At 70.3% G+C, this 53,055-nt stretch carries 50 protein-coding genes, 3 tRNA genes and 3 pseudogenes; 15 read left to right on the top strand and 41 right to left on the bottom strand.

Annotated features, from left to right (window positions below; genetic code table 11):
• Positions 1–1,029: pseudogene (locus tag AB0J39_RS11240) on the bottom strand (hypothetical protein); the annotation flags it as partial.
• Positions 1,030–1,172: 143 nt separating this feature from the next.
• Here AB0J39_RS11240 and AB0J39_RS11235 point away from each other — a divergent pair.
• Positions 1,173–2,036: a CPBP family intramembrane glutamic endopeptidase gene (locus tag AB0J39_RS11235; RefSeq protein WP_363463282.1), complete on the top strand. Its 864-nt coding sequence runs from the start codon at positions 1,173–1,175 to the stop codon at positions 2,034–2,036.
• Here the strand turns inward: AB0J39_RS11235 and AB0J39_RS11230 are convergent.
• The 3 genes from AB0J39_RS11230 to AB0J39_RS11220 are packed head-to-tail and all read right to left on the bottom strand — an operon-like array spanning position 2,033 to position 4,975.
• On the bottom strand, positions 2,033–3,010 hold the full coding sequence (locus tag AB0J39_RS11230; protein ID WP_363463280.1) for a hypothetical protein: 978 nt from the start codon (positions 3,008–3,010) through the stop codon (positions 2,033–2,035). The two genes, AB0J39_RS11235 and AB0J39_RS11230, sit on opposite strands and share 4 nt — an antisense overlap.
• Positions 3,011–3,056: 46 nt before the next feature.
• Complete coding sequence (locus AB0J39_RS11225) at positions 3,057–3,719, bottom strand: peptidyl-tRNA hydrolase (protein ID WP_363463279.1); 663 nt, start codon at positions 3,717–3,719, stop codon at positions 3,057–3,059.
• A complete protein-coding gene (locus AB0J39_RS11220) occupies positions 3,716–4,975 on the bottom strand; it encodes an MFS transporter (protein WP_363463278.1) in 1,260 nt (419 codons plus the stop codon). The genes AB0J39_RS11225 and AB0J39_RS11220 overlap by 4 nt, the downstream gene beginning before the upstream one ends.
• Positions 4,976–5,047: 72 nt before the next feature.
• Here AB0J39_RS11220 and AB0J39_RS11215 point away from each other — a divergent pair, with 72 nt between their 5' ends.
• The gene (locus tag AB0J39_RS11215; RefSeq protein ID WP_363463277.1) at positions 5,048–6,022 is read left to right on the top strand and encodes a helix-turn-helix domain-containing protein; all 975 of its coding nucleotides are present in this window, start codon (positions 5,048–5,050) and stop codon (positions 6,020–6,022) included.
• A 13-nt stretch (positions 6,023–6,035) separates the two neighbouring features.
• Here AB0J39_RS11215 and AB0J39_RS11210 read toward each other — a convergent pair whose 3' ends face one another.
• Positions 6,036–6,242 (bottom strand): DUF6203 family protein, encoded by a 207-nt coding sequence (locus tag AB0J39_RS11210; protein ID WP_363463275.1) that lies wholly within the window; start codon positions 6,240–6,242, stop codon positions 6,036–6,038.
• 45 nt (positions 6,243–6,287) lie between these two features.
• Positions 6,288–6,992, bottom strand: a complete 705-nt coding sequence (locus tag AB0J39_RS11205; RefSeq protein ID WP_363463274.1) for an SDR family oxidoreductase — start codon at positions 6,990–6,992, stop codon at positions 6,288–6,290.
• A 117-nt stretch (positions 6,993–7,109) separates the two neighbouring features.
• On the opposite strand from AB0J39_RS11205, the gene AB0J39_RS11200 reads away from it, so the two are divergent.
• Positions 7,110–7,562 carry a helix-turn-helix domain-containing protein gene (locus tag AB0J39_RS11200; RefSeq protein WP_363463272.1) on the top strand — a complete coding sequence of 151 codons (453 nt, stop codon included), beginning with the start codon at positions 7,110–7,112 and terminating at the stop codon, positions 7,560–7,562.
• A 223-nt stretch (positions 7,563–7,785) separates the two neighbouring features.
• Positions 7,786–8,136 (top strand): HAD family hydrolase, encoded by a 351-nt coding sequence (locus AB0J39_RS11195; RefSeq protein ID WP_363463290.1) that lies wholly within the window; start codon positions 7,786–7,788, stop codon positions 8,134–8,136.
• Here the strand turns inward: AB0J39_RS11195 and AB0J39_RS11190 are convergent.
• The 5 genes from AB0J39_RS11190 to AB0J39_RS11170 form a co-directional block, all read right to left on the bottom strand.
• Entirely contained in the window at positions 8,101–8,625 is a 525-nt protein-coding gene (locus AB0J39_RS11190) for a hypothetical protein (protein WP_363463270.1), read from the bottom strand. The genes AB0J39_RS11195 and AB0J39_RS11190 overlap by 36 nt on opposite strands.
• Before the next feature lie 59 nt (positions 8,626–8,684).
• Positions 8,685–8,760: transfer RNA gene (locus tag AB0J39_RS11185), tRNA-Ala, on the bottom strand.
• Between the two features lie 309 nt (positions 8,761–9,069).
• Positions 9,070–10,509, bottom strand: a complete 1,440-nt coding sequence (locus tag AB0J39_RS11180) for an ATP-binding SpoIIE family protein phosphatase (protein ID WP_363463268.1) — start codon at positions 10,507–10,509, stop codon at positions 9,070–9,072.
• Between the two features lie 39 nt (positions 10,510–10,548).
• A complete protein-coding gene (locus AB0J39_RS11175) occupies positions 10,549–11,082 on the bottom strand; it encodes a class I SAM-dependent methyltransferase (RefSeq protein WP_363463266.1) in 534 nt (177 codons plus the stop codon).
• 262 nt (positions 11,083–11,344) lie between these two features.
• Positions 11,345–11,908 (bottom strand): helix-turn-helix domain-containing protein, encoded by a 564-nt coding sequence (locus AB0J39_RS11170; protein WP_363463264.1) that lies wholly within the window; start codon positions 11,906–11,908, stop codon positions 11,345–11,347.
• A gap of 67 nt (positions 11,909–11,975) precedes the next feature.
• On the opposite strand from AB0J39_RS11170, the gene AB0J39_RS11165 reads away from it, so the two are divergent.
• From AB0J39_RS11165 to AB0J39_RS11145, 5 genes are all read left to right on the top strand, one after another.
• Positions 11,976–12,695 carry an AzlC family ABC transporter permease gene (locus AB0J39_RS11165; protein WP_363463262.1) on the top strand — a complete coding sequence of 240 codons (720 nt, stop codon included), beginning with the start codon at positions 11,976–11,978 and terminating at the stop codon, positions 12,693–12,695.
• Positions 12,686–12,994, top strand: coding sequence for an AzlD domain-containing protein (locus AB0J39_RS11160; protein WP_363463260.1), 309 nt, complete (start codon positions 12,686–12,688; stop codon positions 12,992–12,994). The genes AB0J39_RS11165 and AB0J39_RS11160 overlap by 10 nt, the downstream gene beginning before the upstream one ends.
• Positions 12,995–13,186: 192 nt before the next feature.
• Positions 13,187–14,116: a hypothetical protein gene (locus AB0J39_RS11155; protein WP_363463258.1), complete on the top strand. Its 930-nt coding sequence runs from the start codon at positions 13,187–13,189 to the stop codon at positions 14,114–14,116.
• Positions 14,117–14,222: 106 nt separating this feature from the next.
• A complete protein-coding gene (locus tag AB0J39_RS11150) occupies positions 14,223–14,603 on the top strand; it encodes a hypothetical protein (RefSeq protein WP_363463256.1) in 381 nt (126 codons plus the stop codon).
• The gene (locus tag AB0J39_RS11145; RefSeq protein WP_363463255.1) at positions 14,600–14,758 is read left to right on the top strand and encodes a hypothetical protein; all 159 of its coding nucleotides are present in this window, start codon (positions 14,600–14,602) and stop codon (positions 14,756–14,758) included. Before AB0J39_RS11150 ends, AB0J39_RS11145 begins: the two co-directional genes overlap by 4 nt.
• A 72-nt stretch (positions 14,759–14,830) precedes the next feature.
• On the opposite strand, the gene AB0J39_RS11140 is transcribed toward AB0J39_RS11145, so the two are convergent.
• A tRNA-Ala gene (locus tag AB0J39_RS11140) sits at positions 14,831–14,906 on the bottom strand.
• Between the two features lie 93 nt (positions 14,907–14,999).
• Here AB0J39_RS11140 and AB0J39_RS11135 point away from each other — a divergent pair.
• The gene (locus tag AB0J39_RS11135; protein WP_363463253.1) at positions 15,000–15,914 is read left to right on the top strand and encodes an RNA polymerase sigma-70 factor; all 915 of its coding nucleotides are present in this window, start codon (positions 15,000–15,002) and stop codon (positions 15,912–15,914) included.
• The gene (locus AB0J39_RS11130) at positions 15,911–17,074 is read left to right on the top strand and encodes an FAD-dependent oxidoreductase (RefSeq protein ID WP_363463251.1); all 1,164 of its coding nucleotides are present in this window, start codon (positions 15,911–15,913) and stop codon (positions 17,072–17,074) included. The genes AB0J39_RS11135 and AB0J39_RS11130 overlap by 4 nt, the downstream gene beginning before the upstream one ends.
• A 92-nt stretch (positions 17,075–17,166) precedes the next feature.
• On the opposite strand, the gene AB0J39_RS11125 is transcribed toward AB0J39_RS11130, so the two are convergent.
• The 13 genes and pseudogenes from AB0J39_RS11125 to AB0J39_RS11065 form a co-directional block, all read right to left on the bottom strand.
• Complete coding sequence (locus AB0J39_RS11125) at positions 17,167–18,063, bottom strand: immunoglobulin-like domain-containing protein (protein WP_363463249.1); 897 nt, start codon at positions 18,061–18,063, stop codon at positions 17,167–17,169.
• 42 nt (positions 18,064–18,105) lie between these two features.
• A pseudogene (locus AB0J39_RS11120) lies at positions 18,106–18,246 on the bottom strand (immunoglobulin-like domain-containing protein); the annotation flags it as partial.
• A 697-nt stretch (positions 18,247–18,943) separates the two neighbouring features.
• Positions 18,944–20,425 (bottom strand): L-arabinose isomerase, encoded by a 1,482-nt coding sequence (gene araA, locus AB0J39_RS11115; RefSeq protein WP_363463247.1) that lies wholly within the window; start codon positions 20,423–20,425, stop codon positions 18,944–18,946.
• Entirely contained in the window at positions 20,422–21,081 is a 660-nt protein-coding gene (locus tag AB0J39_RS11110) for an L-ribulose-5-phosphate 4-epimerase (RefSeq protein WP_363463245.1), read from the bottom strand. Before AB0J39_RS11110 ends, araA begins: the two co-directional genes overlap by 4 nt.
• Positions 21,078–22,763, bottom strand: coding sequence for a ribulokinase (gene araB, locus AB0J39_RS11105; RefSeq protein WP_363463288.1), 1,686 nt, complete (start codon positions 22,761–22,763; stop codon positions 21,078–21,080). Before araB ends, AB0J39_RS11110 begins: the two co-directional genes overlap by 4 nt.
• Positions 22,764–22,936: 173 nt before the next feature.
• Entirely contained in the window at positions 22,937–24,196 is a 1,260-nt protein-coding gene (gene mmsB / locus AB0J39_RS11100) for a multiple monosaccharide ABC transporter permease (RefSeq protein ID WP_363463244.1), read from the bottom strand.
• Between the two features lie 5 nt (positions 24,197–24,201).
• Entirely contained in the window at positions 24,202–25,731 is a 1,530-nt protein-coding gene (gene mmsA, locus AB0J39_RS11095; protein ID WP_363463242.1) for a multiple monosaccharide ABC transporter ATP-binding protein, read from the bottom strand.
• Between the two features lie 53 nt (positions 25,732–25,784).
• Complete coding sequence (chvE, locus tag AB0J39_RS11090) at positions 25,785–26,894, bottom strand: multiple monosaccharide ABC transporter substrate-binding protein (protein WP_363463240.1); 1,110 nt, start codon at positions 26,892–26,894, stop codon at positions 25,785–25,787.
• A gap of 157 nt (positions 26,895–27,051) precedes the next feature.
• Positions 27,052–28,041 (bottom strand): galactofuranose ABC transporter, permease protein YjfF, encoded by a 990-nt coding sequence (yjfF, locus tag AB0J39_RS11085; protein WP_363463238.1) that lies wholly within the window; start codon positions 28,039–28,041, stop codon positions 27,052–27,054.
• Positions 28,038–29,084 carry an ABC transporter permease gene (locus tag AB0J39_RS11080; protein ID WP_363463236.1) on the bottom strand — a complete coding sequence of 349 codons (1,047 nt, stop codon included), beginning with the start codon at positions 29,082–29,084 and terminating at the stop codon, positions 28,038–28,040. The genes yjfF and AB0J39_RS11080 overlap by 4 nt, the downstream gene beginning before the upstream one ends.
• A complete protein-coding gene (locus tag AB0J39_RS11075) occupies positions 29,081–30,592 on the bottom strand; it encodes a sugar ABC transporter ATP-binding protein (RefSeq protein WP_363463235.1) in 1,512 nt (503 codons plus the stop codon). The genes AB0J39_RS11080 and AB0J39_RS11075 overlap by 4 nt, the downstream gene beginning before the upstream one ends.
• Positions 30,593–30,818: 226 nt before the next feature.
• The gene (locus AB0J39_RS11070; RefSeq protein WP_363463234.1) at positions 30,819–31,823 is read right to left on the bottom strand and encodes an ABC transporter substrate-binding protein; all 1,005 of its coding nucleotides are present in this window, start codon (positions 31,821–31,823) and stop codon (positions 30,819–30,821) included.
• A gap of 76 nt (positions 31,824–31,899) precedes the next feature.
• Positions 31,900–32,886: a LacI family DNA-binding transcriptional regulator gene (locus tag AB0J39_RS11065; RefSeq protein WP_363463286.1), complete on the bottom strand. Its 987-nt coding sequence runs from the start codon at positions 32,884–32,886 to the stop codon at positions 31,900–31,902.
• 255 nt (positions 32,887–33,141) lie between these two features.
• On the opposite strand from AB0J39_RS11065, the gene AB0J39_RS11060 reads away from it, so the two are divergent.
• Positions 33,142–36,912, top strand: a complete 3,771-nt coding sequence (locus tag AB0J39_RS11060; protein WP_363463233.1) for an alpha-L-arabinofuranosidase C-terminal domain-containing protein — start codon at positions 33,142–33,144, stop codon at positions 36,910–36,912.
• 208 nt (positions 36,913–37,120) lie between these two features.
• On the opposite strand, the gene AB0J39_RS11055 is transcribed toward AB0J39_RS11060, so the two are convergent.
• From AB0J39_RS11055 to AB0J39_RS11020, 8 genes are all read right to left on the bottom strand, one after another.
• Positions 37,121–38,155 carry a LacI family DNA-binding transcriptional regulator gene (locus AB0J39_RS11055; protein WP_363463232.1) on the bottom strand — a complete coding sequence of 345 codons (1,035 nt, stop codon included), beginning with the start codon at positions 38,153–38,155 and terminating at the stop codon, positions 37,121–37,123.
• 153 nt (positions 38,156–38,308) lie between these two features.
• Positions 38,309–39,199: an EamA family transporter gene (locus AB0J39_RS11050; protein WP_363463231.1), complete on the bottom strand. Its 891-nt coding sequence runs from the start codon at positions 39,197–39,199 to the stop codon at positions 38,309–38,311.
• A 220-nt stretch (positions 39,200–39,419) separates the two neighbouring features.
• Positions 39,420–40,175, bottom strand: coding sequence for a dienelactone hydrolase family protein (locus AB0J39_RS11045; protein ID WP_363463230.1), 756 nt, complete (start codon positions 40,173–40,175; stop codon positions 39,420–39,422).
• Positions 40,176–40,380: 205 nt separating this feature from the next.
• Positions 40,381–41,043, bottom strand: a complete 663-nt coding sequence (locus AB0J39_RS11040; RefSeq protein ID WP_363463229.1) for an SRPBCC family protein — start codon at positions 41,041–41,043, stop codon at positions 40,381–40,383.
• A 74-nt stretch (positions 41,044–41,117) separates the two neighbouring features.
• Positions 41,118–42,479, bottom strand: a complete 1,362-nt coding sequence (locus AB0J39_RS11035) for an MFS transporter (protein ID WP_363463228.1) — start codon at positions 42,477–42,479, stop codon at positions 41,118–41,120.
• A 172-nt stretch (positions 42,480–42,651) separates the two neighbouring features.
• Positions 42,652–43,038, bottom strand: coding sequence for a hypothetical protein (locus AB0J39_RS11030; RefSeq protein WP_363463227.1), 387 nt, complete (start codon positions 43,036–43,038; stop codon positions 42,652–42,654).
• Positions 43,035–43,388: a hypothetical protein gene (locus tag AB0J39_RS11025; protein ID WP_363463226.1), complete on the bottom strand. Its 354-nt coding sequence runs from the start codon at positions 43,386–43,388 to the stop codon at positions 43,035–43,037. Before AB0J39_RS11025 ends, AB0J39_RS11030 begins: the two co-directional genes overlap by 4 nt.
• 84 nt (positions 43,389–43,472) lie before the next feature.
• Positions 43,473–44,567 carry a glutamate--cysteine ligase gene (locus tag AB0J39_RS11020; RefSeq protein ID WP_363463225.1) on the bottom strand — a complete coding sequence of 365 codons (1,095 nt, stop codon included), beginning with the start codon at positions 44,565–44,567 and terminating at the stop codon, positions 43,473–43,475.
• 145 nt (positions 44,568–44,712) lie between these two features.
• Between AB0J39_RS11020 and AB0J39_RS11015 the strand changes: the two genes are divergently transcribed.
• Entirely contained in the window at positions 44,713–46,098 is a 1,386-nt protein-coding gene (locus AB0J39_RS11015; RefSeq protein WP_363463224.1) for a hypothetical protein, read from the top strand.
• Between the two features lie 7 nt (positions 46,099–46,105).
• Here AB0J39_RS11015 and AB0J39_RS11010 read toward each other — a convergent pair whose 3' ends face one another.
• The 5 genes from AB0J39_RS11010 to AB0J39_RS10990 form a co-directional block, all read right to left on the bottom strand.
• Positions 46,106–46,900 (bottom strand): family 16 glycosylhydrolase, encoded by a 795-nt coding sequence (locus AB0J39_RS11010; protein ID WP_363463223.1) that lies wholly within the window; start codon positions 46,898–46,900, stop codon positions 46,106–46,108.
• 109 nt (positions 46,901–47,009) lie between these two features.
• A tRNA-Ala gene (locus tag AB0J39_RS11005) sits at positions 47,010–47,082 on the bottom strand.
• Between the two features lie 91 nt (positions 47,083–47,173).
• Positions 47,174–47,809 (bottom strand): histidine phosphatase family protein, encoded by a 636-nt coding sequence (locus AB0J39_RS11000; protein WP_363463222.1) that lies wholly within the window; start codon positions 47,807–47,809, stop codon positions 47,174–47,176.
• Positions 47,810–47,834: 25 nt separating this feature from the next.
• Positions 47,835–48,239: a ribosome silencing factor gene (gene rsfS / locus AB0J39_RS10995; RefSeq protein ID WP_169984765.1), complete on the bottom strand. Its 405-nt coding sequence runs from the start codon at positions 48,237–48,239 to the stop codon at positions 47,835–47,837.
• A 132-nt stretch (positions 48,240–48,371) separates the two neighbouring features.
• Complete coding sequence (locus tag AB0J39_RS10990; RefSeq protein WP_363463221.1) at positions 48,372–48,893, bottom strand: winged helix-turn-helix domain-containing protein; 522 nt, start codon at positions 48,891–48,893, stop codon at positions 48,372–48,374.
• A gap of 71 nt (positions 48,894–48,964) precedes the next feature.
• On the opposite strand from AB0J39_RS10990, the gene AB0J39_RS10985 reads away from it, so the two are divergent.
• Complete coding sequence (locus tag AB0J39_RS10985) at positions 48,965–50,194, top strand: MFS transporter (protein WP_363463220.1); 1,230 nt, start codon at positions 48,965–48,967, stop codon at positions 50,192–50,194.
• Between the two features lie 25 nt (positions 50,195–50,219).
• On the opposite strand, the gene AB0J39_RS10980 is transcribed toward AB0J39_RS10985, so the two are convergent.
• Positions 50,220–50,768 carry a hypothetical protein gene (locus AB0J39_RS10980; RefSeq protein WP_363463219.1) on the bottom strand — a complete coding sequence of 183 codons (549 nt, stop codon included), beginning with the start codon at positions 50,766–50,768 and terminating at the stop codon, positions 50,220–50,222.
• 158 nt (positions 50,769–50,926) lie between these two features.
• Entirely contained in the window at positions 50,927–51,538 is a 612-nt protein-coding gene (gene nadD / locus AB0J39_RS10975; RefSeq protein ID WP_363463218.1) for a nicotinate-nucleotide adenylyltransferase, read from the bottom strand.
• Between the two features lie 106 nt (positions 51,539–51,644).
• On the opposite strand from nadD, the gene AB0J39_RS10970 reads away from it, so the two are divergent.
• Positions 51,645–52,664 carry a M48 family metallopeptidase gene (locus AB0J39_RS10970; RefSeq protein WP_363463284.1) on the top strand — a complete coding sequence of 340 codons (1,020 nt, stop codon included), beginning with the start codon at positions 51,645–51,647 and terminating at the stop codon, positions 52,662–52,664.
• 48 nt (positions 52,665–52,712) lie between these two features.
• Here the strand turns inward: AB0J39_RS10970 and AB0J39_RS10965 are convergent.
• Positions 52,713–53,055: pseudogene (locus tag AB0J39_RS10965) on the bottom strand (serine/threonine protein kinase); the annotation flags it as partial.

The following is a 53,055-nucleotide window of genomic DNA, read 5'->3' as shown; positions in this document are numbered from 1 at the left end:
GAGCAGGGACAGGGGGGCGGCCTGGTCACCGCGGTTGCCGAACAGCATTCGGCCGACGGCCCGCTGCGCGGCGTCGCGTGCCGGCGCGAACGCCACCGCGACGACGGCGGTGGCGGCGAGCGGCTCCAGCATCCCGTTTCCGGCCTTCAGGAGCGTGCCGACCGTGGCCACGGTGACCAGGTAGGCCCCCAGCAGCACGACGGTGACCAGCGCGTACACGACGGTGCGCCGGACCAGCACCTCGATCTCGAACAACCGGTAGCGGAAGATAGAGACCGCCGTGGCCACGGGGAACAACGGCAGCGCCGCCGCCTGCAGCCACACCCCCACGGGCGGGTCGGGCGGCAGCAGCGCGTCGGCGACCACCGAGAGCACCACCGCGACGACGGCGGCGAGGACCGGCAGGAGCCGCCGCCTGTCGTCGGAACGGGTCACCCTCGTGGCCAGCGCCGCCACCCCCGACAGGGCCAGGCCGAGTGCCACCACGACGAAGGCGATCTCGGCGACGGGCTCGGTGGGGACCAGGCCGACGGGGCTGGGCGCCTCGCGTCCCCACACCCAGATGCGATCCCTGAGCATGAGCATCACCTGCAGCACGGCCATCGCGGCGAGGGCGGTGACCAGGACCGGCCGCCAGCGCGACGACGGCAGCCGTCCGTCGGGCAGCAGGAGGGGAAGCAGCAGGAGCGGCCCGAACCCGGTGAAGAACACCCAGTTCGTCACCCACGCGGCGGCCGGCCCGCCGGGCAGCCCGTGCGTCTGGCCGTACGCGGCGTATCCCCCGGCCAGAGCCTGGAGCGCCAGCCCGGCGCCGCTGAGGCAGAACAGCCACCCGATGGGGTGCCGCGGCCACCGCGACAGGATCAGCGCGCCGACCACGGGGCAGGTCAGGCCGACGGCCGCGTCGAGCACCAGATAGGTCGTGTCGGGCGCGGGCACGGCCGTGGTGAGCGCGACACCGGCGACGACGGCCGCCCCGCACAGGACGGGGATCAGCCAGAGCCATCGAGGCCACGCGGAGCTTCGCATCAGGACATCATTGGACATTCCTCACGTGAGGGGAATGGGACCCGGGTCCCGCCTTGACCGGGACCTCCCGGGCGCCGGGCGACGGGACGGAACGGGACCCGGCCCTCAGGCGGACGGGACCGCCGGGACGCTGGGATCGACCCATGCGAACTGACACGTCAACCGTCCGCGAGCCGCGGCTCGCGGTGTACGCCGTCACTCTGGCCGCCCTCGTGCTGCCCGTCGTGGCCCTCGCCGTCTCGCAGGGCGCCGATCTCGACCGGATCGGCGACGCCCCGATCGGCACCCAGATCGCCGTCTACAGCCAGGCGTTCATGCCCGCGCTCGCCGCGCTCGCCGCGTGCCTGGCGGGTGGCGGCGTCCGCGCCGTGGACTGGGGTTTCCACCGGGTGCCCTGGCGCACGCTCGCCGTCGCGTGGGCCGTGCCCGTCCTCGGCGCCGGCCTCGCGTACGGCACGGCCTGGCTGACCGGCGCCGCCCGCTTCGATCCGGGCGACCTCGCCGCGTCCACCGGGCTGCATCCGGCGCTCGGCGTGCTGCTCGGCCTCGTGCCCGGCGTGGCGCCGTTCGTCGTGCTGGCGCTCGGCGAGCAGCTCGGCTGGAGCTCCGTGCTCGTCACGAGGCTCGCCGCGCGCCGGAGCCCGGCCGCGACGGCGGTGATCCTCGGCCTGGCCTGGGCCTCGTTCCACTACCCCCTGATGCTGTTCGTGCCGGGCGCGGTGGAGGAGGGCGTGCCGGTGCCGTACGCGCTGCTGATGTTCACGCTCCAGACGGTCACGCTGGCCTTCCCGCTCGTGTGGCTGCGCCTGCGGACCAGGAGCATCTGGCCCGTCCTGGTGCTCCACGCAACGATGAACGCGTCGCTGTACTTCGTGGCCGAGGCGCTGACCTCGGCGCACGACAGGTCGGCCTGGATGGTCGGGGAGGGCGGCGCCCTCACCACGGCGGGGCTCGCGGCCGCCGTGCTCCTGACACGCCCCCTGTGGCAGCGCCCGCTGTCCCGCTAGAGCGCCCTGACCGACGACATCACCGTGTTGATGTCGTGCCAGCGCTTCTTCTGGCTGTCGGGGATCGTGACGAACACGACGGCGGGCTTCTTCTCCGGGACGTCCACGAGGGCCAGCGCCGCCGCGGAGACCCGCTTCTTGCCCTTGAGCGTGTAGTGCACGGTGTAGCCCAGGAGCCAGCCCTTCCGCTTGCCCGCCTTGATGGGCTGGGAGGCCGTCCAGGTGATCGTGGCGCCCGAGGGGTGGTGGTTCAGGGTCCACCGGGCCGCCAGGAACGCGGTGTCGCGCAGCGTCTCCTGCTCCGGGATCGGCACGGGACAGGAGACCAGCATCCCCCGGTACGACGCGCCCTTCACCCTGGGCAGCAGCTGGCGGGAGGCGAACGGCGTGGGCGTGGCGAGCGCCCACTGTTTCGCGAAGCGAGGCAGGGCGACGCCGGAGCGGCGGTCCTTGACCAGACCGCGGGTGGCGGCCGCCCGGCCGGGCAGGCCGCGCAGCCGGCGGTCGGCTTCCGGCAGCGCGGGCACCCGGGGGTCCTTCAGGGCCGCCGCCAGCGCCGGATCCAGGGCGTCCGGACTCGCCGCCGGACTAGCGGCGGGACTGGACGGCGGACTGGAGAGGGGACTGAGACCGGGCGTGGCCGCCGCGCCCGCGGCCGGCGCGGCGGCGCTCGACACGGACGAGGCCGACACAGCCGAAGGCAGGCCGACCGCGGCGGACTGGCGCGGCGCGGCCCTGGTGCCGGGGTCGTCCCGGTTCAGCAGCACGACGGCCGCGCCCGCCCCCAGCACGGCGACCCCCGCCGCGACCGCGACGACCTTGTAGACCACCCGCATCGGCAGGTCCCCGAGTTTCTTGGGAGGACTCGCCGGCGGCACCGGCTCAGGGACCGTGATCTTCGGTAGCGGAGTGGTCTCGGCCTCGGCCGCTATGTAAGAGGGGACGGCCTTCGTCCCATAGTCCCCAGGTGACACGATCGGGAGCGTACGGCAAATCCCGCTATTTCGGGTGCCTTCCCCATCACACTTCGGGAACGCCCACCCGCAGCCACGGCGCGTCGGCCACGACCGTCGCGGAGCCCGGTTCGATCTCGGTGAACCCGGCGTCCCTGACCACCGGCAGCCCGCTCGCGGCCAGCGCGTCCCATCGTCCGGGGGCGGCCGTCCTGACCCGTACGGCGAAGCCGCGCCCGCGCCAGCCCGCCCGCTCCGTCTCGCCCGCGCCCCACCAGGCGAACTGCGCGCCGTGGCCCGCCTGGGCCATCGCCTTGCCCGCCGTCATCTCCAGACGGGGATTGATCCAGAGCACCACGTCATCGGGGCCCGCCTCCGGCGGCGCCGCGTCGTCGGTGAGGTCGGTGCCCGACACCTGGAGCCTGGCGAGGTCGCGCGGCCAGCCGTCGAGCGGCACGGGAGGATGCACGCGCACCTCGGCCGTGCCCACGGCCACGGTGATGCCGGGCAGGGCGAGCGCACGCCGCCACTCGGCGCCGCGTGCGCGCCTGACCACCTTCCTGATCCGGCCGTCCTGCCACTCGGCGACCTCCTGCGGCCACTGTCCCCCGCTCTCGGCACTGTCCAGCAGGAGCACCACCGCCGTCGCGGCGGCCTCCAGCGCGTCGGTGCGCCGCGGGGGCGCGGCCCGCTCGATGCGTACGACCAGGGGAAGAACGCGTTCGGTCACCCAACAAGGATCGCAGCTTCGCCGCGGTCCCGGACACGCGTGACGATACGGGACGACATGAGCGCGGCCAGCAGGCACAGCGCGCCCGAGCCGTACCACGCCAGGTCGTAGTTCCCCAGATGGTCGCGGGTGAGCCCGGCCACAGTGGCGACGACGGCCGCACCGACCTGGTGGGAGGCGAAGACCCAGCCGAACACCACGGCGCCGTCCGCGCCGAAGATCTTGCGGCACAGGGCGACGGTCGGCGGCACGGTGGCCACCCAGTCGAGGCCGTAGAAGACGATGAAGACCAGCATGCTCGGCTCGGCCGTGGCGGCGAAGAGCTGCGGCAGGACCAGCAGCGACAGCCCGCGCAGCGCGTAGTAGACGACGAGCAGGAGCCGCGGGTCCACCCGGTCGCTGAGCCAGCCGGAGAAGACGGTGCCGGCGATGTCGAAGATCCCGATGACGGCGAGCAGCGAGGCGGCGGTGGTCTCCGGCATGCCGTGGTCGTGGGCGGCCGGGATGAAGTGGGTGCCGACCAGGCCGTTCGTGCTCGCTCCGCAGATGGCGAAGCCGAGCGAGAGATACCAGAAGCGCCGGGTGCGGGCGGCGTCCCGCAGCACCCGTACGGCCCGCGCCGCGGCGCCCTTGCCCGGCGTGCGCACGACCGGCCCGGTCGCGCCCAGCGCGGTCAGGCCCAGCTCCTCCGGCGTGTCCCTGAGCAGGAACCACACGAGCGGGACGACGGCGAGCGCGGCCGCCGCCACCGTGAGCGAGGCCCACCGCCAGCCCTGCGACTCGGCCAGGTGCGCGAGCACCGGCAGGAAGACGAGCTGTCCCGTCGCCCCGCCCGCCGTGAGCACGCCGGTGACCAGGCCGCGGTGCCGTACGAACCAGCGGTCGGTCAGCGTGGCGGCGAAGACGAGCGCCATCGAGCCGGTGCCCAGCCCGACCAGGACGCCCCAGAGCGCGACGAGCTGCCAGCTCGCGGTCATGAACACGGTCAGGCCGCTGCCCACCGCCACCAGCAGCAGGGCGTAGGCGACGACGCGGCGCATGCCGAAGCGGTCCATGAGCGCCGCCGCGAACGGCGCGCACAGCCCGTAGAGCATGAGGTTCACCGAGACGGCGAGCGAGATCGTGCCCCTCGTCCAGCCGAACTCGTCCTCCAGGGGCGTGATCATCACGCCTGGCGAGGCGCGGAACCCGGCCGCCCCGATGATCGCGACGAAGGCGACGGCGGCGACGATCCAGGCACGATGCAGCGACTTCATGGCGAGCATCATCGCGTCGCGTCCGCCATCGGGGACAGTGGCCGAGAGGCCAACATGTGAAAGAATCAGGCCATGCATCCGGCTGTGCACCGCGTCGCCGTACTGGCCCTGGACGATTTCGCCACACTCGACCTGGGCATCCCCGGGCAGGTGTTCTGGGCGGCTCGCGATCCCGGCCCGCTGTACGAGGTCGTCACCTGCACTCCGGGCGGCCGCCCGGTGCGGAGCCGGGCGGGCTACAGCGTGGTCCCCGACCACGACCTCGGCGTGCTCGCGACGGCGGACACGGTGGTGGTGCCGGGCATCCACAGCGGGACGCCGCTGGAGAACGGCACGCTCGACGGGGAGGTGCGCGCGGCGCTGTGGGGCGTCGCGGGACGGGCCCGGCTCATCTCCATCTGCACCGGCGCCTTCGTGCTGGCCGCCGCGGGCCTGCTGGACGGGCGTCCGGCGACGACGCACTGGCGCAACGCCGCGCACTTCCGCGGCCTGTTCCCCCGCGTACGGCTCGATCCCGACGTGTTGTTCATCGACGACGGCGACGTGCTGACCTCGGCGGGCGTGGCGGCGGGGATCGACTTGTGCCTGCACGTCATCCGGCGCGACCACGGCAGCGAGGTGGCCAACCGCACCGCCCGCCGGTGCGTCACTCCGCCGTTCCGGGAGGGCGGCCAGGCCCAGTTCATCGAGCGGCCGCTGCCCGACCCCGCCGGGACGACCACGGCGCCGACCCGGGCGTGGATGCTCGAACACCTGGAGGAGCCGGTCAACCTGGCGGCCCTGGCCGCGCACGCCCGCATGAGCGTGCGGACGTTCACCCGCAGGTTCCGGGAGGAGACCGGCCTCAGTCCGGCCAGGTGGCTCGCCGGGCAGCGGATCGCGCACGCCCGGCACCTGCTGGAGACCACCGACCTGCCGGTCGACGCGATCGCCAGGAAGGCCGGGTTCGGCAGCGCGGTCTCACTCCGCCAGCACCTCCACGCCGCCGTGGGGGTGTCCCCCCTGGTCTACCGGCAGACGTTCCGCACGCCCGCCGTGCTCGGCTGATCGCCCGGCTGTCTCATCGGCGGTTGCCGGCGGCGGGACCGCGCCAGGCGTTCGGGTTGCTCGACCGGCGTCCGGGCTCGCGGAGCGCCGGGGCCTGCGCGGGCTGCTGCTTGCGGGCCCGCCGCTTGCGCATGAACAGCCAGCCGAGGCCGAGCAGGACCATTCCGATCGGCGTACGCGCCAGCCAGCGGGTGAAGACGAGCTGCAGGATCCTCTTCATGACACCCGCCCCTACCCGGCACGGATGTGATCATGTGTCCGTGGTTCAGGATGCCAGCTGCGGATACAGTCCGGCCACGTCGCCGGACAGCTTGGCCCGCACCTGACGGCTCACGTCGTCGGCGACCACCTCGAAGCTCCCCTGCTCGATCCCCTGCAGGGCCTGGGCGGCGACCTCCGCCGGGTCGATCTTCGGGCCGTCGACGTCGGCGGCCATGTCGGTGTCCATGTATCCGACGTGCAGCGCCGTGACGAGCGTGCCCTGCTCCTTCAGTTCGAGGCGGAGACTGTTGGTGAGCTGCAGCGCGGCCGCCTTGGCCGCGGAGTAGCCGGCCACCTGCGGGGCCGTGAACCACGACAGCACCGACAGCACGTTGAGGATCGCGCCGCCCCCGTTGCGGCCCAGGACCGGGGCGAACTCACGAGCCATGGCGAGCGTGCCGAAGTAGTGCGTCTCCATCTCCAGGCGGATGTCGTCGAGCGCACCGGCGACGATCGACGAGCCCGTGGAGATTCCGGCGTTGTTGATCAGGAGGTCCACGTCGCGGGCACGCTCGGCTGCGGCCCGGACGGACGCGGGGTCGGTGATGTCCAGGGCGAGCGGCACCACGCCCGGCAGGTCGACCGTCTCCGGCCTGCGCGCCGCCGCGTACACCTTGGCGGCGCCCCGCTCCAGCAGCGCGGCCGCGAAACGTCGTCCCAGCCCGCGGTTCGCGCCCGTGACCAGCGCGACTGATCCCTCGATCTTCATTGTGGCCTCCATCGCTCGACGGCTTCGCGTCCACACTAGAGACCTGACTTTAGAATTACAAGTCAGCTTCCTCGGGCTAGCCTGGATCCGACCGGCGACGAGCGAGCGAGGCGTGCGATGACGACCACCGAACTCCCCGACTCGATGACGTGCTCCATCGAGCGGGCGGTGACCCTCCTCGGAGAGCGGTGGACGCCGCTGATACTGCGGGAACTGCACACGGGAGTCGTCCGCTTCGCCGACATCCAGCAGCGCCTGGGGATCGCCACGAATCTGCTGACCACCCGGCTGGCGACGCTCGCCGGTGCGGGCGTCGTCGAGAAGCGGCCCTACCGCGACACCGGGGCCCGCACCCGGTACGAGTACCACCTGACCGATTCGGGCCGCGACGCGCTCGTGATCCTCGGAGCGCTGCAGCAGTGGGGGGACCGCCACGTGCCCCGGCTTACGGGACCGACGGTCGAACGCCGGGATCGGCGGACCGGGGCGCGGCTGGACGTGTCGTTCACCGACCCCGAGGGGCACGCCGTCCCTCTGGACGCGGTCGCCTTCGTACGCACGGACAACTGACCGTCCGGACGCCGGCGGCAGAGCGGCTGAGCCGGGAGAGGGGAGCCGGCGTGCCCGGCGCCTATCGGGCTCTGTCCTTCGACGGGGACGGCACCCTGTGGGATTTCGAGACCGCGATGCGACTTGCCCTCTATGACGCCGCTCGTCTGCTCCGCGAGTCGGGGGTTAGCAGGCCCGACGGGCCGGTGACCGCGCGCTGGTTGCGTGAGGTCCGTGATAAAGCCTGGCCGGTCTGAAGGCGCGCCATCGCCTCGCACTCGTCACCAACGGCAACACCCATCGCCGTCGCCTGGGCCTGGACGGCGTCTTCGAGTCGGTGGTGGTCGCCGCCGAGTGCGGATTCCACAAACCGGATCCGGAAATCTATCGGTGCATGCTGGATGGGATGCGAGTCGAGGCCGGCGATGTCCTGCACGTGGGCGACGACCCCGTCGAGGACGTCATCGCCGCTCGAAGGGCCGGACTGGACACCGCCTGGATCAATCGCGACCAGCGTGAATGGACCCACGACGAGATGCCGTCCATGACCGTCGCGGATTTACGTGAGCTCGCCCTGCGCCTCATGGCCCGGTGATCGTCGGTGGGTCGGCGGTATCTCGAAGCCGAACGCCTCGCTCAGCGCGTGGACGTCCTTGAAGTCCTTGTCCGCGGGCACGTACGCCGTCTTGAAGGCGAACATCCACTCCGGCGCGACGCAGGCCACGGTACGGCCGTTGATCGTGCCTGCGCCGGTGAGCGAGCCGTGAGGATACGCGATCCCGTAGACGTTGCGCCCGGACTCGTCGCACTCGAAGACGTGCACGTCGACGCTGTGGCCCCGGTCATCGGTCAGGACGTAGTTCCACGCGGTGTCGTCGCCGTCGTGCCTCTTGGTGTATCCGAGGCCCGCCATGTGTTCGACGAACCGCTCCTCGTCCTCGCGGCCGAGCGCCACATCGAGATCCGGGTGCCGCCTCGTCTGCCGTCCCAGGAGGGCGTCGACGCACCAGCCGCCGTCGATCCAGATCTTCACGCCACGGTCGGCGAGATATCCGTAGATGCCGGAGACCGTCTCGGCGTCCATGGAAACGCCGAGAGCCGTCCTCCGGCCGGAGGACGGCTCTTGCGATGCCTCATCGATCATGGTGGAGCTATGGGGACTCGAACCCCAGACCCCTTCCATGCCATGGAAGTGCGCTACCAGCTGCGCTATAGCCCCTTACCCACGCCGCGTCGGCGGCGCGTGGCCAGTGTATAGGACTTTCGCGGCGTGGGTGTAACCGAGAAGGTCTCAGCAGGCGCAGGCGGCTCCCCGGGGCGCGGTGAGCGGGTCGGCCGGCCGCGCGCGCACGCCGGAGGGGTCCACCTGGTGCGGTGCGACCACGGGCCGAGTGTGGCCAACGCGTGGCCCGCAGGCTCGTGGTGACACCGCACCGCGAGGGCGGGCAGGCGCAGTTCGCCGAGGCGCCGGTCGCGGCCGCGGAGGACGACGACCCGGCGGGCAGGGCGATGGAGTGGCGTTCTGGCGTCAGGGAATCGCCAGCGAGAACCAGACGGTCTTGCCTCCGGCGACCCGGCTGGTCCCCCAGTGCTCGGCGAGCTGGCTGACCAGGTACAGCCCTCGTCCGTCCTCGTCGAGCGGGCCGGGCTCGCGGACGACCGGCAGCCTGTGGTCGTCGTCGCTGACCTCGCACAGCAGGTGGTCGGTGCGCAGCAGCCTGAGGGTGATGGGCCGCTGGGTGTGCCGTACGGCGTTGGTGACGAGCTCGCCGGCGAGCAGTTCGGCCACCGGGATCAGCCGCGTGAGACCCCACGAGTCGAGCGTCCGGCGGACCAGGCCGCGCACGCGTCCCGGCGTCGTCGGCTGGGGCTCCAGCAGCCACTGGGCGACGTGCTCGCTGGGGATGCCGCGGAACCGGATGGCGAGCACGGTGACGTCGTCGGTCCTGGCCGCGGACAGCACGTCGTCGCTCAGCGCCTCGATCGAGGTGCCGTTCGCGAGCCTGCGGCGCAGCGACTCCACGCTCAGCCCGATGTCCTGCCCGCGCTCCTCCACGAGGCCGTCGGTGTAGAGGACGAGCATGCTGCCGTCCTCCGCCGCGATCTCCATCGTCTCGAACGGGGTACGGCCCAGCCCGATCGGCGGGCACCGGGGCGGCGACAGCACCTCCGCCTTGCCGTCCGGCCTCAGCAGGATCGGCGGCAGGTGCCCGGCGCTCGCGATCGTGCACCTGCGCAGCACCGGGTCGTACACGCAGTAGACACAGGTGGTCAGCGTCTGCGCGGCCAGCCGCTGGGCCATCTCGTCCAGCGAGTGCAGCACCTGCTCGGCCGGCAGGTCGAGCGAGGCCAGGGTCTGCACGGCCGTGCGGAGCTGGCCCATCACGGCCGCCGCGGCCAGCCCGTGGCCCATCACGTCGCCGACGACCAGCGCCACCCTGCTGCCCGGGAGCGGGATGACGTCGTACCAGTCGCCGCCCACCCGCTCGGCGGCGGGCTTGTAGCGGTAGGCGATCTCCAGCCCGGGCAGCTCGGGCGGGTCGCCCGGGCGCATCCCGCGCTGGAGGATCTCCAGGGTCTCGTCCTGCTGCCGGTCCCGCCGCCCATGGAAGATCGTGAGCGCGGCCGGCACGGCGAACTGCCCGGCGGCCAGCACGTGGGCCTCGCCGAACGGCGGACGCCGGGCGTCGCGCGCCAGCAGCGCGCAGCCGACCGGCGCGCCGTACGCGCGGAGGGGCACGGCGAGCAGATGCCCGTCGAGCAGGGCCGCCTCACCGATGCCGTCGCCGGTCCAGCGCGGCGGCAGCCGCCCGTCGGGATCGACCCGCTGGCAGACGGCGCCGTCCACGTAGACCGCGGCGGCGTCGGCCAGGCCGGGCACGACCGCCTCGCAGAGAACCCTCGTAGCCTCCTCCGGCCCGGGGCTTTCGCCGATGGCACGGACGATCCCACTGACATCACTCAGCACGGCGAGCGGTTCCCCGTCTCCCGACACGGGTAGGGCCGCTCAGAATTTGTCGTCACGCCGGCAGTTGACGAACAGCTGGATTTCCGGCGGCGCCTGGGTGGTCGCCGGCGCATACGAAAGGTGGTTCTCCGACAGCACGCTGAAACCGGCGGCTTCGATGACCTCGCGCAACTCGTCGCGCAGATATCCGGTCACCCGTACCGGCGCGCCGAGAAACTGGAAAGGCACGTCGTCGAGGTCGATTTCCACCATGCTCAGCGAGAACAGACCGCCGGGCGCGAGCACGGCGTGGATTTTGCGCAGCGCCTGCTCGATCTCGGCGCGCGGCAGCATCAGCAGGCTGAAGAAGGCCGTCGCGGCGTCGAACACGCCGAGCGAGTCGTCGAGGTCGAGCACGTCGCGTTCGAGGAAGGTCCCGGTCGGCACGTTCTTGCGCGCCAGGTCCAGCATGACAGGGGAGATGTCGATGCCGGTCACCTCGCAGCCGGCGTCGGCGAACCGCTGAGCGGTGGGCGCGCCCGTCCCGCAGCCCACGTCGAGGACCCGCGCTCCCGGCTTGAGCTGCTTGATCATCCATTCACCGGCGGCTACCTGGCCTTCCTTGTGCGGGAACGCCTCGTCGTACCGTCCGCCGATGCGATTGAACGCCTCGGCCTGGATGGCGCGGTACTCCTGACGCGGATTGTCCGGTCCTGATTCGATTGTCATCGTCGCCGCCGTTAATGATCAGCCGTCTTTGCCTCCTTCTAGATAGGGGGCTGAACCCCAACAAGTCAAGACATTCCCCGGCCAAATGGGCTTTTCGGCTGGCGATTGTGTCAAAGATCGTTGTCAATCAGATGTGCTCGATGACGATCATCGCGGTGGTGCCGGGTTCGAGTGCCTCGAAGACGTGCGGCGCGTCTCCGGGATAGACGATGTAGTCCCCCGGCCCGAGCTCCACCGGTTCCTCCGCCGGCCCGGCCGACGCCCGGCCGGTCCCGATCACCAGGTGCTCCGTCGTACCGGGCCGGTGCGGGTCCGATCTGCGGGGCGGGCCCGGCTCGGCCGAGATGCGGTAGAGGTCGCGCCGGGCGTGCGGCGGGCAGGAGGCGAGCAGCGTGACCCCGTAGTTGGCCTGCTCGGAGTAGGTGGCGGGACCCTCCCCCGCCCTGATCACCTGGACGACCGTGCGCGGCGGGTCCACCAGGCGGCTGAACGGCACCCCGAGCGCGGCCCCGAGCGCCCACAGGGTCTCCACGCTCGGGTTGCCCCCGCCCGACTCCAGTTGCGAGAGCGTGGACTTGGCGATGCCCGCCCGCTTCGCCAGCTCAGTCAGCGACAGACCGGCGCGCTCACGCTCCCGGCGGATCGACGCCGCGATCAGCGCGATCAGATCGAAGGACGCCTTCTCAGCCACGTGTTCGCTCCACACTTCCAATCGTTCGACTTGACGAACCTCGCCACTTCTGTTCACTCTACTGGACATGGATTCGTTATGGCGAACACTCGATCGCGGCACGCTCCGCGACATCGCCCTGGTCTGCCTCGCCGATGCCATGGTGGGTGCCGCATTCGGCGCGATCGCCGTGTCCGGCGGTCTGCCTCCGTGGGTGCCGGTCGTCATGTCCCTGCTGGTGTTCGCCGGCGGCGCCCAGTTCGCCGCGGTCGGCGTGGTGCTCTCGGGCGGCGCGCCGATCGCCGCCGTCGCGGCCGGCCTGGTGCTGAACGCGCGCCTGCTGCCGTTCGGCTTCGCCGTCGGCGACGTCCTCGGCGGCAGGTGGTGGACGCGGCTCGCCGGCGCGCACCTCATGACGGACGAGGCCGTGGCCTTCGTGCTGCGCGACGGCGATCCCCGCCGGCGTCACGCCGCGTTCTGGGCCTGCGGGCTCGGTCTTTTCGTCAGCTGGAACGCGGCCGTCGTGCTCGGCGCGCTGGCCGGGCGCGGCATCGGGGACACGACCGCACTGGGCCTCGACGCGGCATTCCCCGCGGTGCTGCTGGCCCTCGTCCTGCCCTCGCTCATTCAGCGAGCCGAGCGAGCCGAGCGGAACGTGCGGAACGTGCGGAACGCCGCCCTGCTCGGGGCGGCCGTCGCGGTGGCGGCCACGCCGTTCCTGCCCGCCGGCCTGCCGGTGCTGCTCGCCCTGACCGGTCTCGTGCTCACCGTGCGGACCCCCTCCGGTTCGGAGGTCCCATGCCCCTGATCGCCATCCTCGCACTGGCCGCCGGCACCTACGCGTTCCGGGTGGCGGGTCCGGTGCTGCAGCACAGGCTCCGACTGCCCGGACGCCTGCGTCACCTGCTGTCCGTCACCGCGACCGTGCTGCTCGTCGCCCTGGTGGCCACCTCGGCCCTCACCGAGGGGCACGGCTTCGCCGGTTGGGCCAGGCTCGCCGGGGTGCTCGCCGCCGGGATCCTCACGCTGCGGAAGGCGCCGTTCCCCCTGGTCGTCGTCCTCGCCGCTGCCACCACCGCTTTGCTACGTCTCTGCGGTATTGAGTAGGCATATCCGATTTGCAGGGAAGAACACGGCCATCTTGAATGCCAGGATCGCCACCTTTCGCGTTCGCGCTGTAACAGGTGCTGGACTGCGACGATCTAATCGATGACCACGAATCACGCCGCGAGAATCGAGCGGAGACGTGATCGCCCCTCCCGCAGAGCGCCGGTACGGCCTTGATCAGTCGGAGATCTCGTGAGCGCATGGCGCATCAGGCTGGCCGTCCTGCTCCTGATCTTGGCGACTCCAGTGGCCGTCGAGTTGATAATCGCGGCCGTCAGGAACACTTTCAGCCCGGCCCGTGTGGTGCTGCAGGTCCTCGGTCTCGCGATACTGCTGGCGCTGGCCAGAGGAGCGGAGAGATTGGCGCGAAGAACGCAGATCTACTCCCTGATGCTGATTCCGCTCGTACTGATCGGCCTACTGAACATGGGGCTCGGGGCGATTCTGCTGACCGGAGGCGACGACGGTTCCGGCGGTTTGGACCTCGGTGTCGCGGGCGGGCTGACGCTGGGAGGAGGACTCTTCGTCTTCGGCCTGTCGCTGTCTCTCGTGTATCTGGACATGAGAAGCGTCCACATCGCGCCCTTCCCGACCGGGCCCGCCGCCGATGCGGGATATCGCCCCGTGGACGAGACTCTCACCCCCGAGGAGCATCTCACCGTTCATGAATACCGGCATTCGCCGCAGGACGTGAGTGAGCTGATCCTTCTGTGCCAACCGGAACTGAACGTCGAGAGCCTCCATTACGTGCAGATATGTGCTCGCGACGGAATACTGCTCTCGGCCGACATCCTGGACCATCCCCTGCTCGCACGTTATTTCGGCGACACCGGAAAGGACCAGAGGAGGAACGTCTACATCAACGTGGGCAAGCAGGTGGGCTGGCTCATCAACGGCCTCAACGACTTCCTCGCGGACGCCGAGGGAGGGGTGCTCATCCGGACCGTCCTGGACGTCGAGAGGGGCGCCGTCTACTACTGCCGGATAGACGAGAGCAAATATCTCATCGGGGTGACTCTGGATCAGAGCGTTGTCCACCTCGCCGACAGCGCGACCCGTCTGCTCGCCGACAGGATACGCGGCTACTACAGCCTGCCGCCTCTCCAACAGCCGAACGTCTGACGCAACGAGCCCTCGACATCGCCCGGCAGGGATACAAATGGTCGCACCTTTCCAGGACGTCGCCTCAGCGGTCGACACCTCGCCCCCGAACAGGCGGCGCGCCGTCGTGGCACGGCTCACCCTGTGGATCCTGTTCGGCGTGATAATCGGCCTGATGCCGCTCGTCTTCGACACGTTGCGGGCGACTTTGTCGGTACAGGGCTTCAGCGTGATCACGACCCTGGCACGAGGACAACTGTTCATCTCGTCGGCGGCCATGTCCGCCGGAGCCATGGGCGAGTTGTTCTTCTCGTCCTCGACCCGGCGAGGCGACATGCTGCAGGTGATCGCCGGTTTCTTCTGCCTGCTGTGCTGCCTGGCCAACTCGGTCGCGTACACGCAGGTGCCGATCGCCCAGCCCGCCGCCATAGTGACCCTGTCCCTGATCTTCTTTCCTCTCACCATCCTTGCCAGCGGCATCTGCATCGGAATGACGGCGGGACGATGAACATCGCATTGACCGTCTCCACGGTCCTCATGGGCGTCGGCACCGTGGGAGTGGTGGCCGCGGCCGCGATCTCCCGCCTGCTCGGCAGGAGCGGCCGGCAGATGGGCGCCGACCACGTGCTGCGATCCGAACAGTCGCCCTATCGTCTCCCCTGAGGCTCCGGTCTCCCGGGCGGCGCGGAAAGCGGGCTACGAAAAAAGGGCGGTCGATCGACCGCCCTTCGGGTGTGGTGGAGCTATGGGGATTCGAACCCCAGACCCCTTCCATGCCATGGAAGTGCGCTACCAGCTGCGCTATAGCCCCTTGCGACGCAGTCAGTGTATAGGAGTCCGCGCGAGGGTGGTAACCGGACGAGCCGACGTCACACAACGGTGGGCATGATACGTCTGGCATGACATGACCATCGAAGTCTTCACCGCGCACCGCAGCCTGCTCGTCGGCGTGGCGTACCGCATCCTCGGCAGCGCCGCGGACGCGGAGGACGTGGTCCAGGAGGCGTGGCTGCGCTGGGCGAACGTGGACGCCACGTCGGTGGCCGACCCGAAGGCCTACCTCGTGCGCGTCACCACCAACCTCGCCATCGACCGGCTGCGCCGGGTGCGGGCCAGGCGGGAGGCGTACGTCGGGCCCTGGCTGCCCGAGCCCGTCGCCGCCGCGCCGGACGCCGGGGAGCCCGCCGATCGCGCCGACAGCCTCGAACTGGCCCTCCTCGTCGTGCTGGAGACGCTGTCCCCGCTGGAGCGTGCCGTGTTCGTCCTGCGGGAGGCGTTCGGCTTCTCCCACGCCGAGATCGCCGAGTTCCTCGGCCGGGGTGAGCCCGCCGTACGGCAGCTCGCCCGGCGCGCCCGCGACCACGTGCGCGAACGCAGGCCGCGTTTCGACGTGGACCGGCGCGAGCGTCGCACGATCACCGAGTGCTTCGTCGCGGCCTGCGAGGAGGGGGACGTCGAGGCCCTGACGGCGCTGCTCACCGCGGACGTCCGCCTGGTCGGCGACGGCGGCGGCAAGGCGCGGGCGCCGCTGCGGGAGCTGGCCGGGGCCGCGCCGGTCGCCCGGTTCCTCCTCGCCATCGCGAGCCCCGAGGGCCGCCGGCGCTTCCTGGCCTCCATCGGCGCTCCCCCGGGCGTGAAGATGGACCTGGAGATCGCCGAAGTCAACGGCGGGCCCGCGATCGTCGCCCGGCTGGACGGCCGGCCCGTCACGTTCGTCTCGCTGGTGATCGCCGACGGACTGGTCGACACCGTTTATCTCATCGCCAACCCCGAGAAGATGTCACGACTCGGGGTCTCGGACGCGTCCGGGAGTGCATGAGAGAAGCCATCACGATCGTGGGCGGCGGGCTCGCCGGGCTGACCGCCGCCATCGCCTGCGCCGAGGGCGGCGCGTCCGTCGTCCTGCACGAGGCACACCACACCCTCGGCGGACGCGCCCGATCCACCCCCGCGCCGTACGTCGCGAACGAGGGCGTCCACGCCCTCTACGCGGACGGCCTGCCGTGGCGGTGGCTGGACGAACGGAGGCTGGTCCGGCCGTACGCGCCACCCCGGCCGGGGCATCTGCTCCGGGCACGGTTCCGCCGCGACGGGAGGCTCACCGGGCGGCCCCCGGCCGCACTGCTGCGGATGGCCGCCCGGCGCGGCCTCCGGGCGCCGGTGGAGGAGGACTTCGGGTCCTGGGTCACGCGCCACTTCGGCGAGGAGGCCGCCCGGGTGGCCGCCGGGGCGACCGGCGTGGTCACCTATGACGCCGACCCCGGCAGACTGTCGGCCGCGTTCGTCTGGGAGCGCCTCCTGCGCGTCGCGGCCCCTCGGTATCCGGCCGTACGGTATCTGGTCGGCGGGTGGGGACGGATGATCGACCGGATGGCGGCGTACGCCCGCGACCTGGGCGTACGCGTCGAGACCGGGTCGAGGGTGGACCGGCTGCCGGACGGCCTGGTGATCGTCTCCACCTCGCTCGACGCCGCCCGCGGCCTGCTGGACGACGACTCGCTGCGCTGGGAGAGCGGACGGGGAGTCCTCCTCGATCTCGGGTTGCGCGCGCACCCCCGGGACCTGTTCCTCGTCAGCGACCTGGACGAGGGCGGGTTCCTGGAGCGTTACTCGCTGCCCGACCGGTCGGTCGCCCCCCGCGGGGAGAGCCTGGTGCAACTCGAGCTGCCGATGCGCCCCGGTGAGGCGAAGGGCGAGGCGCTCGCACGGCTGGAGCGGATCGCCGACCTCGCCCTGCCGGGCTGGCGCGACCGGGTCACCTGGCGCCGCGAGTCGGTCGCCGCCGGCCGCACCGGCGCCCTCGACCTGCCCGGCGCCTCGTGGCGCGACCGCCCGGCGGTCGAGCGCGGCGACGGCGTCTGGCTGGCCGGCGACCAGGTGGCCGCGCCCGGCCTGCTGGCCGAGGTCTCGGTCAACAGCGCGCTCGCGGCGGCCCGGGCCGCCCTCGCCTCCCGATCGCGGCCCCGGCCGGCTGCCTGACGCGCGGAAACGGGCCTTCCCCCACAGGGGAAGGGCCCGTATGGTCAGCGGGACCGGATCAGCCCAGAGCCCGGATCAGCCCAGAGCCCGGATCAGCCGAGAGAGGAGAGCAGCCGGTCGTACTCGGCCTGCGTGACCCCCAGCACCGTGCCGTGACGCGGACGGCTCGTTCTTCGGCTCGGAGAAGGCGTAGAAGTCGCGGGTCGTCGCGTACACCATCTTGTTGTAGGTGTCCCCCGTGTGCCGCGGGTTGCCGTACGGCTTGGACGCCCAGAACACGACGTACGCCCCGAGGGTCTTGTCGTAGTACGCCTCCGGCGCCCAGGTGTTGCCTGCCTCCGGCGGGAAGACCTGGACCAGCCGCTGGTTCGTCCAGTGCACCAGGCCGGTCGACTCGGCCACCATGATCGAGCGGCTGCCGCCGCGCTGCGCGCGGTCCCAGTCGCGTTGCCGTAGATCTTGAGGTCCGTGGCGATCAGGTAGAACCTGTCTCCCTCGGGCGAGCGGATCACGAACGGGTCGCGCAGGCCCTTCTCGCCGACGCCGGACGTGACGACCGGCCGGCCGCCGTTGAGCTCCTGCCAGTGCAGCGGGTCGTCGCCCTTGCTCAGCGCGTTGTAGATCTGCTCGCCGTCCGAGTAGCCCTCACCGGTGAAGCAGGCGAAGAGGTAGCCCTTGTACGGCTCCTCGGCGGGCAGCGCGGGCACCTCCGGCTTGAAGATCCGCACGGCCTGGTGCCCGCCACGCGAGATCGTCGCCTTGAGGTTCACCCTCACCGCCTTGGCACCCGGCGCGGGACGGTTCACCTCGCCGGTCTCGCCGAGCGTGTCCGGCTTGGCGGACCGCCAGGTGATGGTGGTGCCGTTCTCGCCCTCGGCCGGCAGCGTCAGGTTGCCGCGGACGTCGTCGATGTTGTGCGCGACCAGCGTGGCGGCGTCGGTCTCGACGGCCCGCTTGCCGGTGCAGATCGCCTCGATGGTGACGTCCAACGTCTTCGTCTCCGTCGCCGTGCCCTTGGTGAGCGTGGCGGTGAGCGTGGCGGTGAGCGTGACGTGGGCGCCCTGCGCGCCCGCCGGCGGCCGGGTGACGGCGCCGGTCGCGCTGACGACGGACGGGTCGCCGGAGGCCCAGGTGATCGTGGACCCGGACGCGCCCTTCGCCGGCAGCGTCAGGCCGGACCGGACCGCGCCGGTGTCGCCGAGATCGAGCGCCGCGGCGTCCTGCTTGACGATCTCGGCGTTGACCGGCGCCGCCAGCCGGGCGATCTCGGACGCGCCGAGGGCCCGGCCGTAGACGCGGAAGTCCTTGACCCTGCCCTTGGGGTACTTGTCGCCGGAGTAGAGCGAGCGGCCGATGTAGTCGGCGGTGGTCGTGCCGCCGCCGAGCGTGTACGCAATGTGCTGCCAGCCGCCGCGCGGCAGATCGACGCCGGCGTTGGCGTTCTGCTCGGTCGACCAGTTGCCGACGCGATCGACGTACGGAACGCGTCGCCGGTGGTGAACAGGTAGCCGTTGCCGCTGGACCCGCTGGAGTTGCCGAAGCCGTAGACGAAGTACGGCGTGGCCTGCGTGGGGTCGATCCAGACGTCGAGCGCGACCGTGATCGAGGTCATGCCGCGCATGAGGTTGTCGGGCACCTTGACGTACCCGTTCGTGCCGCCGAGCTTGAGGCCGTCGCCCCAGCTCGCGTCACCGTTCAGCGTGCCGTTCCCGCCGTTGCCGGAGGAGTCGGCGGCGGTCGTGCCGGAGGTCTCGTCGAGCTTTTACCAGAGCGCGAGGCCCTCGTCCGCCGCCGAGGCGGCCGGAGGGACGAGTGCCCCGGCTCCGAGTGTGAGGGCGGCCAGGCCGCCCATCACGAACCTACCGAGCATCAAAATCCTTGCGCGAGCCGATAGTAGGCCTGGTTCCACCGCAGTTCCTTGACGAACTGGCGGGAGGTGGTCGCCTCGTCGATGACGAGCAGCTCGACGCCGAGCATGTCGGCGAAGTCGGTCAGCTCCTCGGACCCGACGGCCGAGGAGAGCACCGTGTGGTGCGGGGCGCCGGCGGTGATCCACGACTCGGCGGAGGTGCGCAGGTCGGGCCGGGGGCGCCACACGGCCCGGGCGACCGGCAGGGCGGGCAGCGGCTCGGGCGGCGCGACCACGTCGATCTCGTTGGCCACCAGGCGGAACCGCTCGCCCATGTCGGACAGGCCGACCACCACGGCGGGGCCGGGGGCGGCGTCGAACACCAGCCGCACCGGGTCCTCCCGCCCGCCGATGCTCAGCGGGTGGATCTCGCACGCGGGGGTGTCGGCCGCGATCGTCGGGCAGACCTCCAGCATGTGCGCGCCGAGGATGAGCTCCTCGCCCGGAGTGAGGTGGTAGGTGTAGTCCTCCATGAAGGACGTGCCGCCGGGCAGGCCCGCCGACATGACCTTGAGCGTGCGCAGCAGCACCGAGGTCTTCCAGTCGCCCTCGCCGCCGAAGCCGTAGCCGTCGGCCATCAGCCGCTGCACGGCCAGGCCGGGGAGCTGGCGCAGCCCGCCCAGGTCCTCGAAGTTCGTGGTGAACGCCTTGAAGCCCCCGCCCTCCAGGAACTGCCGCAGGCCCAGCTCGATGCGGGCCGCGTACCGCAGCGACTCGTGCCGCTCCCCGCCCGCGCGCAGCTCGGGCGCCATCCGGTAGAGGTCCTCGTACTCCTTCACGAGCGCGGACACGTCCGCGTCCGCGGTGGCGTCCACGGCCTCGACCAGCTCGTTGACCCCGTAGGTGTTCACCGACACCCCGAACCGCAGCTGCGCCTCGACCTTGTCGCCCTCGGTCACCGCGACGTCGCGCATGTTGTCGCCGAACCGGGCCAGGCGCAGCGAGCCGACCTCCGCCCGGCCCGCCGCCGCCCGCGCCCAGGTGGCGATGCGCCCCGACACGGACGGGTCGCTGACGTGCCCGGCGATGGTCTTGCGCGGCACGCCGAGGCGCGTCTGGATGTAGCCGAACTCGCGGTCGCCGTGCGCGGCCTGGTTGAGGTTCATGAAGTCCATGTCGATGGAGCTCCACGGCAGCTCCACGTTTGCCTGGGTGTGCAAGTGCACCAGCGGCTTGCGCAGCGCGTCAAGCCCGGCGATCCACATCTTGGCCGGGGAGAACGTGTGCATCCACGCGATCAGGCCGATGCAGTCGTCGTCGGCGTTGGCCTCCAGGCACACGCGGCGGATGGCCGCCGCGTCGGTGAGCACGGGCCGCCACTCGAGCTCGAACGGCAGCGCCTCGCCCAGCTGCTCGGCGATGCGCCGGGACTGCTCGGCCACCTGCCGCAGCGTCTCCTCGCCGTACAGGCCCTGGCTGCCGGTCAGAAACCATAGCCTCACAGGTGACTCCTCTGTCCATAGACGTTCTGGTAGCGGTCGTACAAGCTGTCGATGTCGCTCTGGGCGATCGGCAGCGGCTCGCCGAGCTGGCGGGAGATGTGCACGGTGCGGGCCACGTCCTCGCACATCACGGCGGCCTTCACCGCCGCCTTCGGCGACTCGCCGATCGTGAACACCCCGTGGTTCTGCATCAGCACCGCCGGGGAGCGGTGCCCGGTCAGGGTCTCGACGATCCCCTTGCCGATGTCGTCGTTGCCGATGAGGGCGAACGGCCCGACGGGGATCTCGCCGCCGAACTCGTCGGCCATCGCGGTGAGCACGCACGGGATCGCCTCGCCGCGGGCCGCCCACGCCGAGGCGTACGTGGAATGGGTGTGCACCACACCGTTCACCTCCGGCATGTGCCGGTAGACGTAGGCGTGCGCGGCCGTGTCGCTGGAGGGGGCCAGGTCGCCCTCGACGAGGTTGCCGTCGAGATCGCAGACCACGATCGACTCGGGGGTCAGGTCGTCGTACGACACGCCGCTGGGCTTGATGACGAACAGGTCCTCACCGGGCACGCGGCCCGAGACGTTGCCCGCCGTCCACACCACCAGGCCGTACCGCACGAGCTCGGCGTGGAGTCTGCAAACGGTTTCGCGAAGGTCATCGATCATGCACTGGCCTCGTTCCTGATCGCGCGGAGCCGGTGGAGCATGCCGCCGTCCGCGAAGTGGTCGTGCAGCCTGCGATATTCGGCGTACAGCCGGTCGTAGGCGTCGGCCCGCCCGGCGTCGGGCACGTACGCGGCGGCGTCGCGCTTGCCCATCGCCGCCGCGGCGGCCGTGATGTCGGTGTAGGCCCCCGCCGCGACGGCGGCGTGGATCGCCGAGCCGAGGGCCGGCCCCTGGTCGGATCCGATCACCGACAGCGGGCGGCGCAGCACGTCGGCGTACGTCTGCATGAGGAAGCGGTTCTTGAGCAGGCCGCCGGCGACCACGAACTCCTCGACCGGCACCCCCGACGCCTCGAACGTCTCCACGATCGTCCGGGCGCCGAACGCGGTGGCCTCGATGAGCGCGCGGTAGACGTCCTCCGGGCGGGTGGCGAGCGTCTGCCCGACGATGACGCCGGACAGGGTGTGGTCGACCAGGACCGAGCGGTTGCCGCCGTGCCAGTCGAGCGCGACCAGCCCGTGCTGCCCGACCTTCTGCTCGGCGGCGAGGGAGGTCAGGTACTCGTGCAGGCCGATCCCCGCCTCCGCCGCCCGCTCCGCGTAGGAGGCGGGCACGCAGTTGTCCACGTACCAGGCGAAGATGTCGCCGACGGCGGACTGGCCCGCCTCGTAGCCCCACAGCCCGGGGACGATGCCGTCGCGTACGACGCCGCACATGCCGGGGACCTCGGCGAGCTGGTCGGAGCACATGACGTGGCAGGTCGAGGTGCCCATGATGGCCACCATCTGGCCCGGCCGCACGGCGTCGGCCGCCGCGGCGGTGACGTGGGCGTCGACGTTGCCGACCGCGACCGCGATGCCCTCGGGCAGCCCCGTCCACTCGGCGGCCCGCGCGGTCAGGTGACCGGCGAGGCCGCCGAGCGGAGCGAGGTCCTGACCGAGCTTGCGGGTGAAACCGGAGAAGGCGGGATTGAGCGCGGCCAGGAAGTCCTCGGACGGGTAGCCGCCGTCCTGGTGGATGGCCTTGTAGCCGGCGGTGCAGACGTTGCGGGTCTCCACCCCGGTGAGCTGCCAGATGATCCAGTCGGCCGCCTCGATCCAGCGGTCGGCCCGGTCGTACAGCTCCGGGTCCTCCTCCAGCAACTGCAGGCCCTTGGCGAAGGCCCACTCGGAGGAGATCTTGCCGCCGTACCGCGGCAGCCACGACTCGCCGCGCTCGGCGGCCAGCGCGTTGATGCGGTCGGCGTGGGGCTGCGCCGCGTGGTGCTTCCAGAGCTTCGGCCAGGCGTGCGGCCGTTCGGGGAACTCCTCGCACAACGGGTGACCGTCGGCGGTGGCGGGCAGGATCGTGCAGGCCGTGAAATCCGTGCCGATGCCGATCACCTGCTCGGCCGGGACCTGGGCCGCGGCCAGCGCCTTCGGCACGGCGTGCCGCAGCACGTCGATCCAGTCGGCCGGCGACTGCAGGGCCCAGTCGGGGCCGAGCCGGACGCCGGAGCCCGGCAGCGCGTCCTCTATCACGCGGTGGGCGTACTCGTGGACGGCGCCGCCCACCTCCTCGCCGTCGCTCACCCGCACGACGACCGCGCGCCCGGACAGCGTGCCGTAGTCGACGCCGATGACATAGCGGTTGTTGTTAGCGTTCACATTGAACTCCAGGGACTTTGGGGGCGTCCGGATCATGTCCAGGGGCTTCGGCCTCACCACCAAGCCGGCTCTCAGGAGCAGGTGCTCGCCGCGGTGGGGCCCGCGCTGATCTCACCAGCACCTCGATGAGATGACGACCTGCGCGCTGCAGAGCGGGCCCCAGGCGTCGATCCTGCCCTCGATAGGTTTCCTGTCGGCGACTTATTCGATCAGCGTGAGGCACCTGCCCTGCGCTTGGTCCACACGTCGAACGCCACGGCGGCGAGCAGGACGGCGCCCTTGACGAGCATGACCCGCTCGCTGGGCGAGCCGATCAGGGACATGCCGTTGTTGATGACCGCCATGATCAGACCACCTGTGATCGCACCCACGACCTTGCCCACGCCGCCCTGCACGGCCGCACCGCCGATGAAGGCCGCCGCGATCGCGTCCAGCTCGAAGCTGTTGCCCGCCGTGGGACCCGCCTGATTGAGCCGGCCGGCGAAGATGACGCCCGCGATGGCCGAGAGCACGCCCATGTTGACGAAGATCCAGAAGACGACGGACTTGACCTTCACCCCGGACATCACGGCCGCCTGCAGGTTGCCGCCGATCGCGTAGATCTGCCGGCCGAACACCGTGCGGTTGGCCATCAGCGAATACCCCAGCACGAGCACGGCCAGCAGCACCAGCACCCATGGCAGGTTCTTGAAGCGGGCGAGCTGCACCACGACGAAGAGGATCAGCGCGGCTCCGGCAGTCATCTTCAGCGCGAACAACACAACGGGCTCGACCGTCTGGCCGTAGCCCTTGCGGGCATTGCGTGTGCGCCACTGCGCCATGACCATGCCGGCGATCGCGACCAGGCCGATCAACAGACTGAACAGGTCCGCGCCGCCGAGCGGACCGAGGCCGACGTTACCGAGGTAGCCGTCGGTGAAGCCGTTCGCCAACGTGCGGACCTGGTCAGGGAACGGGCCGATGCCCTGGTTGCCCAGCACGGTCAGGGTCAGCGCCCGGAACAGCAGCATTCCGGCCAGAGTCACGATGAACGCGGGGATGCCGAAGTAGGCGATCCAGTATCCCTGCCAGGCCCCGATCAGCCCACCGGCGACGAGCGTGATCAACAGGGCCAGCGGCCAGGGCGTGCCCATGTTCACCATGAGCACGGCGGCCAGCGCTCCGGTGACCGCGACCACCGAGCCGACCGACAGGTCGATGTGCCCGGCGATGATGATCAAAATCATCCCGATCGCGAGGATCAGGACGTAGGAGTTCTGAACGATGATGTTGGAGATGTTCTGCGGCTGGAGCAACGCGCCGTCGGTCAGCACCGAAAACAGCACAATGATCAGCGCGAAGGCGATGTAGATACCGCTCGAGCGCAGGTTGATCGACAGTCCGCCGAGCGACACCCGTCCCGGCTGCCGTGGCGATCCCCCGTCGCCCTTGGCGCCGACCTGTACGTCGGCGGGCGTGATGCTGCTCATTCGAGCTACTCCTGTCCCTTGGTCATGAGATACATGAGGCGTTCCTGCGTGGCTTCCCCGCGCGGCACTTCCCCGGTGACGCGCCCCTCGGAGAGCGTGTAGATGCGGTCGCACAGGCCAAGCAGCTCAGGCAGCTCAGAAGAGATCACCAGTACGGCCTTGCCCTGGTCGGCCAGGCGGTTGATGATCGTATAGATCTCGTACTTCGCACCGACGTCGATGCCCCTCGTGGGCTCATCGAGGATGAGGACATCCGGCTCGGTCAGGATCCACTTGGAGAGCACGACCTTCTGCTGGTTGCCGCCGCTCAGCTTGCCGACGACGCTGTTGACGCCGGGCGCCTTGATGTTCATGCTCTTGCGGAACTGCTCGGCGACGCGGAATTCCTCGTTCTCGTTGACCCACCCGCGCCGGGACAGGCCCCTGAGCCCGGCGGCGCTGACGTTCCGCTTGATGTCCTCGATGAGGTTGAGGCCGTACCTTTTGCGGTCCTCGGTGGCGTAGGCGATGCCGTGCTTGATCGCGTCCTGGACGTTGCGGATCTCGATCGGCTTGCCGTCCTTGAAGATCCTGCCGGAGATATGGGTCCCATACGTCCGCCCGAACACGCTCATCGCCAGTTCGGTGCGTCCGGCGCCCATCAGCCCCGCCAGCCCCACGATCTCCCCGCGGCGCAGCCTGAGCGAGGCCCCGTCGACCACCTTCCTGCCGGGCTGGCTGGGGCTGTAGACCGTCCAGTCCTCGATCCGGAACGCCTCCTCGCCGATCGCCGGTTCCCGTGCGGGGAAGCGGTTGTCGAGAGCGCGGCCGACCATGCCCGAGATGATGCGGTCCTCGGTGACCTCGTCGCCGGCCATGTCGAGCGTCTCGATCGTGCGGCCGTCGCGGATGATCGTGACGGCGTCGGCGATGGCGATCACCTCGTTGAGCTTGTGCGAGATGATCACACAGGTGATGCCCTCGTCCCTGAGCCCGCGCAGCAGGTCGAGCAGGTGCGCCGAGTCGTCGTCGTTGAGCGCCGCGGTCGGCTCGTCGAGGATGAGGAGCTTGACCTCCTTCGACAGCGCCTTGGCGATCTCCACGAGCTGCTGCTTGCCCACGCCGATGTCGGAGATGAGCGTCGTCGGATTCTCGCGCAGGCCGACCCGCTTCGTCAGCTCGCCGGCCTCGTAGTTGGTACGGTTCCAGTCGATCACGCCGCGTTTGGCGCGCTCGTTGCCCAGGAAGATGTTCTCGGCGATCGACAGCTGCGGGCTGAGCGCCAGCTCCTGATGGATGATGACGATGCCCGCGTGCTCGCTGTCCCGGATGCCGCCGAACTCGCAACGCCTGCCCTCGAAGGTGATCTCACCTTCGTACTCGCCGTGCGGGTAGACCCCGGACAGCACCTTCATCAGCGTCGACTTGCCCGCGCCGTTCTCGCCGCAGATCGCGTGGATCTCGCCCCGCCGCACGGACAGGTTGACGTCCTGCAGCGCCTTCACTCCCGGGAACGTCTTGGTGATCCCGCTCATCCGCAAGATGTGCTCGGTCATATGCCCCTCGCTCAGGGAGGGCCCGGAAAGACGCCTCTCCGGGCCCGGATCCCCTACTTGAGCTGGTCCTCGGTGTAGTAGTTGCTGCCGACGAGGACATCCTTGTAGTTGCCCTTGTCCACGATCACCGGGTCCAGCAGGTACGACGGGACGACCTTGACGCCGTTGTTGTAGTCCTTCTCGTTGTTCACCTCGGGCTTCTCGCCCTTCAGCACCGCGTCGGCCATCTTCACGGTCTGCTCCGCGAGGTTGCGGGTGTCCTTGAAGATGGTGGAGTACTGCTCGTCGGCGATGATCGACTTGACCGACTGAAGCTCGGCGTCCTGGCCGGTGACGACCGGGTACGGCTTGCCGTAACCGGAGCTCTTCAGCGCCGACAGGATGCCGATGGACAGCCCGTCGTACGGGGAGAGCACGCCGTCGACCTTGGTGTCGCCGGTGTAGGTCTTGGTGAGGATGTCCTCCATGCGCTTCTGCGCGGTGGCGGGGTCCCAGCGCAGAATGGCGGCCTGCTTGAAGTCCGTCTGGCCGCTCTTGATCACCAGGGTGCCGTCGTCGATCTTCGGCTGCAGCACCGACATGGCGCCGTTCCAGAAGAAGGTCGCGTTGTTGTCGTCGGGCGAGCCGCCGAACAGTTCGACGTTGAACGGTCCCTTCTTGCCGTCCTCGACGCCGAGGCCCTTCAGCAGCGACGTCGCCTGCTGCACGCCGACCTTGAAGTTGTCGAAGGTGGCGTAGTAGTCGACGTTCGGGCTGTTGCGGATGAGCCGGTCGTAGGCGATGACCGGGATCTTGTTGTCCGCGGCCTGCTGCAGCTGCGAGGTGATCGCGGTACCGTCGATCGAGGCGATGATCAGGAGCTTGGCGCCCTTGGTGATCTGGTTCTCGATCTGGTTCGCCTGGGTCGGGATGTCGTTCTCCGCGTACTGGAGGTCGACCTGGTAGCCCAGCTTCTCGAGCTGCTGCTTGACGTTGTCGCCGTCGTGAATCCAACGCTCGGACGACTTCGTCGGCATGGTGACGCCGATCAGGGCGCCGGCGTTGCCGGCGGCGGTGGACGCCGAGGCCTGGGCATCCACCGTCTTCTGGCTGGAGCCGCAGGCCGTCATGGTCACGGCGACCGCGATGGCGGACACCACGCCCCCGATACGTGCCAATCTCATGCGCTTCTCCTTGTTGGTGAGGGCACGGCAGAGCTGGGTGTGGCTGCTGCCGATGGAGGGAGTGGGTTCACAGAACCTACCAAATCGACTCAAAGTTCACTGGTGTGACCTGCACCTTTGCCAAATCTATAGACGTATCGTCCGTATGTCGCGGTGCTCACCGGCGTGAGCGGCCCAGGAACAGCCGTTGCAGCAGGATGAAGGCGAACAGCAGCACGCCGATGAAGATCTTGGTCCACCACGAGCTCAGTGTGCCTTCGAAACTGATGATCGTTTGAATCAGGCCGAGCACGAGCACGCCGAGCACGGTGCCGAGCAGATAGCCGCTGCCGCCCGTGAGGAGCGTGCCGCCGATGACGACCGCCGCGATCGCGTCCAGTTCCATGCCGACGGCCCCGAGCCCGTAGCCCGACAGGGAGTAGAAGGCGAACAGCAGGCCGCCGAGGGCGGAGCAGAAGCCGCTGATCGTGTAAACGGCGATCTTCGTGCGGGCCACCGAAAGGCCCATCAGGAGGGCCGACTGCTCGCTGCCGCCGGTCGCGTAGACGCTGCGGCCGAGCCGGGTGTAGTGCAGCACGAACGCCGCGATCAGCACGACCACGACGGCGATCAGCGCGCTCGGGGAGACCGACAGGTCGCCGCCGAGGCCGACCCGCGTCTGGGCGATCGCGGTGAACGTCTCGTTCTCGATCGGGATCGAGTCGGTGCTGATCGTGTAGCACAGGCCGCGCGCGAGGAACATTCCGGCCAGCGTGACGATGAACGGCTGGATCTCGAAGTAGTGAATGATCGCGCCCATGCCCAGGCCCAGCACCGCGCCGATCGCCAGCACCAGGACGATGACCCCCAACGCCGGCCAGCCGTCCCTCAGCAGACTCGCCGCGACCATGGTGGAGAGCGCGACGACGGACCCGACCGACAGGTCGATGCCGCCGGTGAGAATGACGAACGTCATCCCGACCGCGACCACCAGCAGGAAGGCGTTGTCGATGAAGACGTTGAGGATGATCTGCCCGGTCGCGAAGTTCTCGTAGCGGATGCCTCCCGCCACGAACATCGCCACGAACAGGCCCGCGGTCACCAGGACCGGGATGTACTTCTGCGGGACCGTGCGATGCAGGCCCGGCAGGCCGGTGATGCTCGTCACGCCGAGACCCTCACCTTCTCTTCGGTCGCCGGGCGCGCCTCGACCGTGCGCATGCGGCGTTGGAAGACCTTCGCGCGGAAGGCCGGGGACTGGATCAGGCAGACCACGGTCACCACGAGCGCCTTGAACAGCAGCGTGGTCTCCGGCGGAACGCCGATCGAGTAGATCGTGGTGGTCAGCGTCTGGATGATGAGGGCGCCCAGCACGGTGCCGCTCAGGGAGAACCGGCCGCCGGCCAGCGAGGTGCCTCCGATGACGACGGCGAGGATGGCGTCCAGCTCGATCCACAAACCGGCGTTGTTGCCGTCGGCGCTGGAGACGTTCGAGCTGATCATCAGGCCCGCGATGCCGGCGCAGAGCCCGCAGAAGGTGTAGACCGTGATCAGCACGCCGCGGGCGCTGATGCCGGCCAGCCGGCTCGCCTCGGCGTTGCCGCCGACGGACTCGATCAGCAGGCCCAGCGCCAGCCGCCGGGTGAGGAACGCGGTGAGGGCGAGGACCACCGCCACGATGATGATGCCGAACGGCAGCGTCAGCCAGTAACCACCGCCGATCAGCTTGTACGGCGAGCTGTTCACCGTGGTGATCTGGCCGTCGGTGATGAGCTGCGCCAGACCGCGCCCGGCGACCATCAGGATCAGCGTCGCGATGATCGGCTGGATCCCGATGCCCGCGACGAGGAAGCCGTTCCACGCGCCGAGGACCACCGACAGCACGAGCGCGAGGCCCACGGCCCCGAGCACGCCGGCCACCGAGTTCTGGTCCGACAGATCGCTGATGCGCAGGCAGGCCAGGGCGCCGGCGATCGCCACGACGGAACCGACCGACAGGTCGATGCCGCTGGTGGCGATGACGAGCGTCATGCCGAGCGACACCAGGATCAGCGGAGCGCCGAACCGGACGATGTCGATCAGGCTGCCGTAGAGGTGCCCGTCCTTCATCTGGATCTTGAAGAAGTTGTCGGTGAAGAACAGGTTCAGCGCCAGCAGCGCGACCAGGATCACCAGGGGCCAGAACAGGCGATGTTTGAGGAACCCTCTCATGACCGAGCTCCGCTCGCGATCGTCTCCGTCAGGCTGTCGGTGGTCAGGCGTTCGTCGTTGTCGATTTGGGCGACCAGCTTGCGGTCGCGTAGCACGCCGACCTTGTGGCTGAGCCGCAGCACCTCCTCCAGTTCGGCGGAGATGAACAGCACGGCCATCCCGCCGTCGGAGAGCTCGGCGACCAGGCGCTGGATCTCGGCCTTGGCGCCGACGTCGATGCCGCGGGTCGGCTCGTCGAGGATGAGCAGGCGGGGCTCCAGGATGAGCCAGCGGGCCAGCAGCACCTTCTGCTGGTTGCCGCCGCTGAGATTTCTGATGAGCTGGTCGGGGTTGGCCGGGCGGATGTTCAGCGCGGCGATGTACTTGTCGACCAGCTCGTCCTGCTTGCGCCGCGGGATCGGCCGGGTCCAGCCGCGCGCGGCCTGCAGGGCGAGGATGAGGTTCTCGCGGACGGTGAGGTCGGGGACGAGCCCCTCCGCCCGCCGGTTCTCCGAGCAGAAGGCCAGCTTCCGGGAGACCGCGGCTCGGGGCGTGCGCAAGCTGACCTGCTCACCGCCGATCTTCAACGTGCCCGTGCCCGCGTGGTCGGCCCCGAACAGCAGCCGGGCGATCTCCGTACGGCCCGAGCCGAGCAGTCCGGCCAGGCCGACGACCTCGCCCTCGTGGATGGTGAGCGTGAACGGCTCGATCGCCCCGGAGCGGCCCAGCTCGGCGGCCTCCACCAGCGGCGCGGCCTCGCGGGCCGGCGGGCGGCCCTCCAGCTTCTCCAGGTCGGCCAGCTCACGGCCGATCATCTTGCCGACCAGCTCGACCTGGCTCAGCTCACTGGTGAGGTACTCCCCCACGAGCTTGCCGTTGCGCAGGATCGTCATCCGGTCGGAGATCTCGTAGATCTGGTCGAGGAAGTGCGAGACGAACAGGATCGCGATGCCCTGATCCTTGAGCCGGCGCATCACCCGGAAGAGCTGGGCGACCTCCCCGGCGTCGAGGCTGGAGGTCGGCTCGTCGAGGATGAGCACCTTCGCGTCGATGTCCACCGCGCGTGCGATCGCCACCATCTGCTGGATCGCCAGCGAGTACGACGACAGAGGGGCCGACACGTCGAGGTCGAGTTCGAGGCGGGCGAGGATCTCCGCCGCCCGGCGGCGCATCTTCTGCCACTGGATCCGGCCGAAACGGCGCGGCTCGCGGCCGATGAAGATGTTTTCCGCCACCGACAGGTTGGTGCAGAGGTTGACCTCCTGGTAGACGGTGCTGATGCCCGCCTGCTGGGCGGCGAGCGGGCTGTGGAAGACGACGCGCCTGCCCTCCAGCTCGATCTCGCCGGCGTCGATGTCGTACACGCCGGTCAGCACCTTGATCAGGGTCGACTTACCGGCGCCGTTCTCCCCCATCAGCGCGTGGACCTCGCCCGGCAGCAGCCGGAAGTCGACGCCGTCCAGTGCCTTCACGCCGGGGAACTGCTTGCCGATCCCGCTCATCCGCAGGATCGGCGCGGGTGCGGCCATGCGGCGCCCCTCTCTCCTCTGTGTTTCCCGCTCACCATCGGGGCGCTCACGCCCGCCCGGTCGCGCCGGAGGCGCGCATTCGAACGCCTCCCTCGTCGTGCTCGGTCGCCTCGCTCCCGCGCACTCCTCAGTCCAGATCGGCGGCGCGCCCCTCAGGATCGCGCGATTCTCGTGACTTGTCCTCGCGGGAAGGGCCGCCCCCGCGTGGGGACGGCCCGGAACCCGATCAGTACTTGCGGTTGGGCAGGGCCTCCTTGGCCTGCTCCTGGGTGAAGGTGGTCTCCTCGGTCACCACCCGCTGGGGCACCTGCTCACCCTTGACGACCTTCTTGGCGAGGTCCATGAGCTGGGTGCCGAGCAGCGGGGAGCACTCGACGATGTAGTTGATCTTGCCGTCGGCGAGGGCCTGCATGCCGTCGTGGACCGCGTCGACCGTGATGATCTTGATGTCCTTGCCAGGCACCTTGCCCGCACCCTCGATCGCCTCGATGGCGCCGAGGCCCATGTCGTCGTTGTGCGCGTACAGCACGTCGATCTTGGGGTTGGACTTGAGGAAGGCCTCCATGACCTCCTTGCCCTTGGCGCGGGTGAAGTCGCCGCTCTGCGAAGCGATGATCTTGAACTTCGGATCGGCGGAGATGATCTCCTGGAAACCGGACTTGCGGTCGTTGGCGGGCGCGGAGCCGGTGGTGCCCTCAAGCTGGACGATGTTCACCTCGTCCTTGCTGTCCTTGTACTGGTCCACCAGCCACTGGCCGGCCTTCTTGCCCTCCTCGACGAAGTCGGACCCGAGGAAGGTCTTGTACAGGCTGGTGTCCTTGGAGTCCACGGCCCGGTCGGTGAGGATGACCGGGATCTTCGCGTTCTGCGCCTCCTTGAGGACGGTGTCCCAGCCCGACTCCACCACCGGCGAGAAGGCGATCACGTCGACCTTCTGCTGGATGTAGGAGCGGATGGCCTTGATCTGGTTCTCCTGCTTCTGCTGAGCGTCGGAGAACTTCAGCTCGACGCCGGCGGTCTTGGCCGACTCCTGGATGTCCTTGGTGTTGGCGGTACGCCAGCCACTCTCCGCGCCGACCTGGGCGAAGCCCATTACGATCTTGTCGTCGCCACCGGACGAGCCGCCGGCCGAGCCGCCGGCCGTCGTCGAGCCGTCGTCGCTGCTACCGCAACCGGCCATCGTCAGGGCCGTGGCGCCGGCCAGGATCAGTGCCGAGATCCTCTTCAACACTGTGGGATCCTTTCATTTCTGTTAGCGCTAACACCCCAGGTGGGCGCAGCGCTGATTATTCGTTGTCTCCGTACGGCTAGCGCGCGGCCGTGCTTCCCCTGAACACGAACTGGGGAGGCACGACGAGACGCTCATGGGGGAGCGACTCGCCCGACTCGATCTGCCTGAGCAGCACGTCGATGCTGCGCCTGCCGACGGCCCCGAAGTCCTGTCTGATGGTGGTGAGCGGCGGGGAGAAGAACTCCGACTCAGGGATGTCGTCGAAGCCCACGATGCTGATCTGCTCGGGGACCTTCACCCCCTCCTCCGTGAACGCGCGCAGGAGCCCGAGCGCCATCTGGTCGTTGGCGACGAACACCGCGGTGACGTCGCCGGCCATGGCGGCGAGCTGCTTGCCGGCCCGGTAACCCGAGCGCGGGCTCCAGTCGCCGGTCAACGAGCCGGGGACGGGCCGGCCCGCGGCGGTCAGGACCCCGCGCCAGCCCTCGATCCGGCCCTCGGCCTCCAACCAGTCGGCCGGGCCGCTGACATGCCAGACGGTCTCGTGTCCGAGGTCGAGCAGGTGCGAGGTCGCCAGCCTGGCGCCCTCGACCTGGTCGACGCTGACCACGGAGACATCGCCCTGATGCCAGCCCTCGACGGCCACGGCGGGCATGCCCGCCGGCAGGTCGTCGAGCGCCCGGGCCGCCGAACGCTGCGGGGCGACGACGACGATGCCGTCCACCCCCTGCTCGGCGAGGTAGCCGATCGCGTCGTTCACACCGGCCCTGTCGATGGTTCGCAGGCTCACGATGCTGACGAAGTAGCCCGCGTCCCTCGCGGCCTGTTCAATTCCGTATACCGTGCTCGCGGGGCCGTACAGCGTCGTGTCGAAGCTGACCACGCCCAGCGTGCGCGAGTGCTTGGTGACCAGTGCCCGGGCGACGAGGTTGCGGCGGTAACCGAGCTGGTCGATGGCCCGCATGACCCGGGTGCGGGTCTCGGCGCGGACGTTCGGATGGTCGTTGAGCACCCGCGAGACCGTCTGGTGCGACACCCCGGCCAGCCTGGCCACGTCGGCCATGACGGGCGGGCGGCGGTCGACGTTCGGCCTCACTGGCGCTCCTCTCAAGTGCTTGGGAAGACTGTGAGCGTTAACACGACCTCCCGTCAAGGAGGCGGCCGGTTACGGTCCGGTCACACCGAAACATCGCGTTAACCTCCTATTGACGGACATGCCATAGGGCTCTTAACTGGGGGCCGAATCCAGCTTGTTAGCGCTCACTATGCGATCACCCGGCGATGTTAGCGCTAACAGACTAGCGGAGGAGCCCCCCACATGATCAGAAAGGCCTGGTCACTGGCCTTATCGGCGGCCCTGTTGAGTGGCACGGTGAGCGGCGTGCTCTTCACCACGCCCGCTCAGGCCGAAACCGCCGACCCGGTCCCCGCGGGCGCGGCCGTCGACCAGTTCGACGCCGCCGCGCTCGGTCCCGACTGGCAGGTTCTCAACCCCGACGACACGCAGTGGTCGCTGCGCGAGCAGCCCGGCAGCCTGCGACTCCACTCGCTGAAAGGCGACACCTACCAGACCGACAACTCGGCCAGGAACATCTTCCTCATGGACGTCCCCGCCGGGGACTTCGAAGTCGTCGCGAAGTTCAGCGCCCCGGTGGCGCTCGACTACCAGAGCGCCGGCATCTTCGCCTGGCAGGACTGGGACAACTACGTCCGCACCGGCCTCGCCCACGTCGGATCTTCCGGCGGCAACGTGATCGAGACCGACACCGAGGTCAAGGCCGCCTTCACCGCGGCGTTCGCGAGCCGCCCCGGCTCGACCGGGGAGATCCTGAAGCTGACCAGGTCGGGGAACGAGTTCACCAGCGCCTACTGGGACGGCTCCGGTTGGGTGCAGGCGTCCAAAGTGGCCGCCACGCTCAACGTCAAGCAGGTCGGCCTGTTCGCGCTGTCCGCGCAGAACGGCACGCCCGTCACGGCCGACTTCGACTACTTCGCCGTCAAGACGGCCGAGGGCAGGACGGTCGTGCCGTCCGGGCCGTTCACGCTGCGCGCGGCCGGCGCCACGCCGTACCTGTCGGTTGCCGAGGACGGGCGGGTGGCCGCCTCCGGCGCCCAGGGCATGACGAGCCTCGCGCTCACCGCCGAGGACAAGGGCGACGGCACGGTGGCGCTCGAGGACCTGAACGGCAAGGGCTACCTGCGCGTCGCCGGCGACTCCACGCTGCGCCTCGGCTCCGCGGCCGGAGCGTTCCGGCTCCGTGACGCGGGCGGCGGCAAGGTGTACCTGTCCGCCGGGGACAAGCAGATCGCGGTGAGCGACGGCACGCTCGTCGCCACGGCCCGGGACTCAGCGGCACAGGGAACGAAATTCCAGGTCGAGGGTTACGCCGAGGACGTCGGCGAGCTCACGGTGGACACCACCGCGGCCGGCACCAAGGTCGGCCCCAACCTGTACGGCATCTTCTACGAGGACATCAACCACGCGGCCGACGGCGGCCTGTACGCCGAGCTCGTACAGAACCGGTCCTTCGAGTTCAACTCGGTCGACAACCGGAGCTACAACGGCCTGACCGCGTGGACCAAGGTCGAGCGCGGGGGCGCGACCGGTACGGCCGCGGTCACCGGCGATCAGCCGCTGAACAGCAACAACCGCAACTTCCTGCGGCTCGACATCGCCACGCCCGGCACCGGCGTCGGCGTGCGCAACGCGGGCTTCAACAGTGGCATCGCCGTGCAAACCGGCAAGGAGTACGACCTGTCGCTGTTCGCCCGGCGCACCAGCGGCGGCCCGATCACCGCGACGATCGAGAACGCCGACGGCTCGAAGGTGTACGGCACCGCCACGATCGACGCGCGGTCGGCCGAGTGGAAGAAGTACACCGCGACGATCACCGCGAGCGAGACCAGCGACGCGGCACGCCTGGTCGTGCTGGCCGGCGGTGCCGGCCGGGTCGACCTCGACATGATCTCGCTGTTCCCGAAGGACACCTTCAAGGGCCGCCCGAACGGCATGCGCAAGGACCTCGCCGAGACGATCGCGGCGCTCAAGCCGCGCTTCCTGCGCTTCCCCGGCGGCTGCGTGACCAATGTCGGCACCTACGACCCGTACTCGCTCAACCAGGACCGGCGCCGCATCTACCAGTGGAAGGAGACGCTCGGCCCGGTCGAGGAGCGGCCGACCAACTTCAACTTCTGGGGCTACAACCAGACGTACGGCATCGGGTATTACGAGTACTTCCAGTTCGCCGAGGACCTGGGCGCCGAGGCGCTGCCGGTCCTGTCGGTGGGTGTCAACGGCTGCAACGAGAATCGGCCGCTGACCGACGAGGCCAAGCTGCGGCGCTGGGTTCAGGACACGCTCGACCTCATCGAGTTCGCCAACGGCCCGGCCGACTCCACCTGGGGCTCCAAGCGTGCCGCCATGGGACACCCCAAGCCGTTCGGCCTGAAGTACATCGGCCTCGGCAACGAGGAGATCTACAACGAGTTCTTCACGAACTATCCCAAGTTCGCGAACGCGATCCGGGCCGAGTACCCGGACATCAGGATCCTCTCGAACTCCGGCCAGACCTCCCAGGGCACCTGGTTCGACCGCATGTGGCAGTTCGCGCGTGACCAGAAGGCCGACCTGGTCGACGAGCACTACTACAACGACCCGAGCTGGTTCCTGGCCAACAACCACCGCTACGACACCTACGACCGCAACGGCCCGCATGTGTTCGTCGGGGAGTACGCCTCGAAGGGCAACACGTACTGGAACGCGCTGACCGAGGCGTCGTACCTGACCGGCATCGAGCGCAACTCCGACGTCGTCGAGCTCGCGTCGTACGCGCCGCTGCTGTCCAACGTCGACTACGTCAACTGGACGCCGGACCTCATCTGGTTCGACAACGACCAGGTGTACGGCTCGCCCAGCTACTACGTGCAGCGCATGTTCTCCCGCAACGTGGGCGACACCGTGCTGCCGAGCACGTACAAGGCGAGTCCCCTGCCGGTGGACGACATCAAGGGCGCCATCGGCCTCGGCTCCTGGAGCACCCAGGTCCGCTACGACGACGTCAAGGTGACCGGAGCCGACGGCACGGTTCTGTTCAGCGACGACTTCTCGAACGGCGCGGGCAAGTGGACTCCCGGTCAGGGGACGTGGGGCGTGCAGGACGGCGCGTACGTCCAGACGGCCGGCGTGACCGACGCCCGGTCCACGGCCGGCTCGGCGGACTGGTCCAACTACACACTGGAGGTCACGGCCCGCAAGACCGGCGGCGCCGAGGGCTTCCTGGTGATGTTCGGCGCGAAGGACACCGGCGACTTCTACTGGTGGAACATCGGCGGCTGGAACAACACCCAGTCGGCCATCGAGAAGGCCACCAACGGCGCCAAGTCGTCGATCGCGACCTCCGGCACGACCGTCCAGACCGGCCGCGACTACACGATCAAGATTCAGGTCGCCGGGCGGCGCATCACCACCTGGCTGGACGGCCAGAAGATCAACGACTTCATCGACAACGCCTCCGTCGAGCCGCTCTACCAGGTGGTCTCGAAGGACAGCGACACCGGCGACGTCGTGATCAAGGCCGTCAACGTCCAGGACACCGCCGTGCGCAGCATGATCGACCTCGGCAACGCCAAGATCGCGCCGAAGGCCGTCGTCACCTCGCTCACCGGTGACCCCGCCGCCGTGAACTCGCTCACCGAGCCCACGAAGATCGCCCCCGTCGAGCGGGAGGTGAGCGGCTTCTCCGAGTCGTTCACCTACGACTTCCCCGCCCACTCGGTGACGTTCATCCGCCTCGGCGAAGACACACGGGCCGACACCACCGTCACCGCCCACGCCTCGCCCAAGCAGGTGAAGCAGGGCAAGAAGGTCCAGGTTCACTACAGCGTCAGCCCGAAGGGCGCGACCGGCGAGGTGACCGTGTCCGAGGGCGCGACCATCCTCGGTGAAGGCACGCTCAACCCGGGCGGCCAGGGCAAGACCGAGCTCGGCCTCGACCTGCCGGCCGGCACGCACGAGCTCACCGTCTCCTACTCCGGTGACGCCCGCTTCCGGCCGTCGACCACCACCCTCACCCTGCAGGTGAAACCGTAGGACCCGCCACCCGGGGCGGCCTCCATCCGTGAGCGGCGGCAGGCGTGTCCACGCCTGCCGCCGTTCCTCGCTGTGTCCGATCACCGCAGCGGGCGCCCGCATATGGGACGATCCCCGGAGGAAGGCGTGTTCCACGCGTCCCGCCGGGGGCCTAGACCGGCGGGACGCGGTTTTCCGCCCGGCTCGCTCGCGAGCCGGGCGGAAGCTCTCAGGGGCTCGCGCCGGTGCTCTCCCTCACCACGAGTTCGGGTTCCACCATGCGTCTCGCCTCGCCTTCCGCGCCCGCGATGCGGTCCAGCAGGAGCTGGAACGCCTGCCGTCCGACCTCGCCGAAGTTCTGCCGTACGGTCGTCAGGGGCGGCCAGAAGTAGGCCGCCTCGGGGACGTCGTCGAACCCGACGACGCTCACGTCCTCGGGAACCCGCCGGCCCGCCTCCCGCAGGGCCCGCAGCACGCCCATCGCCATGTGGTCGTTGGCCACGAAGATCGCCGTCACGTCGGGCTCGCGGGCGAGCCGCTTGCCGATCTCGTAACCGGAGTGGGCGGTCCAGTCGCCGACCAGCGGCTCGGGAACCTCTCTGCCCTCCGCCTCCAGCACCGACCGCCAGCCTGCCACCCGGCCGTTCGCGTCGATCCAGTTGGGCGGGCCCGACAGGTGCCACACCGTGCGGTGACCGAGACTGAGCAGGTGGCGGGTGGCGCGGGCGGCGCCGGCGCACTGGTCCACCGCCGCCACCGGCACCGGCAGGTCCGATCCCCCGCCGACGTCGACCACCGGGAGCCCCGGGGGAAGGTTCCGCAGCCCCTCGGCGGCCGACTCGTGCGGCGCGACGACGATGACGCCGTCCACCGACTGGGACCGCAGACGGTCGATCCCCCTGGTGATCCACCTGCGGTTGAGCGCGGGCAGGCTGGCGATGCTGACGAGGTAGTCGCTGTCCCTGGCCGCCTGCTCGATGCCGAACAACGTGGAGGCCGGGCCGTACAACGTGGTGTCGAAGCAGACGACCCCCAGCACGCCCGAGCGGCCGGTCACCAGGACCCGCGCCGCCGAATTGGGCCGGTAGTCCAGCTCGCGGACCGCCGCGAGAACACGCGCGCGGGTCTCCGGGCGCACCTTCTCCGGGGCGTTCAGCACTCTCGACACCGTCATCGCCGACACCCCCGCCAGCTCCGCGACGTCCTCCATGACCGCCGCCCTGGGGCGTTCGGCCGGCTTCTCTCCAGGCCGGACTTTCGTCATCCGCCGCGTCCCCGCTCGTTCGTCAGGTTTCCTGAGTGTTTGCGGTAACAGCGAGCCCTGTCAATACTGACATGACCACTGTTGCGTCACGAGCCTTGCGAAACACGTTCCGCCTGGTGACCGCGTATTCGTACCACTCACGAGATGGTATCGCTAACAGCTCGCTTCGCCCTGCTGTGACGCTCCCGCCGGTTCGCCGCGCAGCTCACCGCGGGCGAGCCAGGCGAGGGCGCACAGGAGCACGACCGCGCCACCAGCCTGTACGGCGGACACGCGCTCCCCGAGCAGCACGACGCCGATGACGGCGGCGACGAGCGGTTCGATGAGGGACAGGACCGACGCCGTGGTGCCGCCCACGACGCGCAGCCCCGCGAAGAACAGCCCGTACGCGAGCGCCGTCGGCACGGCCGCCAGGTAGCCGAGCAGCAGCACGTTGGTCACGGCGTGCCCGGCGGGCAGGAGCCCTCCGGCGGCGGCGAGCGGGAGCAGGCAGGCCGCGCCCCCGGCGAACCCCCACACGGCCACGCCGTCCGCGGGCATCCGGCGGGTCGTGAGGGTGACGAGGGAGTAGGCCGCCGCCGACAGCAGCGAGTAGCCGGCGCCGGCCGGAGTGACCGCGTCCGCCCCTCCCACGAGCATGGCGAGGCCGCAGACGGCGAGCGCGGCGCACGCGAGGCCGGTGCGGCGCAGCGGTTCGCCCAGGAAGACCCGGCCACCGGCCGCCACCAGGAGCGGGGTCGCGCCCATCGTGATCATCGTGGCGACCGCGACCCCGGCCTGGGCGATCGCCGCGAAGTATGCGGCCTGGCAGACCGCCATCGCGGGGCCGACGAACAGCACCGCCCGCCAGGAGGGGCGGCTGCGGGCGACGGCGAGCAGGAGCACCGCGCCGCAGGCGAAGCGCCAGAACGACACGGCGACGGGACTCAGCTGTCCCGCACCGTGCAGCAACGCCCCCGCCGGTCCCCCGGTTCCCCAGGCGATCGCGGCGGTGGACACGTAGACAAGGCCCTGCCGTACGGACAGGGCTGGAGCATGGTTCATCGACGTCTCTCCAGTGAGGTGGGCCCGATTCCCGTACGCGGGCAGGAGCCACCGGCCGGGCCGCCCGGGCCCGGCTCACCGGAGGACGCCGCCCGCTCGCGGGCGGGCGGCGGAGAGACGATCAATGTCACGCGGGCACCGTAACGCGCCCAAGCGGCTCACCGCATCACCATTTAGGCACTTTCGGGGGTGCCGGTGCGCGCAGCCGGAGCAGGAAGGCTTAGTCTTGCATCGTGGCAGCCCGAGGCGAGGTCAGGTCGCCTCGGGCTGTCCGCTCTCCCGGACGCTCCCCGGTGAGGAATCCCAGGATCCGCGCCCAGGCGTCGCCGCAGGCCTCTGTCAGCTCCGGGCGGCCCAGCTCGAAGAAGCTGTGCGGCGCCCCCGGATAGGTGACGAACTCGTGCGCCACCCCGGCACCGTCGAGCGCCTCGCCGAACGCGCTCACCACTTCGGGGGAGATGCCCTCGTCGGCGCCGCCGAACAGTCCCAGGATCGGCCCGCGCAGCTCGCCGGCCATCTGCGTGGGGCCGGGGTTGCCGAACAACACGTCCGGATAGCCGTACAGGCCGATCGTGCCGGCGAGCCCGAAGCCGGGCCGGGCCGCCATGAACGCGAGCCTGCCGCCGAAGCAGAAACCGAGCGAGACGATCTCCTCGCACCCCTCCGCGCGCAGATGCGCGGCGCCCGCGGCGATGTCGGCGAAAAGCCCGTCCTTGTGCGCTCTGCCCAGGTGCTCCATGAAGGGGAAGTCCTCGGGCCGGGGGCCGGTGCCCGCCGTACGTCCGAAATAGTCAATGGCGAGAGCGGTGTGGCCCTGCTCCGCGAGCCGCTCGGTAAGACGCTCGTAGAACCCCGACAACCCCCGGTTGTCCGGCAGGACGAGCACCGCCGCGCCGGACGGACGGCCGGGCCGGGACAGGAAGGCCGCGAATCTCGCTCCGTCGGCCGAGGTGAGAACGGCACGCCCGGAGGTCACGGTCGTACGCGGAGAGCCGTGGACAGGCGGCACGGCATCGGGTTCGTAGCACACGGGCGGCATCCCTATCGATCGATCCAATGAATACACCCGTGAGGCTATAGGAATGTTTTGCCATCATATCATGGCAAAATAAATTTCCGATCTCCCGCAAATAACAAGCCCATCTCCCGAATATCGGGAGATGGGCTTGCCGACGCCTGGATCAGATCACCGGACCGGGCGTGTCACGCGGCGGCAGCGGGCCGGTGCCGGGAACGGGGCCGGTGCCGGGAGCGGGCGGGATCGGGCCGGTGCCGGGCGGCGGCAGCGGCGTCTCGCGCGGATACCCCGGGTTCACGGTCTGGGGCGGCATCGGCTCGCCGATGTCATACCCCGTGCCGGACCCGCCGGTCCCCGTGCCGCCCTGCTGGTGCGGGCCGGGAACCTCACCGCGCCAGGCGCCGGTCTCGCTGCCGCGCGACTCGATGAAGGTCTTGAAACGCTCCAGGTCGCCCTTAACCCGCATGCGGACGATCTGCAGGGCGTCCGCGGCCTTCTCCAGGAAGCCCTCGGGGTCGTACTCCATCTGCAGAGTGACGCGGGTGGTGTCGTCGTCGATCCGGTGGAAGGTGACGACGCCGGCCTGCCGCGGCGTGTCCACCGAGCGCCAGGCCACCCGCTCGTCGGGGTGCTGCTCGGTGATCTCCGCCTCGAACTCCCGGCGGACACCCGCGATCTCGACGACCCAGTCGGTGCGCGTGTCGCCGATCTGCTTGACCGACTCCACGCCCTCCATGAACTCCGGGAAGCTCTCGAACTGCGTCCACTGGTTGTACGCGGTGCGGATCGGGACATTCACGTCGATTGACTGCTCGATCGAGCTCATGCCTTCTCCTTCTCTCGTGGGTTTCTGCACCTACGCCTGCCCCGAGAGGGAGAGGTAAACCCGGATGAGCGGCCTCAGCGGGAGGCCGACCTGCGGCGATCATCTCCTCGGCCCGCACCGCGCCGCCCGGCCGGACGGGTCAGGCGGGGCCGGGCCGCGGTGACGCCGTCACCCGACCGCGCACGCCGCGCCTTGTCGGCGGACCGGCGCATCCGCCCCACCACGAGGTCGCGCACGCCCCGCGAGACGTGGTCGTCGCGCCGCCCGCCGGGCGCGGAGGGAGTCTCGTCTTCCAGCACGCGGTCGGCCGCGGCGTACCACCCGGTGACCACCTGCACGGCGAGCGCGGCGAACAGCAGGCCGAACGGCAGCACCCATCCACCGCTCATCTGGTGCAGCAGGCCGAACGTGATCGGCCCCGCACCCGCGATGAGGTATCCGGCGCTCTGCCCGAAGGCCGACAGCGCGGCGGTGCCCGCCGCGGTGCGGGTCCGCATGGCCAGCATCGCCAGCGCGAGCGGGAACGTGCCCCCGCCGACGGCCACGAGGATCGACCACGCCCACAGCGCCTGCCCGGTGAGCAGGCCCGCGAAGCCCACCGCGTACAGGGCGGCGAAGGCGATCACCATCGGGCGCTGGCCGGACAGCCGGGTCGCCAGCGCGGGCACCGCCATGGAGACGGGGATGCCGAGCCCGGTGAACACGGCGAGGACCAGACCGGCCTGCCCGGCGGTGTAGCCGTTGTCCCGCAGCAGCAGCGGCAGCCAGCCGAACATCACATACGCGATGAGCGACTGCGAGCCGAAATAACCGGCCACGGCCCAGGCGAGCCTGCTGCGCAGGAGGCCGTCGGCTCCGGCCCTCACGGAGGTGTCGCGCCGCTCCGGCTCACCGCGCCTGAGCGCGAGCCACGGAATCGCGGCCACGGCGGCCAGGACCGCCCACACCCCGAGTGCCACATGCCAGTTGCCTCCCGCGGCCTGCTGCACGGGAACGGTCGCGGCGGCGGCGACCATCGTCCCGGCCGCGAGGGCCGTCGAGTAGACGGTGGTCATCGCACCCGCCCGCCGGGGGAAGTGCCTCTTGATCAGTGCGGGGATGACGACGTTGCCGACCGCGCCGCCCGCCAGCGCGACCGTGCTGGCCGCCATGAACGGCACGGCCGAGTCGACGAGGGAGCGCACGGCCTGGCCGGCCGCGAGCAGGACGATCGCGGCCAGCAGCAGCCTGTGTTCCCCCATCCTGCGGGACATCGCCGGCGTCAGGGCGCCGAACAGGGCGAAGCTCATCACCGGCAGCGTGGTGAGGAGCCCCGTCATCGCCCCCGACATGCCGAGACCCGCGCTCACCTCGTCGAGCACGGTCCCAACGCTGGTCACCGCGGTGCGCAGGTTCAGCGCGGCGAGGGCGATACCTCCGGCGATCAGCCACGCCATCGATCCGCGCCGTGCTCCCCATGGTGCCCTCCATGGTGCTCGCAGCACGCCCCTCCGCGTCTCGACGGCACTCATCGCCGCAACATCTCCCCTCATCCAGTCATCCTACGATTTGCACCATACCAAAGCCCCCATCGCTCTCATTTGTTCCCTTGCTTCCCGAGAAGCCGTTTTACGAGCGGCGCACGCCGCGCAGCAGCCAGAGCAGACCGACGACGGGCAGCACGAGCGGCACGAACAAGTACCCGCTGCCGTACCCGGACCACACGGTCGCGTGCGGGAACGCGGCGGGGTCGGCCAGGCTCAGCGTGCCGATCACCAGCACCCCGGCCAGCTCGACCAGGCAGGCGGCCACCGCCAGGCGCCGGGCGCCCCGGGCCAGCGCCACCGTGAGCACGATGTAGACCACTGCGGCGAACGCCGACAGCGCGTACGCCAGCGGCGCCTCGGCGAACCGCGTGGCGATCTGCACGGCGGCGCGGGACGTCGCGGCCAGCGCGAAGACCCCGTACACGGCCACGAGCACGCGCCCCGGCCCGGCGCCGGAAGGAGCGCTCATGCGCCCGCGTTCCAGATCTGCAGCAGCCGCCCGGTCATGACGGCCACGGTGAAGGCGGCCACGGCGATGACCCCCGGGCCCCAGCGCGTACGCTCCGCACGGCCCCACCAGATGGCGGCGGGCGGAATCACCGCGGTGCCCGCGAGGTAGCCGATGAAGGTCGCCTTCTCGGCGACGTGGCCGAGCCCGGCGAGCGCGAAACCCGCCTGCGCGAGCACGGCCAGCTCCAGCAGTCCCAGCCCGGCCAGCAGCACCGACCCCATCGGCCGGTCCCGCACGGCGGTGACGACGGCGGCCAGCGCCAGCAGCAGGGCGGCGCCGATCAGCCAGCCGGAATACGCGCCGTTCACGCCGCACTCGGGGCGGGGATCGCAGATATGGCCAGTGACATGGCCAGTAGGTTATCGGTCCGATCTCCCGCCCCGTCACGTGCACTAGCGCTGCCGGGTCTCGGCGAGCAGCAGGTCGACCGCGTCCTCCGGCTTCCCGTCGACCGCGTACGCCCCCCGCTGACGGGAGGCGGAGCTGCCCCGGCGCAGCGCGGCGTCGGCGAGCTCCGAGACGGTCTCCCAGTCGCCGAGATCCTCCAGGGTCGGCCGCAGTTCCTCCAGCATCCAGGAGATGAGCCGCGGGGCCGGCTCCGGCCGGCTCGTCACCGGTGACAGCAGGTCGCCCTCCAGCCCGTCCCGCGCCGCCCGCCAGTTGGCCGCCCGCAGCAGCGCCAGGCGCTGCTCGCCGACCGGCGGCTCGCCCCGTTCCACGGCCTCCATCTCCCTCGTCATGAGGGCGCGGAAGAACCCGGCGAGCAGCACCACGTCGTCGGCGAGCGGGCAGGAGTCGCAGATGCGCATCTCCACGGTCGGCACGTGGGCGCTGAGCCGCAGGTCGAAGTAGACCATCCCCCGATCCTCGATGACGCCGGAGGCCACCAGGTCCTCGGCCGTCCTGTCGTACTCGGCCGCGTCCGCGAACGGGCCCAGGGGCCCTGCCGTCGGCCAGCGCTGCCAGGTCAGCGCCCGGCTGCTGGCGTACCCGCTGTCCTCGTCCATCCAGTACGGCGAGCTGGCGCTGAGCGCGAGCAGCGGGGGAAGCCACGCCTCGACGCGCTGGGCGGCGAGCACCGCGACGTCCCTGTCGTCGATCTCCACGTGCACCTGCGCCCCGCAGATGAGCTGCTCCTCGGCGAGGAACCGGTAGGACTCCGACAGGTAGCGGTAGCGCTCCCCGGGAGTGAACGTGTAGCCCTCGATGCCGGTGATCGGGGTCGTGCCGGAGGCGATGACGCCCACCCCCAGCGGCTCGCCGGCCGCCACGAGCGCCTGGCGCAGCCGTACGATCTCGGCCCGTACGTCGGCCAGGTCTTCCATCGGGGTGCTGTTGGTCTCCACCACCGACCGCTGCAGTTCGGCCGCGAACCCCTCGTCCGGCAGCCGCTCCAGCATCGACTCCGCCAGCGGCGTCAGCCGCCGGGTCTCGAGATCGACGACAAGGAACTCCTCTTCAACGCCGACAGGCCGTTTCTTCGTCATGACCGATCACTACCCCCGTGGTGCGGAATAGGCCTGACCTGGCGCGTCCCCGCACAGGGAAAGTCAGAGCGCACCGAACCTTTTCCGTGGATGATGACTCTTATCGGTGGGGGCCCGACATTTCCACTACGGGGAAGGAATCGACATGCCTGTCGACCTGTCCAACGGGAAGCCGCTCGCATGGGATTCGGCGAAACTCGACGCCGACACCAAGGCGATGCTCGACAACCTGCAGCCGAACATTCTGCAGGGGCACGTACGGGAGAGCCTGTCCCTGCTGCTGGTGCGCTTCGGCGACGGCCCGGACGGCAGGCGCTTCCTGCGCTCCCTCGTGCCGCTGATGAAATCGGCCAGGAAGCACCTGGAGGAGGTCCGCGACTTCAACCGCTCGAAGAAGCCCGGCACGCCGTACGTGGGCGTGGGAATCAGCAAGCTCGGCTATCTCAAACTGGGCGAATCCACCACGAAATTCACCGACAACGCGTTCAAATCGGGAATGAAGCGGCGTAAGGACACGCTGAGCGACCCCGCGGTCGGCGCCTGGGAGAAGCACTACCAGGAGGAGATCCACGCGATCGTGCTGATCGGCGACGCCACATCCGAGCCGGTCGCCGCCACCCGCACGCGGGTCCTCGCGCTGCTGCCGAAGACCGCGAAGATCGTCGGAGAGGAGAAGGGCGAGGGCCTGCGCGACGCCCAGGGCCGGGGCATCGAGCACTTCGGCTACGTGGACGGGCGCAGCCAGCCGCTGTTCCTCGCCGACCAGGTGGCCGCCGAGTCCGGCACCAACTGGAACCCGTTCTTCCCGCTGAGCCACGTGCTCGTGGCCGACCCGCTCGCCCCACACCCGAGCCGGCACTTCGGCAGTTATCTCGTCCTGCGCAAGCTGGAGCAGAACGTCCGCGCGTTCCGCGAGGCCGAGGAGACCCTCGCCGACGCGCTGGGGCTGAAGGGCGACGACCGGCCGCTCGCGGGCGCGATGCTGGTGGGCCGGTTCCGCAACGGCACCCCGCTGCGGCTGCACGGCAAGCCGAGCTCCGAGGGCCACCCGGTGCAGAACGACTTCAGCTACCGCGACGATTCCGGGCCGAAGTGCCCGGTGAGCGCGCACATCCGCAAGGCCAACCCGCGCGACTCGCGGGACGGCGGGCTGGAGCGCGCGCTCGGCGTCATGATGGCCCGGCGCGGCCAGACGTACGGCAGGCGCACCGACAGGCCGTGGGACGACGCGCCCCCGGCGACCAGACCCACGGGCGGGGTGGGCCTGCTGTTCATGGCCTTCAACTCCAGCCTGCAGGCTCAGTTCGAGTTCACCCAGCAGACCTGGGCCGACAATCCCGATTTCCCGGCCGAGGGCACCGGCCACGACCCGGTGATCGGCCAGGGCAAGCGGGACGTCAAGGTGCGCTACCCGAAGGCATGGGGCGACACGAAACTCAGCGCGCCCCAGCGGCAGATCCCCCAGACCGTGACGATGAAGGGCGGCGAGTACTTCTTCATGCCGTCGCTCGCCTATCTCAAGAGCCTGTGACCCACCGTCAGGCGCGGGAGCGCCCGACGTAGACGTTGCGGGCGCGGTAGTACGTGGCGGCGCTCGGGCCCGGGGAGCCGGACGAGCCCTCCATCTGCAGGTTGATGATCAGCCACATCGGCTTGCCGACGAAGCCACGGGCGTGGTGGACGGCCTTCCACTGGCCGTCCACGTAGTAGTGGATGTCCACGTCCGTGGCGCTCACCTTGGTGATCCACGCCCGATAGGTGTGCCAGGAACCGGGCGACGACACGCCCACGATCGTGCTGTCCACATCGGACGAGGTCCGGAACGTGTTGAACCAGTTGCGGCTGTCGCCCTTGAACTCCAGGATGTCGCTCTCGGGCGGCCAGCTGTTCACCCCGGTGAGCCAGAACGCCGGCCAGGTCCCCCGGGACGACGGCGCCTGGAAGTCCCCCTTGACCTCCCAGTTGGGGAACTGGTCGTTCACCACGACCTGGTCGCGGGCGTGGATCGCGCCGGAGTGGTAGTGGATCGCCGGATGCGGGTCGGCGGTGCTCGTGCCCTCGTCCCAGGTGATCCTGGTGGCCGTCAGCGTCAGCACCCCGCCGGACAGCGATATGTGGTTGTGGTCGCTCGACGAGCCGTACATCCGGGCGGAGCCGTTGTGGTCGGACCCCCAGGGATACAGGTACTTCCACTCCGACTCCAGAGCGGAGTAGCCGGCGAACGAGCCGGTGTCGACGACCGTCTCCCACGCCGCCGCGTGCGCCGGGGCCGGGGCCGTGAGGGCCGAGCCCGCCACGGCGGCCGCGAGGAGGAGGGCACTGTGACGTCTCACGCCGGAAGAGTCGGACAGCGGCCGGAGGCGAGTCAACGTCCGCGGCGGGGCCCTGCGCGGGCCCGCAGGTCACGCGAGAGACGAGCGTGAAAGTTCCAGTCGTCGTGAGTGGAGCTATGGGGATTCGAACCCCAGACCCCTTCCATGCCATGGAAGTGCGCTACCAGCTGCGCTATAGCCCCTTGCCACCGCTCCGGGTGCTCCCGGCGCGGCGCTCGGAGAGCATATAGGTATGCCCGTCCGTTTACCTAATCGTCACCGGTCACACCCGTATCAGGCGTCGGCGGTGGCGGCCGGGCTGTCGTCGCTGCTGATCGGCTCCGGCAGCGTGCCGGCGTTGTGCTCCAGCAGGCGCCAGCCGCGGCGGCCCTCCTCCAGGACCGACCACGAGCAGTTGCCCAGGCTGCCGAGCGCGGACCACAGCTCCTGCGGCAGCCCGAGCAGCCGGCAGATGCCGAGCCGCAGCGCGGCGCCGTGCGAGGCGACGACCAGCAGGCCGTTCTCGTCGAGGCGGGACGCCCAGCGCCCGATCGCGTCGGCGACGCGATCGGCGACGTGCGCCACGTCCTCGCCGCCCGGAGCCTCCCACGCCTCGTACTCGACCGGCCAGCCCGCCCTGATCTCGTCGCGGGTCAGGCCCTCCCACTCACCGCCGCCGCGTTCGCGCAGGTCCTTGTCCACGGCGACGTCGAGTCCGGTGAGCCGGCCGAGGGCCGACGCGGTGTCGTACGCGCGTCGCAGGTCGGAGGAGACGAGCATGGTGGGCCGCAGCGCCGCGAGCAGGGAGGCCGCCCTGGCCGCCTGCGCGACGCCGGTCTCGTCCAACGCGATGTCGGTGTGCCCCTGGAAGCGTTTCTCGACGTTCCACAGCGTCTGCCCGTGCCGCAGGCAGACGACGCGACGGCTCATCGCGCCGCCCCGATAATGGCGTTCGTCACCGGGCCGCTCCGTGCCCGCGCTGCTCGGCCACGCGCTTGACGCTCTCCGGCAGTTCGATGGACGGGCAGTCCTTCCACAGGCGCTCCAGCGCGTAGAAGTTGCGGTCCTCCTCGTGCTGCACGTGCACCACGATGTCGAGGTAGTCGAGCAGGACCCAGCGCCCCTCCCGCTCGCCCTCACGGCGTACGGGCTTGGCGTCGGCCTCGACGCGCAGGCGCTCCTCGATCTCGTCGACGACCGCCCGGACCTGGCGGTCGTTGGAGGCGGAGCAGAGAAGGAAGGCGTCGGTGATGACGAGCTGTTCGCTCACGTCGTAGGCGATGATGTCGTCGGCCAGCTTCTCGGCGGCGGCCTCGGCCGCCACCCGCACGAGCTGGATCGATCTCTCGGATGCTGTCACGATTCGGTTCTGTCCTCCGTTGACGGGCTCTTACCAGGGTGCACAGTTCGCGTGTCCCCTACAACCGGCTTTCCCGGGGAGACCCTACCGGCACACCTCGGCGATTCCGGAGTTATGCCCGGGATCAGGAATTCAACGTCCTTCGGAGCCCGTGGATTCCAGCAGAGGAAAGGCCGCGACAGTGGCGCCGACCCGGATGGTGCCCGGCGTGCGGGGGGCCGCCGCGCCCTCGTGCAGGTCGACGATCGCGGCGAGGATCCTGGCGCGGACGTCGTGCCACAACTCGGGCTCGACCCACAGCTCGGCGTCGGCCGTCACCCCCTCCTCGTCCGCGCGCCGCCGCCCGGCCCGCTCGCGCAGCGCCCTGGCCAGTGCCTCGGCCAGCAGCGGGAAGCCGTCCAGTTGCTCGGTCAGCGGTGTTCCCCTCGTCGCCCGGTAACGGCGCTCACGGCCGCCGCGCCGGACGCGTACGTCGGCCAGCTCGGCCAGCCCGGCGTCGTCCAGGCAGCGCAGGTGGTGACTGGCGAGGGCGTGGGAGATGCCCAGCTCACGGGACAGCTCGGCCGCCGACATGGGCGTGCCCCACATCAGCGAGAGCATGCGCAGCCGCACCGGATGCGCGAGCGCCCTGAGCTTGGGATCCGCCTCCGTCATGGCGGAAAGTAAACACCATCACGACCCCCAAGCATTGACTTGGGGGTTGTCTGCGGCGATCATCGATCGTCGTGAAAGCCGCTCTCGCCGACCACAACGCCCGTCGTTACCTGAGCGCCGTCGTGGGCTCCGGTTTCGGCACCATGGCCCTGTCCCTGGTCGCGGGCATCTGGGTGAAGTCGCTGACCGGGTCCGACAGTCTCGCCGGTCTCACCGCCTTCTGTTTCTGGGCGCCGACGGCGGCCGGACCGGCCCTCGGCGCGCTGGTCGACCTCCTCGGCGCCCGGCCCGTGCTGATCTGGACCAACGTCGTGATGGGCGCGGCGCTCTGCCTGCTCTTCCTGGTCCGCTCCCCCGGGCAGGTCTGGCTGCTGTTCGCGGTGCTGGTGCTCTACGGCGTGAGTTTCGTCCTGCTCGACGCCGCGGAGGCGGCCGTCCTGCCCGCGGCCGTGCCGGAGGCGCTGCTGCCCGCGGTCAACGGGCTGCGCATGAGCGCGTCGGAGGGCACCCGCCTCGCCGCGCCCCTGCTCGGCGCCGGGCTTTTCACCGTCGCGGGCGGCGACGCGGTGGTCGCGCTCGACGCGGCCACCTTCGCGGCCGGCGCCTGGCTGCTCGGCTCACTGCGCCTGCCCGCCGCCCCCGCCCGGCGCGCCCGTGTGACGCGCGGCTGGGCGGCCCGGACCGCGGACGGGGCGCGATTCCTGTTCGGCGACCCGCTCCTGCGCCGCCTCGTGCTGTCCGGGGCGGCGCTGATGCTGGTCTCCGGCGTCAGCGGGGCGGTGGTTTTCGCCGTGGTCGACCAGGGTCTCCACCGGGAGCCGGGCTTCACCGGCGTGCTGTCCGCGATCCAGGGCGGCGGCACGATCCTCGGCGGCCTGATCGCGGGGCCGGTGCTGCGCCGGATCGGGGAGGCGCGGCTGTCCGCCGCCGGAGGGCTCCTCTTCACCGTCTCGGTGGCACTGCGCGCCACCCCCTGGGAGCCCGTCGTGGCGGTGGCGAGCCTGCTGTCGGGGCTGGGCCTGCCCTGGGTGCTGGTCGCCGCCTTCACCGCCGTACAGCGGATCACACCCCGCGACCTGCTCGCCACGGTGTCCGCCACCGCCAACACCGTGCTGTTCGTCCCGACCGCTGTGGGGATGGCGCTCGGCGCCGGGCTCCTCGCCCTGACCTCCTACCGTCCGCTGCTGTACGCGGCGGCGATCGGCGGCGCGCTCGCCGCGGCGTGCTGCCTGCGCCCCGGGCTCCCGCGTTCCGACGGAGCGCAGCGATCACCCCGCGATGGCCGATCCGACCTCGCCTGACTCTCCCGGCCCTGCCGGGCGGACATCAGACACAGATCACGTAGACGCTGCCCTTGGCTTTCCTGGCGACGGCAAGCCAGCCCGTCGGCTTGTCCTTGGACACGAAAGGAGCACTCGCGATGATCTCCCGGCCGTTCTCCGCGGGCTCGTCGAGAAAGAACCCTCCGCCCGTCGCGGTCTTCCCGCCGGGACAGTAAACGATCTTGTTCCCCCCGCCGGGAAAGTCGAAGTCCGCACGCTCGACGCTCGCCTTGACCGAGTCGGCCGGTCCCTGGGGAAGGCTCTCGTTCCACGAAAGCTTGCGTTCGCCGGCTTTGCACGTGGTCGTCTCGGCGACGATGCGCACGTCGCCCGATCTGTTCTTGACGCAAGCGTGGATGACGTCCGCGTCCGAGGACGCGGCGGCGATGCCGCCCGCCGCGAAGAGGGACCCGGCGAGCACCCCGACCGTCAAAGCGGCGATCGTGCGTCCACCCGAAGACTTGATGAGCATGGGATACGCCCCTCCCGAGAAAACGCGCCTCGACGCGTCAGGACAAGCCGGTGTCTCTGCCCTGCCGTCCGCGGCGGCCACGGCGGCCAGGCGTTGTCCACCGGCGAGTGCAGTCTGGGACAGGCCTCTTGCAACCGGCTTTCAGGGAGGTTGCCCCACACGGAGCGGCGGAGAGGGAGGGTCGAGCCCGGTGCTTCCCCGTGGTCGCGGCGCCCGAGCCGCGGTGGACGAGGGGTCGGTCAGGACTCCGGATCGCGGTACAGGCGGCGCTTGTTGATGTACTGCACGATGCCGTCGGGGACCAGATACCAGATGGGCTCCCCGGCGGCCACCCGGTCGCGGCACTCGGAGGAGGAGATCGCCAGGGCCGGGATCTCGACCAGGCTGACCTTGCCCGCCGGCAGGCCGGGGTCCTTCAGGGTGTGACCGGGCCGCGTGCAGCCGACGAAGTGCGCGATGGTGAACAGCTCGTCGACGTCGCGCCAGCTGAGGATCTGCGCGAGCGCGTCGGCGCCGGTGATGAAGTACAGCTCCACCTCCGGGCCGTACACCGCGGCGATGTCCCGCAGCGTGTCGATCGTGTACGTCGGGCCGGGCCGGTCGATGTCCACCCGGCTGACCGAGAAGCGGGGATTCGAGGCGGTGGCGATGACCGTCATCAGGTAGCGGTCCTCGGTCGAGGACACGGTCTGCTCGGCCTTCTGCCAGGGCCGGCCGGTCGGGACGAACACCACCTCGTCGAGATCGAAATGGTGGGCCACCTCGCTCGCCGCCACCAGGTGGCCGTGGTGGATCGGGTCGAAGGTCCCGCCCATCACGCCCAGTCGCCGGATCGCCGTCCCGTTTCGCATGCACGGACGATAACGCGCCTACCGGACCACACCCGAAACCGGCCCCTGCCCGGACGGCCCGGGCTCCTCACGGCGTCCCGCGCGCGTCCGGCTCGTGAGACATAGCATGCGGGACATGACCACTCCCGATCGCAATCGCGTGCAGCTGACCGGCATCAGCTCACGAGCCTACGAACATCCCGCCGACCGTTCCGCCCTGGTCGCGATGCGTTCGCTGTCCGGCTTCGACGCCGTGCTCAAGCGCACGTCCGGCCTGTTCAGCGAGCGCCGGCTCCGGCTGATGTTCCTGGCCTCCGCGGTGCGCACCACCGACACCCAGTTCCGCGCCCTGCACGACATGGGCCGCGACAGCGCCTACATCCTCGACCTGCACAGGATCCCCGAGATCTACGTGCAGCAGGACCCCAAGGCGTACGCGATGGCGATCGGTTTCGACGAGCCGTTCATCATCGTCTCGACGGGGCTGCTCGACCTGATGGACGAGGAGGAGCTGCGCTTCGTCATCGGCCACGAGACCTCGCACATCCTGTCGGGCCACGCCGTCTACGGCACGATGCTCGCGATCCTGACCCGCCTGGCCACGCGGGTCGCCTGGATCCCGCTCGGCTACATCGGCCTGCGTGTCATCGTCGCCGCGCTGGAGGAGTGGCAGCGCAAGGCGGAGATGTCCGCCGACCGCGGCGGCCTGCTCGCCGGGCAGGACCCCGACGCCGCGCTGCGGGCGCTCATGAAGCTCGCCGGCGGCTCGCGCCTGCACGAGATGAACATCGAGGCGTTCCTCGACCAGGCCAGGGAGTACGACACCGCGGGCGACGTGCGGGACGGCCTGCTGAAGGTCCTCAACATGCTGGGCACGACCCACCCCTTCGCGGTGACCCGGGTCGCCGAGCTCGACCGGTGGCGTCGCAGCGGCGAGTACGAGCGCATCATCGCGGGCGACTACCCCCGTCGGGAGGACGACGCCAACGCCAAGATCACCGAAGAGATCAAGGCGGCGGCCAACTCCTACCGCGAGTCCTGGGCCCAGTCGCAGGACCCGTTCATCGGCGTGCTGCGTGACGTCGCCGAGGGCGCGGTCAACGCCGGCGAGCGTATCTTCAACCGCTTCGCCCGCCGCGAGAACTGACCCTCGGGACGCGCCCGCGGGCTGCCCGCGACCGTCAGAGGAAGGCCGTCAGAAGAAGAAGGCCACGGCGCGCACGGCCGCCGCGCAGAGCGCGACGAAGCCGCCCAGGACGGCGAGCGCGCGCAGGCCCTCCCGCCGCAGGCCGGGAATGGCCGCTCCCGCGCGCTCGATCTCGCGGCCGATGATCGCGCCGCTGACGACACCGAACGCGACGCCGGCGATGGTGACGGGCACCGGCCTCGTCCACCACTCCGGCTCCAGTCGCGCCCCCGAGCCCGCCCACAGCGCCGCGAACGCCGCCGCGGCGGCGGGCAGTCCCGGCCACGCGGCGGCCGACAGCAGCGAGCCCGCCAGCGTGAGCGGGAACGTCAGCGCGCGCAGGAGTGCGCGG

Source organism: Microbispora sp. NPDC049633, assembly GCF_040675265.1.
Classification (GTDB): Bacteria; Actinomycetota; Actinomycetes; order Streptosporangiales; family Streptosporangiaceae; genus Microbispora; species Microbispora maris.
The sequence above is the reverse complement of the archived record's forward strand: the minus strand, read 5'-3'. Positions and strand labels throughout refer to the sequence as shown.

Excerpts from the sequence above, each read along its gene's own strand:
- AB0J39_RS11235 (WP_363463282.1), top strand. The coding sequence starts at position 1,173 with ATGCGAACTGACACGTCAACCGTCCGCGAGCCGCGGCTCGCGGTGTAC.
- AB0J39_RS11220 (WP_363463278.1), bottom strand. The coding sequence starts at position 4,975 with ATGAAGTCGCTGCATCGTGCCTGGATCGTCGCCGCCGTCGCCTTCGTC.
- AB0J39_RS11215 (WP_363463277.1), top strand. The coding sequence starts at position 5,048 with ATGCATCCGGCTGTGCACCGCGTCGCCGTACTGGCCCTGGACGATTTC.
- AB0J39_RS11210 (WP_363463275.1), bottom strand. The coding sequence starts at position 6,242 with ATGAAGAGGATCCTGCAGCTCGTCTTCACCCGCTGGCTGGCGCGTACG.
- AB0J39_RS11205 (WP_363463274.1), bottom strand. The coding sequence starts at position 6,992 with ATGAAGATCGAGGGATCAGTCGCGCTGGTCACGGGCGCGAACCGCGGG.
- AB0J39_RS11200 (WP_363463272.1), top strand. The coding sequence starts at position 7,110 with ATGACGACCACCGAACTCCCCGACTCGATGACGTGCTCCATCGAGCGG.
- AB0J39_RS11190 (WP_363463270.1), bottom strand. The coding sequence starts at position 8,625 with ATGGACGCCGAGACGGTCTCCGGCATCTACGGATATCTCGCCGACCGT.
- AB0J39_RS11175 (WP_363463266.1), bottom strand. The coding sequence starts at position 11,082 with ATGATCAAGCAGCTCAAGCCGGGAGCGCGGGTCCTCGACGTGGGCTGC.
- AB0J39_RS11165 (WP_363463262.1), top strand. The coding sequence starts at position 11,976 with ATGGATTCGTTATGGCGAACACTCGATCGCGGCACGCTCCGCGACATC.
- AB0J39_RS11160 (WP_363463260.1), top strand. The coding sequence starts at position 12,686 with ATGCCCCTGATCGCCATCCTCGCACTGGCCGCCGGCACCTACGCGTTC.
- AB0J39_RS11145 (WP_363463255.1), top strand. The coding sequence starts at position 14,600 with ATGAACATCGCATTGACCGTCTCCACGGTCCTCATGGGCGTCGGCACC.
- AB0J39_RS11135 (WP_363463253.1), top strand. The coding sequence starts at position 15,000 with ATGACCATCGAAGTCTTCACCGCGCACCGCAGCCTGCTCGTCGGCGTG.
- AB0J39_RS11130 (WP_363463251.1), top strand. The coding sequence starts at position 15,911 with ATGAGAGAAGCCATCACGATCGTGGGCGGCGGGCTCGCCGGGCTGACC.
- AB0J39_RS11110 (WP_363463245.1), bottom strand. The coding sequence starts at position 21,081 with ATGATCGATGACCTTCGCGAAACCGTTTGCAGACTCCACGCCGAGCTC.
- araB (WP_363463288.1), bottom strand. The coding sequence starts at position 22,763 with ATGATCCGGACGCCCCCAAAGTCCCTGGAGTTCAATGTGAACGCTAAC.
- mmsB (WP_363463244.1), bottom strand. The coding sequence starts at position 24,196 with ATGAGCAGCATCACGCCCGCCGACGTACAGGTCGGCGCCAAGGGCGAC.
- mmsA (WP_363463242.1), bottom strand. The coding sequence starts at position 25,731 with ATGACCGAGCACATCTTGCGGATGAGCGGGATCACCAAGACGTTCCCG.
- chvE (WP_363463240.1), bottom strand. The coding sequence starts at position 26,894 with ATGAGATTGGCACGTATCGGGGGCGTGGTGTCCGCCATCGCGGTCGCC.
- AB0J39_RS11080 (WP_363463236.1), bottom strand. The coding sequence starts at position 29,084 with ATGAGAGGGTTCCTCAAACATCGCCTGTTCTGGCCCCTGGTGATCCTG.
- AB0J39_RS11075 (WP_363463235.1), bottom strand. The coding sequence starts at position 30,592 with ATGGCCGCACCCGCGCCGATCCTGCGGATGAGCGGGATCGGCAAGCAG.
- AB0J39_RS11065 (WP_363463286.1), bottom strand. The coding sequence starts at position 32,886 with ATGGCCGACGTGGCCAGGCTGGCCGGGGTGTCGCACCAGACGGTCTCG.
- AB0J39_RS11060 (WP_363463233.1), top strand. The coding sequence starts at position 33,142 with ATGATCAGAAAGGCCTGGTCACTGGCCTTATCGGCGGCCCTGTTGAGT.
- AB0J39_RS11055 (WP_363463232.1), bottom strand. The coding sequence starts at position 38,155 with ATGACGAAAGTCCGGCCTGGAGAGAAGCCGGCCGAACGCCCCAGGGCG.
- AB0J39_RS11050 (WP_363463231.1), bottom strand. The coding sequence starts at position 39,199 with ATGAACCATGCTCCAGCCCTGTCCGTACGGCAGGGCCTTGTCTACGTG.
- AB0J39_RS11040 (WP_363463229.1), bottom strand. The coding sequence starts at position 41,043 with ATGAGCTCGATCGAGCAGTCAATCGACGTGAATGTCCCGATCCGCACC.
- AB0J39_RS11035 (WP_363463228.1), bottom strand. The coding sequence starts at position 42,479 with ATGGCGTGGCTGATCGCCGGAGGTATCGCCCTCGCCGCGCTGAACCTG.
- AB0J39_RS11030 (WP_363463227.1), bottom strand. The coding sequence starts at position 43,038 with ATGAGCGCTCCTTCCGGCGCCGGGCCGGGGCGCGTGCTCGTGGCCGTG.
- AB0J39_RS11020 (WP_363463225.1), bottom strand. The coding sequence starts at position 44,567 with ATGACGAAGAAACGGCCTGTCGGCGTTGAAGAGGAGTTCCTTGTCGTC.
- AB0J39_RS11015 (WP_363463224.1), top strand. The coding sequence starts at position 44,713 with ATGCCTGTCGACCTGTCCAACGGGAAGCCGCTCGCATGGGATTCGGCG.
- AB0J39_RS11000 (WP_363463222.1), bottom strand. The coding sequence starts at position 47,809 with ATGAGCCGTCGCGTCGTCTGCCTGCGGCACGGGCAGACGCTGTGGAAC.
- AB0J39_RS10990 (WP_363463221.1), bottom strand. The coding sequence starts at position 48,893 with ATGACGGAGGCGGATCCCAAGCTCAGGGCGCTCGCGCATCCGGTGCGG.
- nadD (WP_363463218.1), bottom strand. The coding sequence starts at position 51,538 with ATGCGAAACGGGACGGCGATCCGGCGACTGGGCGTGATGGGCGGGACC.
- AB0J39_RS10970 (WP_363463284.1), top strand. The coding sequence starts at position 51,645 with ATGCGGGACATGACCACTCCCGATCGCAATCGCGTGCAGCTGACCGGC.